The 57,671-nt window shown below is 50.2% G+C and carries 36 protein-coding genes; 21 read left to right on the top strand and 15 right to left on the bottom strand.

Going from position 1 to position 57,671, the window contains the following annotated elements:
* Positions 1-10 precede the first annotated feature (10 nt).
* Complete coding sequence (locus HMPREF9442_RS11000) at positions 11-442, bottom strand: type II toxin-antitoxin system VapC family toxin (protein WP_008628503.1); 432 nt, start codon at positions 440-442, stop codon at positions 11-13.
* Positions 439-621, bottom strand: coding sequence for a hypothetical protein (locus tag HMPREF9442_RS10995; protein WP_040602996.1), 183 nt, complete (start codon positions 619-621; stop codon positions 439-441). The genes HMPREF9442_RS11000 and HMPREF9442_RS10995 overlap by 4 nt, the downstream gene beginning before the upstream one ends.
* Positions 622-824: 203 nt before the next feature.
* On the opposite strand from HMPREF9442_RS10995, the gene HMPREF9442_RS10990 reads away from it, so the two are divergent.
* The 12 genes from HMPREF9442_RS10990 to HMPREF9442_RS10935 all read left to right on the top strand — a co-directional run bounded on the left by HMPREF9442_RS10990 (position 825) and on the right by HMPREF9442_RS10935 (position 27,460).
* The gene (locus tag HMPREF9442_RS10990) at positions 825-2,822 is read left to right on the top strand and encodes a fasciclin domain-containing protein (protein WP_087944109.1); all 1,998 of its coding nucleotides are present in this window, start codon (positions 825-827) and stop codon (positions 2,820-2,822) included.
* A gap of 131 nt (positions 2,823-2,953) precedes the next feature.
* Positions 2,954-4,945 carry a fasciclin domain-containing protein gene (locus HMPREF9442_RS10985; protein WP_008628497.1) on the top strand — a complete coding sequence of 664 codons (1,992 nt, stop codon included), beginning with the start codon at positions 2,954-2,956 and terminating at the stop codon, positions 4,943-4,945.
* A gap of 24 nt (positions 4,946-4,969) precedes the next feature.
* The gene (locus HMPREF9442_RS10980) at positions 4,970-7,456 is read left to right on the top strand and encodes a hypothetical protein (protein ID WP_008628495.1); all 2,487 of its coding nucleotides are present in this window, start codon (positions 4,970-4,972) and stop codon (positions 7,454-7,456) included.
* Between the two features lie 22 nt (positions 7,457-7,478).
* A complete protein-coding gene (locus HMPREF9442_RS10975) occupies positions 7,479-10,769 on the top strand; it encodes a SusC/RagA family TonB-linked outer membrane protein (RefSeq protein WP_040603007.1) in 3,291 nt (1,096 codons plus the stop codon).
* 16 nt (positions 10,770-10,785) lie between these two features.
* Positions 10,786-12,399 (top strand): RagB/SusD family nutrient uptake outer membrane protein, encoded by a 1,614-nt coding sequence (locus tag HMPREF9442_RS10970; protein ID WP_253271104.1) that lies wholly within the window; start codon positions 10,786-10,788, stop codon positions 12,397-12,399.
* An 18-nt stretch (positions 12,400-12,417) separates the two neighbouring features.
* Complete coding sequence (locus tag HMPREF9442_RS10965) at positions 12,418-14,049, top strand: fasciclin domain-containing protein (protein ID WP_040603006.1); 1,632 nt, start codon at positions 12,418-12,420, stop codon at positions 14,047-14,049.
* A 4-nt stretch (positions 14,050-14,053) separates the two neighbouring features.
* Positions 14,054-17,149, top strand: a complete 3,096-nt coding sequence (locus tag HMPREF9442_RS10960; RefSeq protein WP_008628487.1) for a SusC/RagA family TonB-linked outer membrane protein — start codon at positions 14,054-14,056, stop codon at positions 17,147-17,149.
* A gap of 5 nt (positions 17,150-17,154) precedes the next feature.
* Entirely contained in the window at positions 17,155-18,879 is a 1,725-nt protein-coding gene (locus tag HMPREF9442_RS10955; RefSeq protein WP_008628485.1) for a RagB/SusD family nutrient uptake outer membrane protein, read from the top strand.
* A 13-nt stretch (positions 18,880-18,892) separates the two neighbouring features.
* Complete coding sequence (locus HMPREF9442_RS10950; RefSeq protein ID WP_008628483.1) at positions 18,893-21,490, top strand: alginate lyase family protein; 2,598 nt, start codon at positions 18,893-18,895, stop codon at positions 21,488-21,490.
* A 38-nt stretch (positions 21,491-21,528) separates the two neighbouring features.
* Positions 21,529-22,857, top strand: coding sequence for an alginate lyase family protein (locus tag HMPREF9442_RS10945; protein WP_050795522.1), 1,329 nt, complete (start codon positions 21,529-21,531; stop codon positions 22,855-22,857).
* Positions 22,854-23,432, top strand: coding sequence for a DUF4979 domain-containing protein (locus HMPREF9442_RS10940; protein WP_008628481.1), 579 nt, complete (start codon positions 22,854-22,856; stop codon positions 23,430-23,432). The genes HMPREF9442_RS10945 and HMPREF9442_RS10940 overlap by 4 nt, the downstream gene beginning before the upstream one ends.
* Positions 23,433-23,593: 161 nt before the next feature.
* Entirely contained in the window at positions 23,594-27,460 is a 3,867-nt protein-coding gene (locus HMPREF9442_RS10935) for a hypothetical protein (protein ID WP_008628480.1), read from the top strand.
* Between the two features lie 81 nt (positions 27,461-27,541).
* Here the strand turns inward: HMPREF9442_RS10935 and HMPREF9442_RS10930 are convergent, their stop codons facing one another.
* Entirely contained in the window at positions 27,542-29,464 is a 1,923-nt protein-coding gene (locus HMPREF9442_RS10930) for a glycoside hydrolase family 97 protein (protein ID WP_008628479.1), read from the bottom strand.
* A 158-nt stretch (positions 29,465-29,622) separates the two neighbouring features.
* Between HMPREF9442_RS10930 and HMPREF9442_RS10925 the strand changes: the two genes are divergently transcribed.
* Entirely contained in the window at positions 29,623-31,902 is a 2,280-nt protein-coding gene (locus tag HMPREF9442_RS10925; protein WP_008628475.1) for a heparinase II/III domain-containing protein, read from the top strand.
* A gap of 13 nt (positions 31,903-31,915) precedes the next feature.
* Positions 31,916-33,832 (top strand): glycoside hydrolase family 127 protein, encoded by a 1,917-nt coding sequence (locus tag HMPREF9442_RS10920; RefSeq protein WP_040602994.1) that lies wholly within the window; start codon positions 31,916-31,918, stop codon positions 33,830-33,832.
* 86 nt (positions 33,833-33,918) lie between these two features.
* Here the strand turns inward: HMPREF9442_RS10920 and HMPREF9442_RS10915 are convergent, their stop codons facing one another.
* On the bottom strand, positions 33,919-36,153 hold the full coding sequence (locus HMPREF9442_RS10915; protein WP_008628471.1) for a glycoside hydrolase family protein: 2,235 nt from the start codon (positions 36,151-36,153) through the stop codon (positions 33,919-33,921).
* Between the two features lie 129 nt (positions 36,154-36,282).
* Between HMPREF9442_RS10915 and HMPREF9442_RS10910 the strand changes: the two genes are divergently transcribed.
* The 7 genes from HMPREF9442_RS10910 (at position 36,283) to HMPREF9442_RS16800 (ending at position 43,019) form a co-directional block, all read left to right on the top strand.
* Positions 36,283-36,591 (top strand): hypothetical protein, encoded by a 309-nt coding sequence (locus HMPREF9442_RS10910; RefSeq protein ID WP_008628470.1) that lies wholly within the window; start codon positions 36,283-36,285, stop codon positions 36,589-36,591.
* A gap of 478 nt (positions 36,592-37,069) precedes the next feature.
* Positions 37,070-38,545 (top strand): MFS transporter, encoded by a 1,476-nt coding sequence (locus HMPREF9442_RS10905; RefSeq protein WP_253271103.1) that lies wholly within the window; start codon positions 37,070-37,072, stop codon positions 38,543-38,545.
* A 12-nt stretch (positions 38,546-38,557) separates the two neighbouring features.
* A complete protein-coding gene (gene uxaC, locus HMPREF9442_RS10900; RefSeq protein ID WP_008628463.1) occupies positions 38,558-39,961 on the top strand; it encodes a glucuronate isomerase in 1,404 nt (467 codons plus the stop codon).
* Positions 39,962-39,973: 12 nt separating this feature from the next.
* Positions 39,974-41,155 (top strand): mannonate dehydratase, encoded by a 1,182-nt coding sequence (gene uxuA, locus HMPREF9442_RS10895; RefSeq protein WP_008628461.1) that lies wholly within the window; start codon positions 39,974-39,976, stop codon positions 41,153-41,155.
* A 29-nt stretch (positions 41,156-41,184) separates the two neighbouring features.
* Positions 41,185-41,997 carry an SDR family oxidoreductase gene (locus HMPREF9442_RS10890; RefSeq protein ID WP_008628459.1) on the top strand — a complete coding sequence of 271 codons (813 nt, stop codon included), beginning with the start codon at positions 41,185-41,187 and terminating at the stop codon, positions 41,995-41,997.
* Between the two features lie 150 nt (positions 41,998-42,147).
* Positions 42,148-42,462 (top strand): hypothetical protein, encoded by a 315-nt coding sequence (locus tag HMPREF9442_RS16805; protein ID WP_008628457.1) that lies wholly within the window; start codon positions 42,148-42,150, stop codon positions 42,460-42,462.
* Positions 42,459-43,019, top strand: coding sequence for a hypothetical protein (locus HMPREF9442_RS16800; protein WP_008628456.1), 561 nt, complete (start codon positions 42,459-42,461; stop codon positions 43,017-43,019). The genes HMPREF9442_RS16805 and HMPREF9442_RS16800 overlap by 4 nt, the downstream gene beginning before the upstream one ends.
* A gap of 335 nt (positions 43,020-43,354) precedes the next feature.
* On the opposite strand, the gene HMPREF9442_RS10880 is transcribed toward HMPREF9442_RS16800, so the two are convergent.
* The 11 genes from HMPREF9442_RS10880 to HMPREF9442_RS10830 form a co-directional block, all read right to left on the bottom strand.
* Positions 43,355-43,882, bottom strand: coding sequence for a hypothetical protein (locus HMPREF9442_RS10880; RefSeq protein ID WP_008628454.1), 528 nt, complete (start codon positions 43,880-43,882; stop codon positions 43,355-43,357).
* Positions 43,883-43,983: 101 nt separating this feature from the next.
* Positions 43,984-44,391: a DUF8440 family protein gene (locus tag HMPREF9442_RS17005; protein ID WP_008628452.1), complete on the bottom strand. Its 408-nt coding sequence runs from the start codon at positions 44,389-44,391 to the stop codon at positions 43,984-43,986.
* A 97-nt stretch (positions 44,392-44,488) separates the two neighbouring features.
* A complete protein-coding gene (locus HMPREF9442_RS10870) occupies positions 44,489-45,718 on the bottom strand; it encodes an LL-diaminopimelate aminotransferase (RefSeq protein ID WP_008628450.1) in 1,230 nt (409 codons plus the stop codon).
* A gap of 15 nt (positions 45,719-45,733) precedes the next feature.
* Positions 45,734-46,540, bottom strand: a complete 807-nt coding sequence (gene dapF, locus HMPREF9442_RS10865) for a diaminopimelate epimerase (protein ID WP_008628448.1) — start codon at positions 46,538-46,540, stop codon at positions 45,734-45,736.
* Complete coding sequence (gene asnB, locus HMPREF9442_RS10860) at positions 46,537-48,270, bottom strand: asparagine synthase B (protein WP_008628446.1); 1,734 nt, start codon at positions 48,268-48,270, stop codon at positions 46,537-46,539. Before asnB ends, dapF begins: the two co-directional genes overlap by 4 nt.
* Entirely contained in the window at positions 48,258-49,622 is a 1,365-nt protein-coding gene (locus HMPREF9442_RS10855; RefSeq protein WP_008628439.1) for a glutamate synthase subunit beta, read from the bottom strand. Before HMPREF9442_RS10855 ends, asnB begins: the two co-directional genes overlap by 13 nt.
* Positions 49,623-49,656: 34 nt before the next feature.
* On the bottom strand, positions 49,657-54,192 hold the full coding sequence (gene gltB / locus HMPREF9442_RS10850) for a glutamate synthase large subunit (protein ID WP_008628436.1): 4,536 nt from the start codon (positions 54,190-54,192) through the stop codon (positions 49,657-49,659).
* A 494-nt stretch (positions 54,193-54,686) separates the two neighbouring features.
* Positions 54,687-55,763, bottom strand: a complete 1,077-nt coding sequence (gene aroC / locus HMPREF9442_RS10845) for a chorismate synthase (RefSeq protein ID WP_008628434.1) — start codon at positions 55,761-55,763, stop codon at positions 54,687-54,689.
* A 39-nt stretch (positions 55,764-55,802) separates the two neighbouring features.
* Entirely contained in the window at positions 55,803-56,408 is a 606-nt protein-coding gene (locus HMPREF9442_RS10840; RefSeq protein WP_008628432.1) for an FKBP-type peptidyl-prolyl cis-trans isomerase, read from the bottom strand.
* 92 nt (positions 56,409-56,500) lie between these two features.
* On the bottom strand, positions 56,501-56,980 hold the full coding sequence (locus HMPREF9442_RS10835) for a GNAT family N-acetyltransferase (protein WP_008628430.1): 480 nt from the start codon (positions 56,978-56,980) through the stop codon (positions 56,501-56,503).
* A gap of 417 nt (positions 56,981-57,397) precedes the next feature.
* Positions 57,398-57,671: PD-(D/E)XK nuclease domain-containing protein (locus HMPREF9442_RS10830; RefSeq protein ID WP_008628427.1), on the bottom strand; the 274-nt coding region annotated here is incomplete at its 5' end.

The raw sequence follows: 57,671 nt of genomic DNA, 5'->3' as shown, positions 1-57,671 counted from the left end.
AGTGTTATCGTTATCTTTCGTTGTATATGAAATCAAGCCCGTAACGTTCATAGCGTGAGAACTTCCTGTCGGAGCTGACAAGAGGTATACGGTCAGAAATCGCTTGCGCAATTATCATCCGGTCGTTTGGGTCTCGGTGGTCATCATATAAAGGCAAATCAACCAATGTGTCTATGTGTGTGCCTGAAGTTGCGACCATGTTAATACCTAATTCGCTTAACCTTTGCAGTGCTACATTTGCTGCACGGCGTATGTCTTTGCATTCAGGAATGCGCACCTTTCCTATTTGTATAAGATGCACGAGTTCAGCAAAGCATACGGAACTTGAGAAGAGCAATGTTTCATAATCTTTGATGATAGCCTTGACATCATCGCTTATAGAAGCCCCGTTATCTTGTCCGACCATAAAGGCAAGGATATTTGTATCGAGGTATGCTCTCATTTCAATATGTATTTCAAATCTTTCTCATCCCATGTAAATAGAGGTTCGGGGTTTTGTGAGAGCCATTCGCCCAACTTGTTGAATTTCCTTTTACCTCCGCTGTTTTTTATTTTTGTAAGCAGTTCGATGGCCTCTTGGCTGTTTGTCCGCATGGATGGTTTCCTGTTTTTCTTTTCCATAATAGTATTCGTTTTCTTCCTAAGTGCTAGAAAGCAAAGGTAGCAAAACATTTTTTGAATGGCAAGTGTCTTGTGGTTTGGTAATATGATTTTTTTGTTTGGCGTAGGTATTTTCTTATTCCCAATCGTAGTAGGGTATAGAAGGGGATAGAACAGCCCTTTCCGTAGGGAATGAATAAATGAAGAAAATAAAAAATAAAGTTATGAGGTTTAAGTATTTGTCATGTATCGCGGTTATGGTGCTGACTGGTTTTACCGCCTGTCAGGATTCGGATGACGTGGGAGAGAATTACACGACGTTCACCGGAGAAACCATCAGTGATTTTCTGGAGAATAATGCGGAGTATTCCGATTTTACGGAAGCCTTGAAAACGGCCAATGCTTTCTCTTTGTTGGAGTCGTACGGAGCATACACTTGTTTCGTGCCGGACAATGAGGCGATGGAAGCTTACGTGAGAGAACAAGGTTATGGGACGTTCGAACATTTCTTGGACTCCGTGGAGGCGGTCAAGGAGATGGTGTTCTACCATTTGATTGACGGCGAAAGCGGAGGCGTGGGCAACTATGAAACGGCCGGGTTTGAGAACGGTGCCATTGAGACGAAAAACATGTTGGGGCGTTATTTGTACACCTCCATTGCGCCTGACGGGGCGGCTTGGATGATCAACAGTACGGCACGCATCATTTCGGGGGATCATATAAAAGTGAACGGCGTGGTGCATTTGGTAGACAAAGTCCTGGCCGGTAACACGGATTTGTTGGCCGATTATATCGAGTCGGAAGGGCATTTCAAACTGTATGGCGAGGCTTTGCATGCTACCGGATGGCGGGATTCATTGATGCTTTTGGACGATGAGACTTATGTACAGGCTACGACCAAACCGTCTAACGACCCCTATTCTTCTACTTGTTATTTCCCCGCAGCTAAGAAATTCCGTTATACAGCCTTATTGGAGACAGACTCCGTGTTGGCTTTGAACGGGATCCATACTTTGGACGACATGCGGGAATATGCAGAACGGTATTATCCCGAAGGGGCAGATTTGCCGGATGATGACAAGCGCAGCAGTCTCAGCCGTTTTGTAGGTTATCATCTCTTACCGGTGATGCTGACTTCCAATCAAATTGTGAATACACGGGATTTGGTGATAACGCAGACTTGGATGGACGAAGACTGGCGGCGCGAGAATTACCGTGACGGACGTTTCTGGTTGGAGCAGTATTTGGTACCTATGGCAGACGAGTCGATTATTACGGTGCAAGCATTCCAATGGGGTGACCAACCGGCTCAAAAACCGGTGTTCAATGATGAACGCAACTGTTATGACCCGAAATATACGAATATGGCCGAAGAAGAGGAAGATGTGGTGACATTGGATATGGCGCATAGTAATCTGGATTGCCAGAACGGGGTCATCCATGCGCTTACCGGCATGTTGGTGTATGACAAGGATAAGATAGGACGCATTATGCGTGGCAAGCGTTTCCGTATGGATTTCACTACGTTCTTTCCTGAGCTTCGTAACAACGATATTATTTCTAACAAATGTTATTATATACCTGAGGGGTATTGCAAGAAATTGCGATACGAGGAAAGCAGCAATGTCTTTGCAAAATATGTAGGGGACAACATGCACAGCGACTACTTGCATGATTTTATGGAGATGTGGGGCATGTTCGATGTGTCTATTACCGTCGGGCCGATACCGGAAGGAAGTTACGAAGTTCGTATCGGTTATCGTGTAAACACGAACCATCGCGGTATCACGCAGTTTTATTTCGATGGTGTGCCCTGCGGTATACCTATTGACATGCGCTTGAAAGGAACTGATGCTTCTATCGGTTGGGAACAGGCATACGTGTACACACAGGTCAACAATCCCTATATCGGCAGTTGGGGGGAAGGAAATCCGGATGACTATTATGGCTATGAAAATGACAAAAGCCTCCATAACCGTAACTTTATGAAAGCTCCGGATAGTTTCGGGTCCAAGGAACTGCTGATTTCAGGTGTGACCGGAGGAGTGAAGGCTTCAGCCCGTAACGACCCGTATGCTTTGCGTAAAGTCTTGGGGATTTTCAGTTGGCCGGAAATGGCGACGCACGAATTCCGTGTGGTACAAATGTTGGACGGAAGTTGTCATTTCGACTACATCGAGTTCATTCCGACCAACCTGTTAGAGGATGAAGATACGCATTGACGGGAAAAAGTATTTTTTTTAAGCTTCTTGTAGGTATTTTAAAAATCCCAATCGTAGTAGGGTATAGAAGGGGATAGAACAACCCTTTCCGTTGGGAATGAATAAATGAAGAAGATAAAAGAATATAAGTTATGAGGCTTAAGTTTTTGTCATGTATCGCGGTTATGGTCCTAGCTGGTTTTACCGCCTGTCAAGACTCGGACGACGTGGGAGAGAACTACACGACGTTTACGGGAGAGACCATCGGTGACTTTGTGGAAAACAACGCGGAATATTCCGATTTTGCGGAGGCGTTGAGGGTGGCGGGGGCTTTCTCCTTGTTGGAATCGTACGGGGCGTATACTTGTTTCGTGCCGGACAATGAGGCGATGGAAGCTTATGCTTCGGAACAAGGGTATGGCACGTTCGACAACTTCTTGGACTCCGTGGAGGCGGTCAAAGAGATGGTGTTTTACCATTTGATAGACGGTGAGGCCAATGGCGTGCCTTATTATGAGACAGCGGGGTTCGAGTCCGGTGCCATCGAGACGAAAAACATGTTGGGGCGTTATTTGTACACCTCCATTGCGTCTGACGGTGCCTCTTGGATGGTCAACAATACGGCGCGTATCGTGTCGGGCGACCATATTAAAGTGAATGGCGTGGTGCATGTGGTGGACAAGGCGTTGGCCGGCAATACGGACTTGGTGGCCGATTACATCGAGTCTGAGGGGCATTTCAAACTGTATGGTGAGGCCCTGCATGCTACCGGGTTACGGGATGCCCTGACGCTTTTGGACGATGAGACTTATGTTCCCGCTACATCCAAACCGGCAGACGACCCTTATTCGGGTAGCGCGAATTTCCCCAAGACTAAGAATTACCGTTATACGGCTTTATTGGAAACGGATTCCGTGTTGGCCTTGAACGGTATCCGGTCTTTGGAAGACATGCGGGCTTATGCCCGGACGTACTTCCCCGAAGGGAAGGATTTGCCGGACACGGATGAGCGCAGCAGCCTTTACCGTTTTGTGGCCTACCACCTGTTGCCGGTGATGCTGACTTCCAACCAAATCGTAAACACGCGGGATTATGTGATGACCCACACCTGGATTGATGCGGACTGGTTGCGCGAGAACTATCGTGACGGTTCGTTTTGGTTGGAACAATATCTGGTGCCTATGGCTGACCAGACTATTATCACGGTACAGGCGTTCAAATGGGGAGACCAAGATGCGCAGAAGCCCGTATTCAACGATGAACGCAACTGTTATGACGCGAAATATACGAATATGGCAGAGGAAGAAGACGATGTGGTGACATTGGATATGGCGCATAGTAATCTGGATTGCCAGAACGGGGTCATCCATGCGCTTACCGGCATGTTGGTGTATGATGAGGATAAGATAGGGCGTATCATGCGTGGCAAGCGTATCCGCATGGACTTCACCATCTTTACGCCGGAACTCCGTAACAACGATGTCATCTCCAACAAGGATTATTATGTGCCGCAAGGGTATTGTAAGAATTTCAAGTTCGAGGAAAGCAGTACGATATTTGCCAAGTATATAGGTTCCAACATGCACAGTTTCTTCCTTGGGGATTATCTCGAAATCTGGGGCATGTTCGATGCGTCCATTACCGTGGGGCCGGTGCCGGCAGGAAGTTATGAAGTGCGCATCGGTTATCGTGTGGATGCGGCCACGCGTGGCATCACGCAATTCTATCTGGACGACGAGCCTTGCGGCATCCCTATCGACATGCGGCTGAAGGGAACGGACGCTTCCATCGGTTGGGAACAGGTGTGGCAGTTTACACAGGACAATTCCGGGGCATGGTGGGATGAAGGTTCCCGCGAAGACGACCCATACGGTTACGAGAATGACAAGAGCATGCACAACCGTGGATTCATGAAAGGACCGGACAGCTTCTGTTCGCGTGAATTGATGATGGGGCAAAGCGGCGGGATAAAAGGTTCCACCCGTAACGATCCTTTCGAGATGCGCAAGGTATTGGGGATTTTCAGTTGGCCGGAGACTTCCACGCATGAATTCCGTTTCGTGCAGATGCTCAATGGCAACTGCCATCTGGATTATATCGAGTTCATGCCGACTAACCTGATAGAGAGTGAAGATACACATTAAAAAGGAAACAAATATTACCGTATCATGAAATACTATAAATTACTGACGATGTTGGCTCTGGGGGCTGCATGGGCGTTCCCGGTCGCCTGTACGGACAAGTTCGAGGAGATGGAAGACCATATCCCGTCGTGGCTGAACAGCAACATCTATGATTACCTGCAAAAGCGCGGGGACTGTAACTATTATATCCGTCTGATAGATGATTGCGGGTATACGGATGCCATGAAGGTATCGGGAAGCAATACGCTGTTTTTCTCCAATGATGCCTCTTTCGAGCGTTTTTTCCAGGAAAACGAAATGGGGTATCGCCGTTACGAGGACTTGCCTTATTCTTTCAAAATGATGTTGCTGAAAATTGGGACTATCCCTTATTCACAGCTGTTGGAGCGTTTGTCGTTGAGCGACCGTGGGCAAATCACGTTCCGCCGTACGACGGATTTCGAGGTGGAAGATACCATTCCGGTGGTGGCCGCCGACAAGTTGCCGGACAGTAAATTCTTTGCACCCTATCGCCGGGCAGGGAAACCCATCAAATTGTTGTCCGATGCGACGAAATGGACATTGGTGCAGTTCTTCCCCGATGTGATGGAAGGTAAGCGCATTACGGACGATGATTTCAGTTTTGTGACCGGCATTCCCCGTGAGGCTGAGGATGCGTCATTGTTTGCCAACAAGATTATCCAGAAGGACATCGTATGCCAGAACGGCTACCTGCATGAGTTGGAGGATGTATTGGTTCCGCCCGAGAACATGGCAGCCTATATCCGTTCCAACGGAAATGTGAGTCGTTTCAACAGTTTGATGGACCGTTTCGCTTGTCCGGTGTTCTATAAACGTGACGAGAATGGCGATTCTATTTTCCAAACCCGTTATTTCAATCAAAGTCCGGCGTATGCTTTTACGGAGTTCAACGGTACGAATGCACCGGGTTTGCTTTATTTCGATCCCGGATGGAATTTGTACCAACCCAAGGGGGGAAACTCCAACCAACCCGGTTATGAAACGGATATGGGTTGCATGTTCGTGCCAACGAACGAGGCCATGGACCGCTTTTTGTCGGCCGACGGAGAGGGCAGCGATTTCTTCGAGGCTTTCGGTTCGTGGGACAACGTGCCGGATAACATTGCCGCTGACATCGTGGCCAATCATCAGAAATATTCTTTCCTTTCTTCGTTGCCCAGTCGTTTTAACGACATCAAGGATGAGGCCGGTTATGAGATGGAAGTAAGCAAGGAGAATATCGTGGATAAATTCGTAGGGCGCAACGGAGTGGTATATGTGACGGACAAAGTCTTTACGCCGTTAGACTACCGGACGGTGATGGGGCCGGCTAAAATCGATTCATTGAATTCCATATTCAACCAAGCCATGGTGGATGCACAATTCGTTTACTATTTGCGTTCTTTGAAAAGTACGTACCAGTTTTTTATCACGCCGAATGAATACATGACGGATTACGTGGATCCGGTGGCCAAATCATATGCTTCGACCAATTACCAGTGTAAGTTGGATTTTAACTTGACAGCGCAGAATACAGTGGCTGCCACGGCCACCCGGACTTCGGACGGGGAAGTGATTATGGACAATGGTTTTCCTTTGGGCACGAATGGAGTGGTCAGCAATAGCGGCATCCTGAAAAACCGTTTGGAGGACATCCTGAACTGCCAAACCCTGGTGACGGCCAGCAATGAGGATTTTGCTGCGGCGCGGGCTGCAGGGCAGGAATACTTCATTACCAAGGGCTATGCCCCGATTCGTATCACGGCAGATAATAAAATCAGCGGGGCTGGTAATGAAACTCCTTTGTCCATTACGAAAGTATATAATAAGGAGAACGGCAATGCTTATTTGATTGATGGCATTCTGCAGAATACCACCACTTCTATCTATGACGTGCTTTCCACACGGGATGAATTCAAGGAGTTTTATGACATGTGTGCCTTGTTGGGCATCTTTGTCAACAACCCGACTACTTCTACCGTGGCTCCCGGACGCAAGGTGAAGTTCTTGAACCAATATCATTATACCGTGTATGTGCCGACGAACGAGGCGATACGTGGGGCACAGGAAAAAGGCTGGATTCCCACAGTGGCGCAGATTGAGAACGAGGGTGACCTGTCGGTGCGTGATTCGTTGGAGAACGTGATGGAGCGTTTCGTGCGTTATCATTTTCAAGATAATTCCGTGTTCGTCAAAGGAGAACAAGTGGAGGACGAGGCTTATCTGACTTCTACGATCAACGAGAATACGAACAAGTTTTATCCGATTTATGTGACGAACCGGGGCGGAAGCGTGACCCTCTCTTCGGAAGCGGACCATGCGCTCGGAAAGGTGACGGCCCATGTGCTGACGAATGGAAACGCCTATAACTTGATGACGCGTGACCTTACCTTGAACAATAGCGACAAGGAGAAAGCCACGACAATTGAGGCTTATACGTATGCCGTAATTCAGCAAATAGACCAAGTGCTGATGTTCGACCGTCCGTCCGGTGATTCAAAACAGAATTAAAATGACCTTAAACAGCAATGCAATGAAGAGAGTATTGATATTATTGGCTTTTTTAGGCACAATGCTGCATGCCGGGGCGCAGGTGATGGTGAGCGGGCATGTGGTGGATGCGAATGACGGCCTTGAACTGATGGGCTGTACCGTGGCTGAAAAGGATGCCACGAACCGTGTGGTCGGGGGAATGACTACGGATATGAACGGTAACTTCGCATTCAAGGTGAAGAATGTGAACAATAAGTTGGTGTTCACCTATATGGGGTATAAGACGCAGGAGTTTCCCATCGGCTCTCAACGCAAGTTCAACGTCAAGATGGTGGACAATACGATGAAAGTGAGCGAAGTGGTGGTCAAGGCTCATAAAAAAGGTCCGGACGGGGCGTTCAATATCCCCCAACGGGAGGTGAGCATGGCCATGACGACGTTCAAGATGGATGCCATGGAAGGCGTATCGGTGGCTTCGGCGGACGATGCCTTGCAGGGACGTGTGGCCGGTCTGGACATTGTCATGGGAGGAAGTCCCGGTTCGGGCAGCCAAATGCGTATCCGTGGAACAACTTCCATAACCGGTAATTCGCAGCCTTTGGTGGTAGTCAATGGTGTTCCTTACAGTGGTGAAATAGATGAGAGCTTCGACTTCGGCACGGCCAATGAAGAAGAATATGCGGACTTGTTGAGCGTGAACACGGAGGATATCGAAGAAATCACGGTACTTAAGGATGCGGCTTCTACGGCCATGTGGGGATCCAAAGGAGCCAACGGTGTGCTGCTTATCAAGACCAAGCGGGGTACACGCGGCAAGACACGGGTTTCTTATACCTATAAATTATCCGGTGCCACACAGCCCAAGGGAATGAAGCTCCTGTCGGGCGGTGACTATACCATGATGATGAAGCAGGCATATTTCAACCGTACGCTGAGTGGGCGCGACGAGACTTATGAACAGTATGACTATGACGAGTTGCGTTATGAACCCGATAACCAGAATTACAATAATAATACAGACTGGGTGGACGAGGTGACGCGTCACGGTTGGACGAATGACCACTACCTGACCGTATCGGGAGGAGGCGAAAGGGCTGCTTTCCGTATTTCGGGAGGATATTATGACGAGAAAGGTACGGTCATGGGTGAACGTTACAAACGTTTCTCTACCCGTTCGCAGTTGGATTATTATGTGTCCGACCGTATGTTGTTTACCTCAGAGTTCCAGTTTACCTATTCGGATAACGACCGTAATTATGATAAATTGTTAGATATAGCTTACAAGAAGATGCCGAACATGGCCGTTTACGAGGAAGATGCAGACGGAAACAGTACCGGGCGTTACCTTAACATGGACATCAATACGGACTTCAACAAGGAACAGCGTGACTTGAAGAATCCTGTGGCTTTGGGCAAGTTGGCCAAAAATGACCTGAAAGGTTATCGTCTGATGCCGAAGATGTCCTTGCAGTATGACTTTTTCGATCCGGCAAAGCATTATCTGCGTTATTTGGGATGGGTGGCCATCGATTTGAACAACGAAAGGGAGGAAAAGTTCTTGCCGGCCGAATGCGTGTACAACGCTGCGGACAATTACGGTTCGGCCAATGTGGCAGAAACCAAGACTTCCGGTAAACTGACTGTGGCAACGGAGCATGGTATCACTTATCAGAGCCATTTCCTGAATGACGACCATAACTTGCAGGCACAGGCTCTGATGCAATTGACTACTACGACCAGCCATTCCCAATATGTGAAAAAACAAGGATTGCCGAGTTCGGATATTACGGATGCCACGGCTACAGGTTATATTTCAGGAACGGAGAACGGTAACAGTAATGATAAGACCTTGGGGTGGATGGGACGCGTGCACTACAGCTTCAAGGGACGTTACATCTTTGATGCCAATTTACGTGTGGACGGATCCACGCAATTCGGCCCCTCCAACCGTTACGGCTTCTTCCCCGGCGTGGGTGGAAAATGGATTATTTCGGATGAACCTTGGTTGAACAAGTACACTGGAAAGGTTCTGACATTGTTGGCTTTCCGTCCGAGTTGGGGTATTGCCGGACGACAACCCGGGAAAAACTACCTGCAATACAGCTTGTTGACAACGAATTCCACGGGATATATGGATTTGAGCGCGGTGTATCCTACCCGTATCCGGCTCGACGGCTTGAAATGGGAAAAGGTGACCTCGTTGAACTTGGGATTCGATATGGAACTTTGGAACGGGAAGGTATCTGTCGTGTATGATTGGTACAAGAAGCGTACGGACGACTTGTTGTTTAAGGATATCGATATACCGTCTTCTTCTGGTTTTGCTACTTTGACCTACAAGAACGTAGGACGGATGGACAATGACGGTTGGGAACTTACAGTCAATTTCAACAAGGTGGTGGAAAAAGGCAAGTTCTCGTTGGATATCAATACGAACTTTGCTTCTAACAAGAACATGATCCGAAGCCTTGATCCGAGTGTATTGAACAACTTCAACAATCATTCGGCCTTTGGGAACGGTGCTTATTATACCCGTTTGCAGGAGGGAAATTCTTTCGGTTCTATTTACGGCTTCCGCTACAAAGGTGTGTATTCTTACAGTTATGACCGTTATGACCAGGCTGTTGCCGAGGGAAAAACCTGTCCGGTGGCCCGGGATGAGAACGGTGTGCCGATGACGAACTTCGACGGAACGGTGAAACCGATGTACTATTACCACAGCACGACCAAGTACCAGTTCCAAGGTGGGGATGCCATTTACGAGGACATTAACCACGACGGTAGTATCGACCAGTATGATGTGGTTTATTTAGGAAACTGTAACCCCAAAATGCAGGGTGGTTTCGGGTTCACTTTGCGTTATGACCGTTTCTCCGTGAATCTGTTCTGCAATTACCGTTGGGGCAACAAGATTGTGAATATGGCCCGTATGAACGCCGAGAACATGTATAATGCCTACAATCAGTGTACGACGGTGAATTGGCGTTGGCGTAAGGAAGGTGATGTGACCGACATGCCTCGTGCCGTATATAACCAAGGGTACAATTGGTTGGCTTCCGACCGTTATGTGGAAGACGGATCGTTCCTTCGTGTGAAATATATCACTTTCCGTTACCGTTTTCCCTCTAATTGGGTAAAGCGTATCGGAATGACGAACCTGAGTGCTTATCTCACGGTGAACAACCTTTGGTGTTTTACCAAATATTCCGGTGTAGATCCAGAGATTTCTATTTGTACGGATACGGCCAAAGACTATTATGGCATAGCTGTGGACAACTCCATGACTCCACGTGCCAAGGAATGGACTTTCGGACTTTCAGCCACATTTTAATTAAAAAACGGAAATGATGAAAACAATGAAATACTATCTGAAAAATATCTTGTTGGCAGCCTCATGCCTGTGGGCTTTTACTGCATGCAACGATTTCCTGACACTTTATCCGGAAGATGACATCGTGGACGATGAATATTGGGAGACGGGAGAGGATGTGCAGAGCGTGGTGGCCTCTTGCTACCGTTTTATGTTGGAAGACAATGTGATTAGCCGGATAATCTATTGGGGGGAGGCGCGTTCGGACAATATGGATTATTCGACATCGGCTTCTACGGACGAACAGTATCTGAAAGATGCCAATCTGCTGTCCTCTAACGCATTGGTGACTTGGGGCGATTTTTATAAAGTCATCAATATCTGTAACAAGGTCATTAAGTCGGCTCCTGCCGTACGTGATCGTGATGCCAACTTTACCGAAGAACGTTTGCACAATTATCTGGCAGAAGCATATACCTTGCGTGCGCTCTGTTATTTCTATTTGATACGTAGTTTCGGTGATGTGCCTTACGTGACGGAACCCAGCGAAAGTGAACAGCAGGATTACCAAGTGGCACAGAGTTCGGCTGACGGTGTTATCGTACCGGCCATGATAGAGGATTTGAAACTGGCGGAAAGTTATGCTCCAGAGGAGTGGCCCACGGAACAGTACACTCGTGGACGCATTACAAAAAATGGCGTGCGTGCGCTTCTGGCCGATGTGTATTTGTGGAAAGCTTCCGATGTAGGCAATGCCGATGCACGTGCCGACTATCAAGCTTGTGTGGATGCTTGTGACCGCGTGTTGCGCAATGAAGCTTTATATGAGACGGAGATGATGATGGTGGAGGGAAACCGTATATATAATTCGGTCTTTTATACAGGAAATTCCACCGAGAGCATTTTCGAATTGAATTTCGACAGCGAAGGGAAGATGAATGGTGCTACGGCCAATCTGTATGGTAACAGCAGCAAGGGTAAGAGTGCGCATTTCGAACCGACAGCGCAAATGTTCAATGCTTATCAGGACGTGCAATATGATTACCGTGCCCGTGACTTTGTGGCAGCTACTGTGGATGTCGGGTCGGACGGTGCTGTTGTTCCTCCTACGAGTTTCAAAGTGTTCAAGTATGAAGGGCAGTCGCCGGCATCGGCTTTGGTGCCCCATTCTTCGGGAGAATATGTTTACCGAAGTTCTACCAGTACGGCTAATTGGATATTCTACCGTCTTTCCGACATTTATTTGATGAAAGCGGAAGCTTTGGCCGAAATGGCTGTGACGGATGACGAACGGAAGACGGTTATCTCGTTGTGTAACGTCACTTACAAGCGTGCCACGATGGAAATGGATTCATTGGAGTATGCAGATTATCCTACGATGGATGACGTGCGTGCGATGGTTCTGCAAGAACGTCGTCGCGAGCTTTGCTTCGAGGGTAAGAGATGGTACGACCTGTTGCGCAAGGTGCGCCGGGAAGGGTCAACTTCAAATTCGTATGCTTTGTTAGAGGAGGCGTATGCCCGTGAGATTTCTACTTACAAGGCTCGCCTGTCCAATCCGTTGGCTTGGTATCTTCCCATATCGTTGACGGAGATGAACGCCAATACCCAATTACACCAGAATTCATATTATGCAACAAAAGAACAGTAATTCCAAATGAAGGACATCATGAAGAAGATTATGATAAAAATATCGTTAGCCGCCGGGGCATTGGCCGTTATGGCCGGTTGCCAGGATAACCTGTGGGACGAGCATTACGGTTTGGACGGGACCGTGGAGACCCGTAACCTGATGCAAGTGTTGGAGAGCATGCCGGAGTACTCTGAGTTTTGCAGTGTGGTGAAACGTGCGGGACTGGATTCCGTATTGGCCACGGACCAGACCTTTACGGTATGGGTTCCGGACAATGAGGCTATGGCCGGTTACACGGTGAATGCGGAAACGAAGTCTCAATTCTTGGAGAACCATATTTCCCGTTACCTTTATGGAGGGGTAGACTTGGCCGATACTTCTTCCGTGAGGGTGAAAATGCTGAACGGGAAATCGCAGGACTATGCCCGTGAAAACGGTAACTATACTTTTGCCGGAGTTCCGGTAAAGGCAGAAGAAATCCCGGCCGGAAACGGACTGGTTCACGGTTTGTCGCGGATAGCCCCGTTCTATTATAATCTGTATGAGAATATCTGCCAGGAAGGAAATGGGACGGATTCGCTTGCGGCATTCCTGACTTCTTTTGACGAATACACGTTCAATGAGGAAAAGAGTACGGCTATCGGCAAGAACGCTTTGGGACAAATCGTGTACGATTCGATTTTCGATTTCAATAATGATTGGTTGCGGCGGTATGGTCATTTGCATTCGGAAGACAGTGTGTACACGATGATTGTTCCCTCTGATGAGGGATGGAAAAAAAGCCGGGGGCGTATGGCAGAGTATTTCCGTACTTTCGGCGAGACGTTGAAAGACACCGTGAAATCCTTGATTATTCCAGACAGGGAGTATGCCGTAAGTACGGCCTTGTCGGACTCCTTGTCGGAAGCTTGGATGAAGCAAGCCATTTGTATGGATTTGGTATTCCGCAAGGACGTTGATTTTTCCTCTGTTCCCGGTGATTCTTTGGCTTCCACTTCGGGCAATGTATTCCATCATCCTTCTTACCTGTTAGCCGGGGCCGTTGAAGAACCTGTCAGCAACGGCCGGATTTGGAAAACCGATGACTTGCTCCATAAGCCGGAGGAGTCTTGGTTGAAGACCATCGTGGTCGAGGCCGAGAATACTTCGGGACGAGAGTCCAATTATGCGGTTATCAGTTCGCGCAGCTCGTCCGCTACTCTGTTTCGGGATTCTGTATCAGAACAACGTTTTATTGAGGTGACGGCTACCAGTGAGAATCCTCGCCAACAGCCTATTGTACAGTTTACCGTGCCTAATACATTGGCAGCCCGGTACAACGTGTATTGTGTGTTTGCTCCGGCTTGTGCCTATATGGAGGGCGTGGAAGCTGACAGTACGAAAGTGAATTTTTATTTGAATTATGTGCATGAGGATGGTAGGATGTATGAGGATGAGGTAATCGTGGGTGAGACTCCGACGAATGGCAGTACCATGACGAAGATGTTCGTCACCCAAATCAAGTTGCCTTATGCCAACTATTCGGAATCCCCCTTTTCCGGTCCTGAAACGCAGGATAATGATTGCGTGAAACTGCGTGTGCAGGCGAATGTGGCCCGGAATGAGACGACGAAATATACCCGTACCATGCGGATAGATTGCCTAATTTTTGAACCTGTAATAGAATAATGCGATGACGGACATATTAAAATATGCCATGATGACCATGGCTTTGGGATTTGTTTCCGCACAGGCCGGAGAACTTTTCGGACGGGGAAAAGAGGTGCGAGAAATGTATGTGAGTGGAAAGGTGACAGACGCACAGACCGGATATCCTGTGCAAGGAGTCAGGGTGGCAGCTGGAGCGTGGTCTTCTTTGACGGACGAAAATGGTAGGTATAGAGTGCGTGTACCGTCTTATATGGTACAATTGACGCTTTCTTCGGAAGGATACTTGCAGCGTATCGTGCCTTTGCAGGGCGATTCGGTGAAGGAGGTTTCTGTGTACAGTGATGCGTTCCTGACGTTGAAAGGGGAGGATGCCTTTACCAATACGCAAGCCGTTTCATTAGATGATGTGTTGGGGGAACGATGGGGAAGCGATGTGCGTACGGCCACCCGGAGTGCTGTGGGCGGTGAAGGTTCCAACATGTTCATACGGGGATACAATTCATTAAATGTGAACGCACAGCCTTTGATCGTTGTGGATGGTACGATATGGGATACTTCTACGTTGGTGGAGACCGTTCATGACGGCTTTTATGAGAATCCGTTGGCTTTTATTGACGTGAACGACATAGAGTCCGTACAGGTTATCAAGGACGCGACTTCTTTATACGGCAGTAAAGGAGCTAATGGGGTTATCCTTGTGTCGACGAAGCGTGGGCGCAGCATTACGACCCGTATCGCAGCCGACTTGTCTTTCGGTTTCCAACAGGCTCCTAAAGCCATGAGGGTGATGGGGAGCGATGCCTATCGTACCTATTTGAGTGAGATGCTGAAAGGCAGCGGGCAGTCTGGCAAGTGGGCTACGTTGTTCGATGGATATTTAGGAATGAATCCGGCAGCAGCGGACTATTCCACTTACCACCAGCATAATGATTGGACGGATAATGTGACCCGTAACGGCAATATGCAGCATTACGGCATTAATGTGCAGGGCGGGGACGATATTGCCAAGTATTCCATTTCGTTGAGCTATGACGGACAGAAAGGCGTAGTGGAAGAAACGGACTTTTCCCGTTTGAACGCCCGTATCAATTCCGATGTGTTCCTGACCAAGACCTTGACTTTGGCTACGGATGTGTATTTTACGAATCTGAATTATACGCTTCAGGATGACGGGGTGAACAAGACCACCTCGCCGCGTTATTTGGCACTGGTTAAGGCTCCTTTTTTGGTGGGATACAGCTATACTGACGATGGTACTCAGTTGACGAACACGCTGAATGACGTGGATGATTTGGGTGTGTCCAATCCGTTGGCTTTGTTGGCCAATGCCGAGAATACGAACAAACAATACCGTTTCGGGGTGAGTTTGGCACCGAAATGGGACATAACGGACAACTGGTCAGTTGAGGGGCGTTTTAGTTATAGCTTCAATAACTCTAAAAGCCATTATTTTTCCCCGATGGTAGGCGTGTCCCCGCAAGTCGTTGGCAATCAAGTGTGGGAGAATACGGTGAAGGACCAGACGGTAACACAGAACAACTTGTTCGGTGAGGCCAAAGTGTCTTATCATAAGTTGATTCACAATGACCATTTTGTGGATGCCTTTGTGGGATACCGCATTATGAATTCCTCTTTCAAGAGTGTATATGAGGACGGTCATAATACGGGAAACGACAAGGTATCGAACATGAATAATTCTTTGTCTTACCGTACGGTGGACGGCTTGAACACCGATTGGAGTTCCGTGGCTTTGTATGCACAAGGAAAATATACCTATCAGGAACGTTATACTTTGTGGGCGGCAGTTTCCATGGATGCTTCTTCCCGTTTCGGAAAGGATGCCCCCGGAAGTTTCCGGATGTGCGGAGGCACGTGGGGGACGTTCCCGAGTGTAGGTGGCTCATGGTTAGTCACTAATGAACGTTTTATGCGTCCATTGGCTTTTGTCGACCGTTTGAACCTAAGAGCCAGTTTCGGTATCACAGGGAACGACAACATCGACGGTATGTATGGCTATTCTTATCTTTCCGGAGTGAATTATCTGGGTTCAGCCGTGGGTCTGAAGTTGGCGAACCTTGCCAATTCTGCCTTGAAATGGGAGACGACACGCAAATGGAACGTGGGTGTGGATTTGGCTTTCCTGAACGACCGGTTGGGCATCAGCGTGGATTATTACCAACATCGGACGAAAGACTTGCTCACATGGAAGCAAGCAGATACGGAAACCGGTTTGGAAGATTTCCTGCAAAACGGAGGCGAACTTTCCAACAAAGGAATCGAAATAGCCTTTTCTGCCAAAGTGTTGGATACCAAACCGTTCAAATGGAATACGGAAATAGGCATCGCTCGCTATAGGAATGAAATCACGGCCTTGCCGGATGGGGATTACACTACGGAGATATTGGGGGGAGAAGTCTTGACTTCTGTAGGCCGTCCTGCCGGAGTGTTCTATGGTTATGAGGCTCACGGGGTGTATGCTACGGAAGCCGAGGCGCGTGTTGCAGGATTGAGGATACAGAATGAAGATGCCTCCTATAGCACTTTTCATGCCGGTGATGTACGTTTTGCCGACTTGCACGCAGACGGGGTATTGGATGATAAGGACAAAACGGTCATAGGTGATCCGAATCCTGATTTCACTGGTTCGTGGGGAAACCGTTTCACGATGGGGCGTTTTGCTTTGGACCTACTCTGTACGTTCAAATGTGGCGGTGATATATACAATTATCAACGGCAGACTTTGGAGAGCATGTCCGGTACGTTCAACCAGACTCAGGCGGTCATGAACCGTTGGCGCTACGAAGGACAGGTGACGGATATGCCGAAAGCGGTGTATGGCGACCCGATGGGGAACAGTCGTTTCAGTTCGCGTTGGATAGAAGACGGCAGCTTTTTCAAGTTGAAGGATGTACGTCTGTCTTATCGTTGGCCTATCAACAACATTTATATCCAAGGCGTAACGTTTTGGGCGGGTGCTTCCAACCTTTTGACCTTGACCAAGTATCTGGGGCCGGATCCGGACGTGTCCATGCAGTCCGGTGTGTTGTACCAAGGTATCGACAATGGATTGTTGAGCCACGGTCGTTCTTATCAAATCGGTGTGAAACTTAATTTGTAAAAACCATGAAGAAGATTTTGAGATATACCTTATTATATATAGGTTTTGGATGCGCCGGATGGTTGTGTGCTTCTTGCAGCGACTTTTTTGAAACGGATTCTGATGCCGTGTTGAAAACCGATGGGCAGCGTTACGAGGACGAAACAGCAGCCCGGGCCGGGTTGTTCGGCCTGTTGCAAGGGTTGCAGGCTGTCGGGGACAATTATGTGATTATGGGCGAACTCCGGGGGGACCTGATGGATGTGACGGAAAACTCCTCTCAGGAATTGCATGACATCTGTGAATTCAATGTGGATGAGGAAAACTCTTACCTGAAAGAACGCGAATATTATGCGTTGATTAACAATTGCAATTATTATATCCACCGCTTGGATACCACTATTACCCGTAGGGAGGAGGATAAGAATTATCCTGTCAAGGTGTTGCGTCCTTATATGGCACAGGCCAAGACGCTCCGTGCTTGGTGTTACTTGCAGTTGTGTTTGGATTATGGACGGGTGAAGTATGCTGACGATGCCTTTTTGGATGTGAGTCGTCCGGTGGAGATGCGGACATTGGATTTGGATGGTTTGTTGCCTGTGTTGATTCAGGATTTGGAAAACGTGTTGCCTTGGATGGTATCGGACGACACGCCGACAAGCAATGGCTGGGTGATGGGAAATGCAGATCCTGGTTTTGCCGGTTCTGTGCGATACGAGAATTATACGGCCAACCAACTGATGTTGCCTATACGTTTCGTGTTGGGCGAACTTTATATGTGGAACCGTGATTTCTTGAAAGCGGCGCAAACATATTATGACCTGATATATTGGAACCGTTTGACGACATCTTCTTATGCAAATTCCTACAATGAGTCCACGTTGTTGCCTGCCGGAATGAATTGGCCGACACAGTTCTCAGGGTTCGCGTATTCCGACATTTTGACAGCTATTCCTTTTACTGACGAATATGCAGGGAATTCTTCCGGATTATCCAAAATGTTCAATTCTTCGTATGTTCTGGCTCCTTCCCAAACGTTGATTGATTTGTTCAATGGACAGGCTTATACCATCAACACCAAACCCGTGAGCGGAGACTTGCGTGGAGAATACGGTACATACGTCCGGGAGATGGAAACCGTGAACGGGAGTGAGACGGAACGTCCGTATGTGGACAAGTATAATTATATGGAAGCCAATGACAACGCTTACGTTATCTTGTGCCGCACGGCTTTGGTTTACCTGCGTTATGCCGAGGCCGTCAATCGCTTGGGAAAGCCTAAACTGGCATTCTATGGTGTGCTGAAATATGGCCTGAACAAGGATACTTATGAAATATACAATGACCTGTTGAAAGACGAATTGACCGGTGAGCCTTGGATAGATTTCGGGCTTACGTATTCGGGAAATGTGGGCTTCTTCTCCGGGAACTACGGTTTGCACGGGCGTGGTTGTGGGCAACAGAACCTGCAGCTTGACCCGACGTATGTCATCGAAGAATGTGCTACGGCCGAAGATACCCTGCGATTCGTGGAGGACGAACTTCTTGCGGAATATGCCTTGGAGACGGCATTGGAGGGTAACCGTTTCCATGACCTGATGCGCATTGCCCGTTATCGGAACGATCCTTCTTATTTGGCAGACAAAGTGGCAGATAAGTTTACGGGTAGCGGACGCGAGGCCATACGCGCCAAACTGAAAAATCCGCAGAACTGGTATTTGCCTACGACGGTGAAGTTTGACGGAAAATAAAAAAGGAGGATGTATGAAAAAGATGATATTATTGTGCGTTTGCCTGGCCGGACTGAATGCCATGGGGCAGCAGCGTGTGTTTAAGCATCCCGGCATATCCTATACACAGGCTGACATCGACAGGATGCGGGCCATGGTGGATGTCGGTCAAGAACCTTATTATTCGGCTTTCCTTGAATTCAAGGAAAGCCGTTACACGACTTATCGTGACTATGAACGTCCTTTGCCTGTCCACGAAGGGCAGCCTGTCATTTGGGATAATCCTAATTTGTGGTTGGATGAGTTCGGACAGGTGGCTTTCCATAATGCCATGATGTGGAAGCTGACGGATGAAACGTCCTATGCGGACAAAGCCGTGGCCGTGCTGAACCGCTATGCTCCCGTACGTAGTATTAAACCTTATGGGACGAATTGCTTGGATGCTTCCAAGGCTACCATGCTCATTGAGGCTGCCGAATTATTGCGTGATTATGAGGGATGGAAACCCGAAGACCAACAGGGGTTCAAGGATTTCCTGGTGAGTCCCGGATATAGTACAGTGGAAGATTATTATGCCAAATACTCCTCATCCGACACGTTGGAAAACCGTGTGACGGTGTATTGGAATATTTTTCAAGGTGATCCGGGACGACATGGCAACCAAGGCTTGTATGGTTTGCGTACCCTGATGGCCATGGGTATCTATTTGGACAACGATACCATTTACGAGCGGGCTTACCGAAAATTGTTGAGTCTGTCCCATCGTCAGGATGACCTGCCTTATCCTAAAGGGCCGAAAATACCGCACGGTGTTCAGTCACACGTGAATGATGAATACTATATCTTATATGACGCAAGCAAGATTACGGTGGGCGAGGAGAAAGACTATGGTTATGACGATGAGTTGAAGTATTGGATTTGGGAGAACGGCCAGTGTCAGGAGGCTTCGCGTGACCAAGGGCATATCATGGACGGCATGTGTAATATGGTGGACATTGCCCGTACGGCATGGAACCAAGGCGATGACGTGTTTTCTGCCTACGGCGGGCGAATCTTGCAGGGCATCACTTATGCAGCCAAGTACAACTACGGTTGGTATAACCGTGAACAGATGAAGAACAAGTATTGGCCGGAAGAAGAACTTTTTGAGCCAACGGTGGAGAATGGGCAATTCATCCGCCGCATGGCGCGTTGTGCCCGTTGGGAGGGCCTGAAAATCAATCCATGGTCGGAAGGAAACCAAACGGATTGGACGAGAGGGAAGCAGTTTCACAGTCCCGGTACGATGTGGATGCAATATAAGGTACGTATGGGATTACCGGCAGATAGTTTGCTTTGGGTACAGCGTGCTTTCGATGTGAAGAAGGCGGAGGATGGCAGCATGCCCGGAGGTTTGTTGGATTACCGTACGGTTTGGATGGCCGGAGATGGCGGGACGTTTGTGGATGGTCGGCATGTGTCTGGGCTTCCGGCCTTGCCTGGAACGATACGGGCCGTGGATTATGACTTCTATAGTTTGGCCGCAAACGGTGAAGGGCTGACTTACCATGACAAAGGCACGGAAAAATGTAAGTTGTATCGTACGGACGGTACCGTGGAAATAGAAACGGTAGGCGATAGCTATGTCGTAACCGGGATGGAAGATGGTGAATGGATGAACTATAGTTTTACCGTAGCCAAAGACGGGTATTATCGCATTTGGGCCGATGCTGAGGTGTCGGTAGTTGGAGGCGCACTGTATGCCGCAGTGGATAATGGCACGGCTGTTGGGGGCGAATTGCCTGTGGGACAAGGATTCCAAGAACATGAGTTAGGTGTGTTGAGGCTTCGTGCGGGTGCCAGTGTGTTGCGTATGACCGTAAAAGGAACGGATAATGCAGTCCGTCTGCGTTCTATCCGTGTGGAGGAGACAGCCCGTCCTTCGGAAGAAACCGATTATGTGTGGAACTCCCGTGATTATTCTACTCCTATAGGGAAAGGGGAAATTCTGACAGACCAGAGTGACAAACTTTTGGTTTCCAATCGTTATGCAAGTGAACTTGTACCGACTTTTACCGTGGTGGGCGAACCTATGGCATATCATATAACTTCGGATAAATTGTACTTGGCTATCCATGGTGTGAACTTGAACATGGTGGCGTTCCAAGAAGCAACCTATCGGTTACCCGGAGGAATGGATGACGAGACGAAGGCCAGTACGAGCGGGCAGGCGGCAACCTATTCCGTGAAAGGATGCGGAGCGGGCGGAGACGAACAGTTGTTCGTCTGGCAGTTGGATTCTTCTGCCAACCGCCGTATCGAGCCTTTATTGGGGGATTGCTATGCGGAAGGCGTGGAGGCTTACACATTGAAAGGTTTGTGCTTTGCCGTGAATGGAGAGTCGCTGTATAAAGACACGAGAATAGATGACATTGGCTTTTATACCTTGGAAGAGTTGATGGCACGCTATGGTGAGGATTTGAAAGATACTCCTCTTACTGTGCCTCGCATATCAATGGAATGTGAAGGTTCTCCTGCCGTTTACCGTATAGACGGTACTCGCGTGCCGGTGGATACCTCCGGGCCGGATTGGCGCGTGGCCTTGCCGGGCGGAATCTATGTGGTGGACGGTAAAAAGTTGGTTTTGCCATGAGGTACGGAATTTGTGGAACAGTAAATAAAAGATATGATATGACACACAGACATTTTTTGCGTGGCTTGTTATTGGTCTTACTCAGTGTTTGGGGCATGAAGGCAGAAAGTGCCGGATTAGAGGAAAATGGCGAAAAGTCGTTTGTCCACCCCGGTATCGTTGTCACGAAGGAGAGCGTGTCCCGAATGAAAGACTATATTGCTCGTCGGGCTTATCCTGTGTATGAAGGTTTTCTATTATTGAAATCTTCGCCCCGAGTAGGAGAGGCATATAAAATGAACGGCCCTTACCCTTATATTTCGCGCGACCATCCGGATTACAAGTACACCTCGAATGGGATGAGTTCGGATTTCAGTGCGGCCTACGAGGATGCCCTGATGTGGGTGTTGACGGACAACCGGATGTATGCCCGTAAATCGATGGATATCCTTTCGGCTTATGCTTCTACCTTGCAAGGAATACCAGAATCGAACGACCGCATGCTTTTGGCAGGCTTGGAAGGATTTAAGATAGCCAGTGCCTTGGAAATACTGAAGCATACGGACTCCGGAATCCCTGGGACCGAGATTGAAAACGTCGTGGCTATGTTGAAGGAACATTTTCAGCGGGCAATGGACGATTTTTATGCCATGCCGGCCTGTACCAACGGAAATTGGGGCTTGATCGTGACGAAGGCTTATATGGCAACAGCCATCCTGACGGATGACAGGGAAATGTATGACCGGGCAAAGGATTTCTACCTGAACGGAGAGGATAACGGCACGATTCGGAACTATATCGACGGTGAGACCGGACAGCTTCAGGAGAGCGGGCGTGACCAACAGCATAGCATGTTGGGACTGTCGGCCATGGCGATGGTGTGTGAGGTAGCTTGGCATCAGGGAGATGACCTTTATGGGTTGTTGGACAACCGTTTCTTGAAAGGGTGCGAGTATGTGGCACGTTACAATTTGGGCTACGATGTCCCTTACAAGGTATGGAAAGATGTGACAGGAAAATACAGCAACTGGCCGGTCATATCGGAAAAAGGACGAGGGGTGATACGTCCCATCTTCGAGGCTCCATTCAACCATTATGTCCATCGCCGTGGGTTGGAAATGCCCTATACGGAGGAGTTATTGGAGAAGTTCCGTCCTGAGGGTTTCAATCCCGAAGGTGATTGCGGGTCTTTATTGTTCTATGAGGCTGCTCCGTTGCCTGCTCCCGAAGGTCTGGGACATTTGGATGAAGACTTTGCCCGTGCGGATGCGACGGTGGCCGGATGGACGGCTGTGACTTCCGGCGTGGAGCTTGCTGTGGATGACGGGTGTATGGTGGTGCATTGTGCCAAGCAGTCTGACGTTCCTATCGCGGGGACATCAAGTTGACGGGAAAGACTTTGCTTGATGGGCGTAACTGGCCTGTGTTTGCCATCAAGGTGGACGGCGCGGAACCTGACCGGATTGCGGTGGACACGGAACGCGGGCCTTTCGGCAACGGTTACGGTAAGTGGACCGGTCGTATCGGGGACGACGTGTATTATTGCGACCTCCGCACGAGAAATTTCGGTGCGGATAACCGGTTGGGCAGTGAAGACCTATGGGAACTTTCGCGGTTCGGTTTGAAAGTGGCGGGATTAGTGAATGATGTTTATCGTGTGGCTTGGGTTAAAACATTCCGTAGTGTGGAAGAACTGGAAAACTTTGTTACGGGAGTGCCATCAATACAAACCGTTGCTGATGTGCGTTATGATGTACATGGGAGCGTGCTTCGTCTGTGGGCAGACGGGGCATTGCTCGATTTACGGCTATATTCGGCTGATGGTAGCCTTTGCAGTATGTTGGGTGACAGATGGGGCAAGACGGAAATACACCTGCCGGGGCGTGGGGTATTTGTCTTGCGTTGGAGTGACAACGGTAGGCGATGCCGTTCATTGAAGGTTTGCATGGGGGATATGAGATAAATGTAAGAATGGGTGGTAAAGTGCTATTCTTTGTCGATATAATTCAATGTATTGGTTGAGGCTTTCCCTTACCTTTGTAACAAGGTAATCCGGTTTCTTTTATCAAAATGAGAAGGAGCACCAATAATTATCTTGATTTCTAATTTTTAAAATTAACCACAATGAAAAAACAATTCTTTCTATCTCTCTTCATGTGCGTGGCCTTGTCGCTGCATGCACAGACGGACATGACGGAGCGCATTGTCAATCCCGGCTTCGAGGAGGAAGCTACCGGTTGGGAAATCAGTAGGATGGGACGCCAAGGAAATAGCGACTTCCCTTTGAAGGTGGGCGATTATTATGTCGAGACCTGGAGTGGAGCCGGAAGCCGGGTGGCGGATGGCAGTGTCGAGCAGGTGTTAACCGATTTGCCTGCGGGTACTTATACGGTGAGCGTGGTCGCGCAGAACATCCAACAGAATGATGCCGATGCCAAACAGACAGGGGTGTGGTTGTATGCCAATGACGACAAAACCGAAATTAATTTGCCGGGAAAATATGACGTGAAGACTACGACGGTAGATGGTACATTGGAGATTGGTCTCCTTGTACAAGGGGCAACGGGGAATTACGTATGTGTGGATGATTTTCACTTGACTCTTGAAGAACCAACGGAAGAGACTTATGAAGTTTTTCGTGAAGAGGTGGGCAAACTTATCACAGAAGCCGAGAGTATCGACAAGCATCTTGACACACCCGAACAGAAAGTGCTCGATGCCGCTTTGGCTGACGGGAAAGCTGTGGTAGACGGGACTTCTACTAAGGATGTGACCGAGGTGTATGCTGCATTGAAGGCTGCCATTTATAATTACCGGCTTGCGTTGGCTTCACCCGAAGAACCGTTGGAAATGACTTCCAATATGTTGAATCCAGATTTTGAGGACGATACCAAGGGATGGGTGTCTACTGGGTTCGGCACCCAAGGCAATGACGTTTTTGTGCTGAAGAGCGGTTCCTATTATTGTGAGATTTGGAATGGTGGGGCAAAAGTGCCGGATGCTGACATCTACCAGTTTGTAGAATTGCCCAACGGGAACTACCGGCTTACATTGTCGGCTCAAAACATTCTGGAAAGTAATCCGGCCATTGTACAGAGTGGTGCTTATGTGTATGCCAACAATGCGAAGAAAGAACTGAACCGAACAGCTCAGTACACGCTCGATTTCGTGGTAGTGGACAATCAGGCTCAAATAGGAGTGAACACAATAGGATGTACCGGAGACAAAGTGGCTTTTGATGATTTCCATATTTATTATACGGGATTCGATGCCGATGTCCAGTTTGCGGAGTTCAAGCAGATGATACAGGAAGGAGAAGCGTTGCTCGCTTCCTACCAGCATGCCGACAGTCTTGCCGCGCTGACGAAGGCCGTGAAAGAAGCCAAGGCTGTGACTGAGGTGGAAGACATCGCGGGTTATGCAGCCGTTTTGCGTGCGGCAATCAATGCCTCGCAAACCAGTGTGGGGGATTATGCTTTCTTCTTGGAAGCCATCCAAAAGTCGGAGAAGGTGCTTGCCGAAGGATTGGCTAACGGCGCGGACGGGCTGAAGGCGGCCATCGACAAGGCTGACGGGCTTTACAAGGCGGCCAAGAGTACAAGGGAAGAAATAGAATTGTTGGTCAAGGAGTTGGCTCAAGCAGAATTGCTGTATTATGCGGCCAATCCTTCGGGTGATGTGCCGGGGGTGGTGACATCGAGTTTCATTCCCCGTGGTGCCGTCGGAGCTTTGGGACGTGTCACCGTGAATGGCATGGAAGAGAAGGACATCAAGTTGCAGGGCTATTGTTGGGCCACCCACAAAGAACCGACTTTGGCAGACAATTATGTGACCGAAGGGGAGCAAGTGTTGAACTATCCCGGTCTCATTTATATCATGGAACCTTTGGAACCGGCCACAGTATATTATGTACGTGCTTTTGCCATGACACAGGGTAATGCTGTGGGATACGGTGAAGTGCGCAAAATCATAACGCTTCCCATGGGGAACTGTACTTGGAGTTATGCCAACAATGGGGAACCGGCAGATAACGAACGGATTAGTAATGCGTGTCGCGAGGCGATGGATTACTACAACAAATGGACGAGCATACGGGATTATGGGATTACAGTGTCTTTTGGTGCCGGCACTCCGACGGCAGAATGTAGTTATGGGGGATGGATGTCGGTAGGACCTAACCCTGCATACCAACGCACTGGAACGGTAATGCATGAATCCAATCATGGTGTGGGAGTAGGTCAACACGGACGTTGGTGGTATGAAGAACTCAAGGCATCTACCAAGTGGCAGGGTTTGTATCCCACCAAAATGCCTAAAATCCAGTCCGGTGTATGGTGGCAAGGTGACTTGGCCAACCTTATTGTGGAGTTTTTGACCAACGGACAGGATTTGTGTAACGGTGATGGCATGCACATGGGGCCTTTCGGCATCAACGGAGCCGGTGCGGACAATGGCACGCGTTTGCTTTATATCGCCAATGCCTTGCAGACGTTTGGACTGGGGGTAGACGGCTTGCCTCCTTCCGGTGGTTCGCCCACTCCTTATTATATATTCGAGAGCGAGGATGATGTCAAATACTATATCACGAACGAAGATGAGGCTTACGGACGCGGAACGGCTTACCTGACAGAGAATGCGGACGGCACGTTGGCTTATCGTGCTGTTTCTACGGACGAATTGGTTGGTGACGATGCCTACGCCTGGTATCTTGTATTCCAACCCCAGACATGCTATTACCTGTTGCGCAATGCCAAGTCGGGTAAGTATTTTACTTTCAAAAGCGGTACCATCAAGACCGCCGAAGTGGCCGAACCCGGAGAGAATGAAAGTTTCCACCTGATGAGAGGCCGTGTTCCGGTTATTTTGGGAGCGGGTGAACATTCCATTAATACCAAGGGGTATTGGATATGCGAAGGCAAGCGTAGGATTGAGACTCCTCCGGCATTGCAGGCCGAGGCAGACGGAGAGATAAAGACGGCTTCTTCGCAGGATTTCAGTAATGCGGCAGCCAACCAACGTTGGGTCATCCTCACGGCCGACCAGTTGCGTTTGGTGGACGAAGGTAAAGTGGCTTTGAACCGTGAGAAGCTGCGCCGTTATGTGGCCGGTGCCAAGGAGATGATGGACGTTCCGCATCATGATGCCACGGACGATGCTTCCGGTAGCTTCACGGCCTTGACCCAAAAGATGGAAGCGGCAGTGGACAAGCTTACAACCGTAGAAGAACTGGATGGTGCCATCCGCGAGATGTACACGGGCATCACTTCGTTCATGGCGAACACGGTGCTTGACAACCTGTCGGCCTACGACCTCTCTTTCCTGATTGACAATGCCGGTATGGAAAGCCTCGATGGTTGGGAATGCGCTCAAGCCGACGTGCTTCTTTTCACGAACGGGCTGTGCAATACTTCTTCGACGTTCGACATGTATCAGACGTTGAAACAAATGCCCAAAGGGGTGTATCGTGTCGGGGTACAGGGTTTTGAACGTCCGGGTGCCTATTCCCAAGTCGGTAAGGATTATGTTTCCGGCATTGACAACGTGGCCGCAGCTGTTTATTTATATAACAAGTCTTCCCTGATTAACAATATCATGGCAGGAGGACAAGAGAAAAAGTTGGGAACGGCTTCTCAGGTCTTGACGCAGGATTTGTATATCCCTAATAATGTGGCCGCAGCTGTCGATTATATGGAGGAACATCTTTACGACAATACGCTTGTCGTAGAAATCAAGAAAGATGTAGAAGACATGAAAGTGGGCTTGAAAAACACCAAGGTGGTTCCTTCCGACTGGATTGTGTTCGATAATTTTAGCCTTTTCTATTACGGAAGTAACGTGACCGAAGATGATGTGACCGGCATCAATGATGTGGAGGCAGACACGGTGGTTGAAGGAATGCAAGGAACCTATGACCTTTCGGGGCGTGCCATTTCGAATCCTACCCGTCCGGGAATTTACATTGTAAATGGTAAGAAGGTTGTGGTACATTGACGAGGGTAACAAGTACAAATATTCCGGGGATGCCAAGAACGGCATCCCCGGTTTTTAGTATTGGCAAAAAATGGATGCTTCTTATGGGGCTTTTTCTATTTCCATGGCCGCCCCGCCGGAAGCTTGCAATTCTAGTTTGAGGGACTGGCCGCCTTTGATGGTCTTTTGTCTGGTGGCAACCTTGGTACGTGTGTCCAAATCAGGGTCATCCTCGTAAAGTGTCACCACATACTTCTTTCCCCGTTGCAGGAACTCCGTGGGTAACGAGAGTGTCCGTGCGTCCATACCGTTCATGACTCCCACAAACCATTTTTGTCCGCTGCGCCGTGCGATGGCTACGTACTCACCGATTTGCCCGTCTATCGGGTAGGTCTCGTCCCATGTGGTCGGTACGTGTTTCCAGAAGTCCAGTTCCTTTTCGCCTCGGTAGAGTTGGGGCGTGTCGTACCAATAGAGGAAAGTGATGGGACTGTAATACACCACAGGCATGGCCAATTGGTGGCCGTGTGTGGCTTTTACCCGGTTGTTGAAGTAACAAGGCGTGTAGTCTGCCGGTCCGGCAAGGAAACGCGTGAAGGGTAAGGTGGTGTTGTGCCGTGCGTCGGGCATGGTTTCGTTACCGGCTATGCCTTCCTGGGTCATCAGGTTGGGCAGGGTGCGGCTCAATCCCGTGGGGCGGTACTCGTCATGTATGTCCACCATGATGCCATAATCCGCGCATTTGCGTACGGCGTTATGCAACCAGATGGTCCAGAACTGGTTGCCCACCTGTACGAAACCGAACTTGATGCCTTTGATGCCCCATTTTTTATAAAGGGGAAGTATGTCGTCTAATTGTTGAATCAGGGCGCGTTGGTTCACGTAAACCCATACGCCGATGCCTTTTGTGGCCGCATAGTCGCAAAGCGCTTTGAAATCCAGATCCTTACCTTCGGCCACTTTTGTGGCGTCACTGCTCATGAACATCTCCGGCCCATACCATCCGGCATCCAGTTCTATGTATTGCAGGCCTCGTTCGGCTGCGAAATCCACAGCCGCCAACGCGTCTTTTTGTTTTAACCCACAGCGGAATGCCTTGCCGGGTTTAATCCATGAAAGGTCTCCTTGCAGCGCACAGGGATCGTTCAGGTTCAGGTAGATATGGTTGTGGGCAATCAAATCTACGGGGCGTTCTGCCGCCATGATGACGCGCCAAGGCGTATCGTAGGGCGAGATGACATCCGCGCAGTCATACATGTTGGCCGTGACGGTGTTCGGCCGGGAGGGGGAAAGTCCGAATTTGGTACGCACATAATCGCGCATGCGGGCTTCGCCCAAGGACACGGTCAATCCGTCCGGCAGCTTCATGGTCAAGGGGCGTTCGCTTTCTCCGTCCCATCCCTTTAGCGGCAGCAATGTGATGGGGGCTTGTGCCCACGGTTCATAGTAGGCCATGGTGCCTTCGGGCATGGCAAATTCGGTCAGTTCCTTGGTGATATGCAGGAACAGCCCGTTGGTGGTGGAGGGGAAGTGGTAGCGGAAGGCCACACCTTCGTTGTAAGCCCTCACTTCCACGTTCATGAAATAAGTACGGGAACGGTCATAACCGTCCGGTGCTTTTTCCGAAGGGGCTTCTCCTTTCCTGAACTTGACACACAGGCTGCGGTAATGGTCTGGGATTTCTGCCCGTTCGCCATATAAAGGTTTCCATGTCTCTTTGTGTTCGGCAGAATCCACCCCGATAAAAGCCAAGTTGTCGCCCCACTGCTTGCAAGGGGCGTTAGGAATGTCGAGGGCACTTTCCAATAATTTGTTTTCTATGTCTACTCCCAGGTCTGATTTCCCTATAATCTTTTTTCCCTTGTATGATAAGGTGTAGGACAGCCGGGTTGCACCGTCCGAATCCTCTTGCGTAAAGGTGAACTCGTAATTGCGGTCGGGCGACCATAGTTTGTAAGTGTGTGGCGAGGCCCATCCCGAGGTGGCCAACCACAACATGCACAAAGAAATGAATTGTTTTTTCATTGATGGTAAAATTTGATTTTTAAAACCTTGTTCATATCCTAATACGATTGGGAAAGGCAATTCACTTACGCCAAACTGATTTTTTTTCTTTTCGAGTCAGTATTTTGCGGTTTTCAATCGTATTAGGATATAGAAGCGTTTAATGATTTAGATATAAGATGAAAAAGTTTTTTGTTTGTGTGGGAGGACTTTTCCTCTCCTTTTCGCTGTATGCGCAGCAAGTCAAGCATCCGGCCTTGCTGTTTACAAAGGCGAGGGTGGAAGCGGCCAAGTCGAGGATGGAGTCGGATACCTGCATGGCCCGTTGTTGGGAGGACATCCGCAAGGTGGCCGACGGGGCTTTGAAAGGAAATAATTTCCGGAGGGCGGACTATCTATCTTTGGCTTACCTGATGACAGGCGACCAACGTTATGCCGACCGTTTGAAGTCCATTTTGCAATCGTTGACGAGTGCCAAGACATGGGGAAGCGAGGAAATGCTGTCGCGGAAGCCCGTATGGCGGTCCGATTTGGGGTTGTCCCACAAATGCCTGATGTCCGCCCTGGCGTATGATGCCATCTACGAGACCTTGTCCGGACAAGAAAGGAAGGATTTGGCTGAAAAGTTGCTTCGTCTCGGGTTGGAACCGGCTTTGGGCGACTGGGTATTGGAACCCACGCGTATCCATACCCTCAATTCCATGGGACATAACTGGTGGACCTCTTGCGTGTACAATGCGGGCATGTTGGCTTTGGCGTTGCAGAACGAGCTGCCTCAGGCCCGCGAGTGGGCGGCAACCTTGAATGAGGTCATGCCCGAATGGTTCGGTTTTGCCGGGGACGTGTTGCAAAACAAGATGAAAACGTTCGACGAGTCCGGAGGCATGTACGAAAGCCTCAACTATGCCAACTTCGGCATACAGGAAGCTTTGCAGTACAGGATAGCCTGGCAGAACGCGTATCCCGGCCAGAAGGCTTCTCCCATACCGCAACTGGAAAAGCTGCCCGATTATTTCCTGCAAGTTTGTTATCCGCGTACGGGCATCCTTTACGACATCAATTTCGGTGACAGTCATAAGAATGTGACGGCAGAGTCGAGCATGATGCTCTTGTATGCCTTGGGGATACAGCGTCCGGACATGTTATGGTACTTCAACCAAGTACAGGACGGGCAACATCGTGACGGTTATTTCCGTAACCGCCCCATGGGGTTCCTGTACATGCCGGACGCGCGGAAGGCACCCGGAACGCCGGATTTGCCGACCTCATGGCTGCTGAAAGATTTCGGATGGGCCATGGTGCGCGATTCATGGAAAAAGGATGCCACGATGTTGGCCGTCAAGAGCGGGCATACCTGGAACCACTCGCATGCCGATGCCAATTCGCTCATACTCTTCCATAAAGGCGTGGACATCCTCAAGGATGCCGGGAATTGCAGCTATCCCAATCCGGAATACCGGGGATATTTCTTCCAAAGCGATGCGCACAACGTGGTGCTTTTCAATGGCGAAGGGCAGTCGCGGGAACAGCAGTATGAAGGCTCTTATCTGCGCGGTAGCCTGCACCATCTGATGGATAACGGGCAGGTGAAATATGTGTTGGCCAACGGTACGGGGCCGATGGCGGACAAGTTCAGCCGGAATTTCCGCCATTTCCTTTGGATGGATAAGGTCATTTACGTGATAGACGACATCAAGGCACATCATGCCGGGCACTTCGAATGGTTGTGGCATTATAGCGGAAAAGCCGTGAAGCGGGGGCCGGACTTGACCGTCACGTCGGATAGTGCGTCTGTCATCATCCGTCCGCTTTATCCCCGTCTGCTGGCCTTGTCCGATTTCGTGCATGACTATCCGGAAGATTTGTATTGGGAAGTGAAGACCGGACCGACGGAAGACTTGAAAGGCAAAGAGGAGTATTATTCATTCCATTTGCCCGGTGAGCATAAACGCATCAAAGGGTTGACCGCCATCATCCTGAAAGACCATCCCGGAGACAAAGACCTGCCTTATATGGAGAAACGCGAAGGCAAGGACTGGATAGGGCTGCGGGTGCGTCGCGGTGGTAAAGTGACCGACATGTATATCAACCAACAGGCCGACGGCAGGTTGATGCACAATAATTCATGGATTGAGGCCGACGGGTGGACCACGGATGCCTATATGTTCACCGTGACGTATGACGAAGGGGCAGACCCGTCTACGGCCGGGGACATTTTCGTTTGCTATGGCAGTGCCCTGCGCCGGGGCGGCGTTTCTTATTATTCTTCCTTGTCGAAGCTGTTCGTGATGCAGCATGCCGAAGGCAAGGAGCTGGATGTGCACGTACAAGGACAGCCCTACGTGCGGGCTGTTTTCCATGCAGGCTCGCGTCCTTCATCCTTGCGGGTAAACGGACATGCAGAAAAGGTGGTCTATGAGGATGGAAATGTGATATTGAAGAAACAGGTTAAATCATAAAAAACATAGATAGATGAAACAAAGAAAATGGTTATGTAGTTTGTTGTGTGCCTGTGCCACTATGGCTTGCGCCCAATCCGTTTATCCCGGCATATACGGGGACAAATTCAAGGAAGGGGTGAAAGTGCCGCTTGCTGCGGAGAGTTTTGAATTGCAGGACGTAAGGTTGTTGCCGGGGCGTTTCCGCGACAACATGATGCGGGATTCCGTTTGGATGGTGTCTATTGGCGTGGACCGCTTGTTGCATGGTTTCCGGACCACGGCCGGTATCTTTGCGGGGCGAGAGGGCGGTTACATGACCGTGAAGAAGTTGGGCGGATGGGAGTCCCTAGACTGCGAGTTGCGGGGACATACCACGGGGCATTTCCTTTCGGCCCTGTCATTGATGTATGCCGCGACGGGAAGCGAAGTGTTCAAACTGAAAGGCGACAGTCTTGTGGCCGGTTTGGCAGAGGTGCAGGTTGCCCTTGGGAACGGTTATTTAAGTGCATTTCCTGAAGAACTGATTAACCGTAATATCCGTGCCACAAGTGTTTGGGCACCGTGGTATACTTTGCACAAGATATTCTCCGGGCTGATAGACCAATATCTTTATGCCGGCAACACGCAGGCTTTGGAGGTGGTGAGAAAGATGGGCGACTGGGCCTATGCGAAACTCAAACCCCTTTCGGAAGAGACGCGCCGCAAGATGATACGGAACGAGTTCGGAGGCGTCAACGAGTCGTTTTACAACCTTTATGCCTTGACGGGCGACGAACGTTACAAATGGTTGGCCGGTTTCTTCTACCACAACGAGGTCATCGACCCATTGAAGGCGCAAAAGGACGATTTGGGTACGAAGCACACGAACACGTTCATCCCGAAAGTGTTGGCCGAGGCCCGGAATTATGAACTGACCGGCGATGCGGACAGCAAGGCCCTGAGCGAGTTTTTCTGGCATACGATGATTGACCGCCACACGTTTGCGCCGGGTTGCAGCAGCGACAAGGAACATTATTTTCCCACGGACAAGTTCACCGCGCATATCAGCGGTTATACGGGCGAGACCTGTTGCACATACAACATGCTGAAACTGAGCCGCCACTTGTTCTGTTGGGATGCCTCGCCCGAGGTGGCCGATTATTACGAACGTGCCTTGTACAACCACATCCTCGGCCAACAGGACCCTGCATCGGGGATGGTGGCCTATTTCCTTCCTTTGCAGACGGGTACGCACCGGGTGTACAGCACGCCCGAGAATTCGTTTTGGTGCTGTGTGGGCAGCGGGTTCGAGAACCACGCCAAGTATGCCGAAGCCATTTATTATCATGACCGGGACGGCATCTTCGTGAATCTGTTTATCCCTTCCGAAGTGAAATGGCGGGAAAAGGGACTGGTCTTGCGGCAGGATACCCGTTTCCCCGAAGAGGGCAAGGTGACGTTCACGGTCGGGTTGGACGAGCCGAAGCAGCTGACGGTAAGGCTCCGCTATCCGTCATGGAGCAGTGAGGTCAGCGTGAAAGTCAACGGCAAGAAAGTGAAAGTGCGGCAAAAGCCCGGCTCGTATATCCTCCTGTCGCGCCGTTGGAAGGATGGCGACCGTATAGAAGCGGATTATGCCATGGGGCTGCGTCTGGAGCGTACACCGGACGGGACGGAGCGTGGGGCTTTGCTTTACGGGCCGGTGGTACTGGCCGGTGAATTGGGGACGGAAGGCATGCAAGCGCCTGCACCGTATTCCGATCCGGCGAAGTACAATGATTATTATTCGTACGACTATCATATTCCCGAAGGGCTGCCCTGTGCGTTGCGTTGGGACGAGAAGCATCCCGGCAACGTGTTGCAACGCAAGGGAAAGGCTTTGGCGTTCGTCACGCCCGACGGCGTGGAGGTCAAGCCCTTGTATGATGTCCATCGCCAACGTTACGTGGTATATTGGAATTTGCGCTGACACCTATCTCTCGTGTCAGGACTGTGCCGATGAAAACAGAAAGCCATTCTTGCCGTGCCGGGGGCAGGAATGGCTTTCGTCTTGTTTTATTTCTTGATCGTGTAGGAGACCGACTGTCCGGCTTTTACTTTCACCTTGTCTTTCCATTTGAGGAAAGCGTTGTCGCCCAAAGGTTTCTTCGCTGATTCGCCGTTTTCGGCCACGAGGGTGACTTCCGCATCGTATGCCGTGGGGTTGGTGAGGCGGAGAACAAGCCGTTTGGTGTCGTTTTTTACCACCTGTGCTTCCACGCAGTCGAACACGTAGAACTGGCCGAGGTCGGTGCGGACATATATGCCCGGTATTTCCAAAGCCATCAACGCCCCGTTCGTCTCGTTCCATCCCGTCTCCCATCCGTCGGCCCGCGAACCGCGCCGGTCGGAGTCGCAGTAAGTGAGGCGTTCCGTGATTTTGCCGTTGGGTTGGATGCCCTCGGCATGCGCATGGATGATGTCGCGCAGGAGTTCGGCATACAACGTGTCGCCCGTGGCGCGGTAGAGTTTGAACAGCGCGTCGCCCGACTGTGTGCAGAATCCCGGTGCGCCATGTTTGTTTTGTGTGCTGGCCCATACGGCACCTGTCAAGTTGGCTCCCAACTGGGCCAATGGCGTGTCGTCGGGCAGACGGTAGTCGAACGAGACGGTCCACGAAGCGCATAAATGAGCCAAGTCTTGGGCTTGTTGCAGGTAATCGGCTTTTCCGGTCTTTTCGTATAGTGTCGTTAAAGAGGTCATCAGGGCGGCGGCGGTTTCGGAATCGGAATTCTGCAGGATGTCCCCACATCCGCCCGAAGTGAAGCCTACAATGGAAAACTGACGGTAGAAGTCGGATGCAGCTTGTTCGGCCACTTCCAAATAATCCGGGCAGTTGAAGTATTCCGCAGCCAACGCCAGTCCCCCTGCGGCCATTGCTCCGCTCGTGGTGTTGAACACGGCCACTTTTCCTGTTTCCACGTGCAGGTAGTTCCCCCATGTACCTTCTTCCTTCCATGTGCGTACGAATGCGTCGGCCAGTTTGCGCACGGCATCTTCCCACTCGGGCCGGATACGGTCGCTTTTGCCCATCCGCTTCATCAGGTCGAATTGTTTCACCATCCAATAGAGCACGTCGGCATTGCGGCGCGTCACAGCCACGCCCGGCACGACGGCGGCGGCATCGCGGTTGAGCACCGTGCCGTCCGGTTGCAGGATGTCATAGTAATAACCGCTTTCCCCTTTGGCACGGGGCAGGGCGAAGTCGAACGTGCGGGCCACGCGGCGCAGGTGTTCGTCGTCGCCGATGGCAAGCATGGGATAGGTGTTGATGAGTCCGCCAATCCATCCGTACGACATCCAGTCGGCCGTTTCGGGGCGGTAGAACTCCACAATGTCTTTTTGGTAATAGCGTGCGTCGATGTTCCGGTCCATGATGGACAACACTTCGCTCATCGGCACGAGGTGGCGTGGAGCGGCGCATCGGATATGGCGTTTGCGGTCGTGCATGAAGTGGCCGAGCAGTTGCGGCACGTCGTGGCAGGGATAGCTGAGGCGGGTCACGCGGATGGTGATTTCGTCTCCCTTGCGTATCGCGAGGCCGCGGTCCGGACTGGGGCTGAAGCCGATGAACTCCGGCTTTTTCTCCCTCACGCCGGGCGCACTGATGACGAACGAGGCCATGCTGCGGTCCGGAGCCTCTTCCACTATCAGCGCGTGGTCTATGATTTGTCCGTCCCGTTCGATTCCCTGGTCGGTCAGGAGGAGAACACCTTCTTGCTTTTGCCGGTCGAGGAATGCGATGACCGGAGTGGCGGCGTTGCATACGCTCACCTCCAAACGGGAGGAGCTGCCAAAATCAGGCGAAAGCTGCGGGATGGGGTTGGAGGTCAGGGCCAGGTCCGGACGGTCATAATCCGACGGGTCGAGCCCTGTGGCGTAATTGCGGTTCACGATGCGTTGGCGGTTGCCGTTGTAGACGGAAGCCGGAATCATCACGTAATTGTCGCTCGTCCAACGGTAGCGGTCGAAAGCCACGGCCACACCGGATTCGGGCATGTCTTTTAAAGCCTTGAAGCGGAACGTGAACAGTTCGCCGTCCTGTACCTTTTGTTTTTCCGTGCGGACTTCCCATTCGGGGTTTCTGCCGTCTATGGGCGTGCGGCTAACTAACCGTTCTTTGTCGTAACGGCATCCCAATAATCGGATTTCGCGGTTTTCCTCCGGCGTTGCCGGAAGCCATTTCTGTGCTTGCAGGCACAACGGGCATAGCAAGAGGTATCCCGTTAAAAGTTTCTGTTTGATCATCATCGGATGGATTTGAAATGAGAATCGTGTTTTCGGTCGCAAATTTATCATATTTCCTCTCTCCCTCCAAAAAACTGAAAGATAGTTTTGCCTGTATGGAATGGCTTCACTTGGGGGTATAGTGCTGACAAAATGTCAATCAAAGCACTTTTGATAGAGCTGTTAAATGCCATAAATAGAAACGAAATGTTAATAGGACACCGGATGAAATGTTCCTATGCCGCATTTCTTTCATTTTTTTACGCTTTTTTGCTTGCCGCTTTCAGCCAAATGATTTTTCATTTGGCTGAAAGCGATATTTTTTTCTGCGCAGAAAAAAATAAAAACCTCCGCAAATGGGTCGGAAACAAAGAAGATTCCGTGGTGGAAGCATCATGGAAAAGCTCTTTTTCGAGCTATTTCACGACGATGGGCGTACAAGGAACTAATGACAAGATGTAAGGTGAATGTGGGTAAAAGATGACCGCTTAGCCGTAAATGTCCGCAGGATTTGGGCTTTGCCGTGAGGCCGAGTCGGTATGAATCCCGAGTGAGTGTCTTTCTGTTCCGGTGCCATCGTGCGAGAATGCATCGTGGGGAGCTGTTTATCTTTTAGGAGGGAAATGGCGCATTCTCGCATGTGTGTCTTTTGCATTTTGACATTTTGTTTTTATGTGGCTTTTCGTTCAAAATGGGGTGCCGTTTCGTTCAATTTCATGAATACGTTTTCGGGCAGGAGTGGTATGGCTTATCTTTGTAAGTAGTGGGAGCCTTCCGGATTTTAACGAGTGGCATGGCTTGGGCTTTTTGTGGTGTAGCAAATTTTTTTGAATATGTTACATCGCATGTAATTCGAGTTGTTTTTTAGGCTCGTTTGTGGGTGAAAACTATATATTTGCAACGTTTACGGAATATAAACTTTAAGGAAAACCGGAAAAACATGAATGAATCAAATCAAACATTTGCAGGAATGACCCGTTATCGTTGGGTCGTGTGTTCCATGTTGTTTCTGGCTACGGCCATCAACTACATGGACCGTCAGGTTTTATCGCTGACGTGGAAGGATTTTATTGCGCCTGAATTCGGGTGGAACGACACGGACTATGGGCTTATCACGGGGTGTTTCTCCATTGTGTACGCCATAGCCATGTTGGTCGTCGGCAAGTTTATCGACAAGGTAGGTGCGCGGCGCGGTTATTTGTGGGCCATAGGGCTGTGGTCGGCCGGGGCGTGCCTCCATGCCTTTTGCGGGATTGCCACTAACGGGCTGTTGGGTGGCGAGTGGCTGACGGATTTCGCGGGGGCGCGGCAGAACCTGGCTACGTTGCAGACGGTGGGGGACGGTGTGTGGACCGTGGCCACTGTCAGCGTCTGGCTTTTTTTGGCAGCCCGCTGCGTGTTGGCCATTGGCGAATCCGGAAATTTTCCGGCAGCCATCAAGATTACGGCAGAATATTTTCCGAAAAAGGACCGTGGGTTCGCTACCAGTGTGTTCAACAGCGGGGCACAGATAGGGGCCTTGCTTGCTCCTTTCGTCATACCTTTGCTGGCTCGTTGTTGGGGTTGGGAGATGTCCTTCCTCTTGGTGGGTGCTGTGGGCTTCGTCTGGATGGGCGTTTGGGTGTATGTGTATGATGCGCCGCAGAAAAGCAAGCGTGTCAATGCTGCGGAACTGGCCTACATTGAGCAGGATTCCGTCGCCGATGCTTCTTTAGCCGAAGGTACGGATGAGGCTCGTCCGACGAGGGGTATCAGCATTTGGAAGTGCCTGACTTATCGCCAGACATGGGCTGTCGTGGCCGGACGTTTCCTGCCCGATGGCGTGTGGTGGTTCTTCCTCTTTTGGGCACCGGCTTACGTGCATGATGTCTACGGATACAGTTCGGACTCCACGACGGGCATGTTACTCATTTTCACCCTCTATCTGATTTCGATGCTTTCCATCGTGGGGGGCTATTTGCCCACATGGTTCGTGGGGCACAAGGGTATGAACCCTTATGCCGGACGCATGCGCGCCATGCTTATTTATGCCTTCTTTCCCCTTATCGGCTTGGTGGCCCAGCCTTTGGGGAGTTGGTCGTATTGGTTTCCCATCGTGATAATCGGCATCATCGGGGCGGCGCATCAGAGTTGGAGCGCGAATGTCTATTCCGTGGTGGGCGACATGTTTCCCAAATCCGCCGTGGCCACAGTGACGGGTATTGGTGGTATGTCGGGCGGTATCGGTTGTTTGCTGTTCAACATGTGTTCCGGTATGTTGTTTACCTATTCCAAGGAAACGCAGATGGAGTTTTTAGGCTTCCGGGGTATCGAAGCCGGTTATATGATAGTATTTATGGTGGCGTCGTTAGGGTATCTGTTGAGTTGGGTCATCATCAAACTCTTGGTGCCGCGCTACCAGTTGATTAAAGAATAGGAGACAAGAAACATGAAACCATTTATGGACAAGGATTTCCTGCTCGGGACGGATACCGCGCGGGAGCTTTATCACGGGCATGCCGAACGCTTGCCTGTCATTGATTACCATTGCCATCTCGACCCACGGATGGTGGCGGAGGACTACCGCTTCCGTTCCATTACGGAATTGTGGTTGGGGGGCGACCATTACAAGTGGCGTGCCATGCGCACTAACGGGGTGGACGAACGTTACATTACGGGCGATGCTTCCGATTGGGAAAAGTTTGAAAAATGGGCGGAGACAGTACCCTATACCTTGCGCAACCCGTTGTACCACTGGACGCATCTGGAACTGCGCACGGCTTTCGGCATCGACAAATTGTTGAACCCCTCAACGGCTCGCGAGATTTACGAAGAATGCAACGAGAAACTGGCACAACCTGGGTTTTCCGCACGTGGGCTGATGCGGCATTACCATGTGGAAACAGTATGCACCACCGATGACCCGGTGGACAGTTTGGAATACCATATCGCCGCGAAAGCGAGCGGTTTTGAGATCCGGATGCTCCCGACGTGGCGACCGGACAAAGCGATGGCCGTGGAGAGTCCCTCGTCATTCCGCGACTATGTGGGGCGGTTGGAGCAAGTTTCCGGGCAGTCCATTTCCTGTTATGCCGATTTTGTCGGAGCATTGGAAGCACGTCATGACTTCTTTGCCGCACAAGGCTGCCGTCTTTCAGACCACGGGCTGTCGGAATTCTATGCAGAAGATTATGTGGAAAACGACATTAAGCGGTTGTTTGACAAGGTATATGGCGGTACGCCTTTGGACGGTGCGGAATGTGCCCGTTTCAAGTCGGCCATGTTGGTGGAGTTTGCCCGGATGGATGCCGAAAAGGGATGGACACAACAATTCCATTACGGGACGATACGCAATGCCAACAGTCGGATGATGCGTCTCGTGGGGCCGGATACGGGTTTCGATTCCATCGGCGAGTTCAACACCGCCCTCTCCATGGCACGGTTCCTTGACCGCTTGGACAGCCGTGGCATCCTCCCCCAAACCATCCTCTACAACCTGAACCCGGCGGCCAACGAGATGGTGGCCACGATGATTGGTAATTTCCAGGACGGGAGCGTGCCGGGCAAGATACAGTTCGGTTCGGGATGGTGGTTCAACGACCAGAAGGACGGGATGGAGCGGCAGATGAACGCCCTTTCCGTGCTCGGCCTGTTGAGCCGTTTTGTAGGGATGCTGACCGACTCGCGGTCGTTCCTTTCCTACCCGCGCCATGAATACTTCCGCCGTACGCTCTGTAACCTTTTGGGGCGTGACGTGGAGAAGGGCGAGATGCCCGTAGGCGAAATGCCGCGCATCCGGCAGATGGTGGAAGACATCTGCTATTACAATGCCAAAAACTATTTTAGGTTCTAAAGAAAAGAAGATATGGAAAAAACTTGGAGATGGTTCGGGAAGAAAGACAAAATCACGTTGTCCATGTTGCGCCAGATTGGCGTGGAAGGCATCGTGACGGCTTTGCATGACATCCCGAACGGGGAAATCTGGCCTTACGAGGCAGTGGCGGAAATGCGGGACTATGTCGTAGCGGCCGGTCTGCGTTGGTCGGTGGTGGAAAGCCTTCCGGTGAGTGAAAGCATTAAGTATGGCGGTCTTGACCGTGACCGCCTGATAGAGAACTATATCGTGAGCTTGGCCAATCTGGGCAAGGCCGGTATCAAGACGGTGTGCTACAACTTCATGCCCGTGCTCGACTGGGCGCGTACCGACTTGGAACATCCGAATGCGGACGGCACGTCGTCGCTTTATTTCGACCGTGCGGATTTCGCCTATTTCGATTGTTGCATCCTGAAGCGAGAAGGGGCGGAAACCGATTACGGGGCAGACATCATGGAACAGGTGGAACGGAAGAAAGCTGTGATGACACCGGAGGATGACCATAAACTGGTGGAAAACATCATCATCAAGACGCAGGGGTTCGTGAACGGCAATATCAAGGAAGACGATGAGAAGCCGGTGGAAATCTTCCGCGAGCTGCTCGGCCTGTATAAAGGTATAGACCGTGATGCCTTGCGCGAGAACATGCGTTATTTCCTCTCCGCTGTCATGCCGGTATGCGAGCAATACGGGGTGGACATGTGCGTGCATCCCGACGATCCTCCCTTGCAGATACTGGGGTTGCCACGCATCGTGACGTGCGACGAGGACATCACTTGGTTCCTGAACGCTGTGGACAACCCGCACAACGGGTTGACGTTCTGTGCCGGTTCGTTGAGTGCCGGAGCGCACAATAATGTGCCGGAACTGGCACGCAAGTATGCTTCTCGCACGAAATTCGTGCATCTGCGCAGCACGGACGTGCTGCCCGGCGGCAATTTCAAGGAAGCTTCCCATCTGGCCGGACGTGCGGGCATCATTGATTTGGTACGCACGTTCCAAAAGGAGAATCCTTCCTTGCCGATGAGGGTAGACCATGCTCCTCTGATGTTGGGCGACGAGAAGATGGGGTACAATGCCGGTTACTCTTTCCACGGGCGCATGTTGGCCCTTGGGCAGATGGAAGGGGTTATGGCAGTAGTGAACCGTGAGATAGCGGAAGGAAAAATTTGAAAATGGATAAAGGTTAAAAATAAACGGACATGAAGAATTTATTTGATATTCAAGGACAAGTGGTGGTCGTTACCGGCGGTACGGGTGTGCTAGGCCGGGAAATCGGGGAGTACCTTGCCCTGCAAGGTGCCAAGGTGGTACTGATGGGGCGTAATGAAGAGACCGGCAAACAGATAGCGGATGATATTTGCGGAAAAGGCGGCGAGGTGATGTTTCTGAAAACGGATGTGATGAATCCGGTCGTAGTGGAGCAGAACCTGCAAGACGTGTTGTCGGCCTACGGCAAGGTGGATGCCTTGCTCAATGCGGCGGGCGGCAACATGCCGGGTGCCACCATTGCGCCGACCGGGACATTCTTCGACCTCAAGGTGGAAGAGTTCGAACGGGTGTTGAATGTAAACCTTACGGGAACGGTCATCCCCACGCAGATATTCCTCCGCCCGATGGTGGAGGCAGGAAAGGGCGCGATTGTCAATTTCAGTTCCATGGCGGCTTTCCGTCCCATGACCCGCGTGTGCGGTTATGCGGCAGCCAAAGCGGGCATTTCCAACTTCACGGCCTTCTTGGCCAATGAAGTAGCCACGAAATTCACTTCCGGCATCCGTGTGAACGCCATCGCGCCGGGCTTCTTCCTGACGAACCAGAACCGTGCGCTGCTTACCAACCCCGACGGTAGCCTGACACCGCGCGGCGAGGATGTCATCCGCCAGACACCGTTCAAACGTTTCGGCCGTCCCGAAGAGCTTTGCGGCACGATACACTATCTCATCAGCGATGCCTCGGCCTTCGTTACCGGGACGGTGGCCGTGGTGGATGGGGGCTTCAATGCCTTTGCCATGTGACGGTTCTTCTTCCGATTCGCCCTGCTTGGAGACAGGGCGGATTGGAAGGGGTTGTGCCATCAATACTTGTGGTTAGGAGGAACTGCTGTGAGGAAGGGGAATGCCACAACCTTGCGTATAAGTTGATTGTTAATTAAATAATACAGTATTATGAGAAAAATTATGTTTCTCGCGTCTGTGGTGTGTTGGATTGCTTGCAGTGATACAGAAGACGAGGATAAGGAAACAATGTGTCCTGATAGTGAGGACATAAATAAGATTGAGATAGTGAAGGAAATGTTGTCAGCTACAGATTCTTCTTTCTTCGCTTCTTTATTACCTTTATTGGAACGGAATCGAGTGATACGCCTTGACAGCCGTGACGATTTGTCTGTGTGGTTACCGGACACGTTGCCAGTGCCTGAGGATTTGGATTTCGAACGGTATACTTATTTGTTGGGGAGCGCGGAACTTCATATTATGTGAAACGTGACACGTTGGTGGAAGTTGGTGGGTGCTTCGAATACTTATTTGACTACTTTTATTCCCCTGCCGATACTTCTTCCGTCCGTTTGATTTGTGGGAAATATGCCAAACTTCCGGCATCGTGCGGTGTGTCGCTTTCGGTGAGGAGCGAACGTGGTTTGGGATTGATATACACTACGAATGTTTTAAAGAGTGGTTTGTCGACTCCCGAACTTGATATGGAAGACAAGGAATTTGCTTTGATACGTATGATACCGGATTTCTTAAAGTATGTGACGTGGCCTGAAGCTTGGGACTATACATTCTTTTATACGGTGGATTACAGCCGTTATTCTGTGATACTTTGGAAATACACTGTAGAAAGTGGTGTGGGGGTGAAAGGTTTTAAAGTGGAACTTGTTCCCTTGTCGCCAACCGTGTACCGTTATGAGGTCACACACGAGTTCTATCCGTCTTTGATTGGTGAGAAAACTACTGCTTATATGGCTTCCGTCATAGACAAGGTTCCTGATAGTGTCACGATAGACTATGTTTTTAATGAAATAAAACCGTGGTGAATTGTAATGGGTATGCGTACTTCAGTTGGTGGCAGTCACCATGGGCCGTAGAATAGCGAGTGGACATCGTGGAATTTATCTGCAATGAGTTGGCCGTTGGTGTAGAGATGTGTCGCACCGTTACAGTGTACAATGTCAAACAAGTGTCCGCTGCATTCATTCGGGATGTCAACGGTATTTCATTACCCGCTTTTTTATCTTGTAATGTAGAATTGCAGAAACGCTTGTGGCAAATATATGGATAATTTTTGGCCATGCAAAAGAACCCTCCACAAAAGATGTCTCTATGAAAGACAAATCCGTGTGGAGGGTGCTAAAAGAAGTGTGTGGAATATTTACTTGCTATTTTTCATTAAGGCATGGATGCGTCTGGCTTCAGCTTCGGGATAATAATAAACTTCCGTGGCCGGATGGAAAATATAGTTTTCGTATTTCAATAACTGTAACCGGGCAAACTTCTTATCTTCCGACATGAGGATATCCAGTCTGACTGTAGTATTGTCCACCGGAGCTACAGGAATGCATTCGGGAACCCCATTAGCTTCAATGACATGTTGCAATGTATCAAAATGTTCCGGAGAATAGTATAGATGGTATTCTTTAATTGTACTGCCGGTAGGAGCATATACGGTTCTGGAGGCATGGCTCAAAATCCGTATCATGCCATAAATGGCCATACTTCCTCCACACGCCATGAAAACGAGCGAAAGGATATTGCTGTCTGTAGTGTGCATCGTAAGGGTAAGCGATACCATGAAAACGCCTATTGTTATAAGTATGCCGGATGAGACTGCGTTACGTGAGTTGAATCTTTTTTGGATATCCTGTTCGTTAGGATGTTGGGCTATAGCTTGATTTTCCATATCTTTTTAATTATAAAATAAAACATAATGAGATAATACACTATTATTCCGGCAAAATGAACCTTTGCCAGTCTGTCTATAAATCGGATAAGGAAATCTCGCTAAATGAGTAGGCGGCATAAAGCGAATACATAGTATTCGCATGAAGGTTGGCAGTAGAATGGGGCTGCCGTTTCGAATTGTTTGCCATTGGTGCTCATTCCGCATAGTGCAGATAATCGTTTTTGGGTGCGGAATGGCAGGTATTGCAAAGTCTGTAAATGGAAATTTTGCAGAGAACGTGTAGGTTGGGCTGTCAATACCCGTGCCCATACGATTTCCGGTGAAATTTCCCCATCGAATAAGACTTGTGGCTTTACCGTGTGTAACTCTTGCTGTTTGTGTACATTTTCGGCATATACTTTTTTACTTTCCGAGTGTTGTTCACGGAAAGCGTTCGTATTGGCAGAAATTAGAAATGTAATGGCTGCAAATAGGAATGACAGTATGATTTTTTGAAAATGCTTCATTAATAGTACAAAGATACGCACTCTTTTGTCTTTTGAACAAAAGAGTGGAATCCTTTTAACTTAATTTATGTAGCTGTTGGAGTATAAACGCCTCTGTTTATATCCACATCCTGATGCGCCGCATGGCTTCGATGCAGTCTTCGCGCTCGCCGAAAGCCGTGAGGCGGAGGTAGCCTTCGCCGTTGGGGCCGAAGCCTACGCCCGGTGTGCCGACTACGTTTACTTCGTATAGCAGTTGCTCGAAAAAACGCCAGGAACCCGTGTTATCGGGTGTTTTCAGCCAAATGTAGGGCGCGTTGACTCCGCCATAGACCTTGAATCCGGCAGATTGCAGGCCTTCGCGCATGATGTGTGCGTTTTCCATATAATAGTCGATGGTGGCTTTCACTTGCGCCTTGCCTTCTGCCGTATAGATGGCTTCCGCTCCGCGTTGGGTGATGTAACTCGTGCCGTTGAACTTGGTGCATTGGCGGCGATTCCAGAGTTTGTTGACGGGGACACGTTCGCCCTCCAAGGTGGCGGCTGTCAGTTCTTTGGGTACTACCGTATAACCGCAGCGCACACCTGTGAACCCTGCCGTTTTGGAAAAGCTACGGAACTCGATGGCACAACGTTTCGCACCTTTGATTTCGTAGATGGAGTGGGGAACATCGTCTTCACGGATGTAGGCTTCGTATGCGGCATCGAAGAAAATCAAGGTGTCATTGGCTAAGGCGTAATCCACCCATTTTTTCAGTTCCGTCTTAGTTAGGGTTGTGCCGGTCGGGTTGTTGGGATAACATAGGTAGATGATGTCTATGCGCCGGTCGGGAATTTGCGGGATGAAATGGTTTTCTGCCGTGCAGGGCAGGTAGGTGACATTGCTCCACTTCCCGTCTTCTCCCAATTCGCCGGATCGTCCGCACATGACATTGCTGTCTATGTAGACCGGATAGATGGGGTCGGTCACGCCCATACTGTTGTCCCAACGCAGGACCTCACCGATGTTGCCGGTGTCGCTTTTGGCACCGTCGTTGATGAAGATTTCAGTAGGGCTCAGGCTGATGCCGCGAGAAGCGAAATCATTTTTGAGGATGGCTTCAATCAGGAAATCATAGCCTTGCTCTGGTCCGTATCCATGGAATGTTTCAGCCGTGGACATTTCGTCCACGGCCTTATGCATGGCCGTGATACATGCCTGTGGCAGCGGACGGGTCACATCCCCTATACCCAGGCGGATGAGCCTTTTGCCCGGGTGGGTCACTTTGAACGTGTTTATTTTCTTGGCGATGTCCGAGAATAAATAGTTTCCCGGAAGTTTGAGGTAATGTTCGTTTACTAATGCCATAATGCTATGTTGTTTTTATCTATCCATATTTATTGTTCCGTCGAATACTTTTGTGGCAGGACCGGTCATCAGAATCCGGTCGTTTTGCGGTTCGTATTCGATGGTGAGTGTGCCTCCATCCATGATGATGTCGGTCTTGCCTTTGCCACGTCCGGTGAAAGCTGCGGCTACGGCCGTAGCGCACGCTCCTGTTCCACAGGCCTGTGTAATACCTGAGCCTCGTTCCCATACACGCATCCGGACATTCCCGTCGGGTAAGACCTGGGCGAATTCCACGTTGACGCGGTTCGGGAATAGCGGGTGATGTTCCATGGCCGGACCTTCGGAAAGCAAGTCAATAGCAGAAACGTCATGGGTGAAAATCACCAGATGCGGGTTGCCCATGTTTACGGCTGTACCTTCACGGAAAAGATAGCCGTTTCCTAAATCCACGGTACGAATGTCGCACGGAGCCCCCATGTCTACGGTTACCGAATCCACATTCTCGCCTTGTAAATGTAAATATAAGGTTTTTATTCCGGAGAGGGTTTCCAAGGCGATTTCTTTTTTATCGGTAAGTCCGTATTCATACACGTACTTGCCGACGCAGCGGCTGGCATTGCCGCACATCATGGCTTCTGAACCGTCTGCGTTGAAGATGCGCATGCTGAAATCGCCTGTTTCGGAAGGCCCTATCAGGACAAGCCCGTCGCTTCCGATGCCGGTATGTGGTTTGCTCCATTCCTTTGCCAATGCCTCGGGATGCGAGACGGGGTACTTCAGGGTATTGACGTAGATGTAGTCATTGCCAGCCCCCTGCATTTTGGTAAATTCTATTTTCATATTTTCGTTTTCCTGTATGCATCTTCATGTATTCCGTTTACGGCTCGCCCGCTCGGTTCGTTTTGTCCTTTGAACGAGGTGTCCCAAGCCAAGGCTTCGGCTGTGGAGCAGGCCACACTCGGTACGCTCGGTACGCTTCGGGCTGCGCTGTCGCTCGGGAAATATTCTTCGAAGATGCTACGGTAATAGTATTCTTCTTTGTTCATGGGCGGGTTGATGGGAAACCGTTCCGAGGCATGTGCCATCTGTTCGTCGCTGACGGCCTGTGATGTGATATCCTTCAATGTGTCAATCCAACTGTATCCCACGCCGTCGCTGAATTGTTCTTTCTGCCGCCAGACCACGCTTTCGGGTAAGAGATTGGCGAAAGCATCGCGTACGATTTTCTTTTCAATCGTCTTGCCCGGGCACATTTTGACTGCCGGGTTGAGGCGCATGGCCACGTCGAGAAATTCCTTGTCGAGGAAAGGAACGCGCCCTTCCACGCCCCATGCTGAGAGGGATTTGTTGGCTCGCAGGCAGTCGTAAAGGTACAGTTTGGAGAGCTTGCGCACCGTTTCTTCGTGAAAGGCCTGGGCATCCGGTGCTTTGTGGAAATAGAGGTAACCGCCGAACACTTCATCTGCGCCTTCACCGCTCAATACCATCTTGATGCCCATGCTCTTGATGACGCGGGCAAGCAGGTACATCGGGGTGGAGGCGCGCACGGTGGTCACGTCGTAGGTCTCGATGTAGTAGATGACATCACGCACGGCATCCAATCCCTCTTGGATGGTATAGTTGATTTCGTGGTGTACGGTACCGATGTAGTTGGCAACTTCCTTGGCCTTGGCCAAGTCCGGGGCGCCTTTCAGTCCCACGGCGAAGCTGTGGAGTTGCGGCCACCACGCCGTGGATTGCCCGTCGGTCTCGATGCGGCGTGCCGCAAACTTCCGCACTATGGCCGAAATGACGGAACTGTCCAATCCGCCGGAGAGCAGCACGCCATAGGGAACGTCGCTCATCAGTTGGCGGCGTACGGCAGCTTCCAAGGCATCACGTACGGCTTCTACTTGTATGGGATAGCTGTTTCCACAGTCCGTGACTTTAGTAGCGTTACAGGCGTCATGGGTATAATTGTCCTTCACGTTCGAGTAGTCCATCCAATCACGGGTGTACCAACGCGTCATCTTCCCTTCCTTGCCACAGTAATAATGTCCCGGCAAGAACGGCTCGTATTCGTCGCAGAAACCTTCAAGTGCTTTCAGTTCGCTGGCCAGATATAGGATGCCGTCCTTGTCATGTCCTATATATAAAGGTATGACTCCGATGGGGTCGCGGGCTATCAGGAAGTCGTCCTGTTCTTCGTCATAAAGGGCGAAGGCAAAAATTCCATTCAGGTCTTCTAAGAAATGGATGCCTTTGTCCCGGTAGAGCGCGAGGATGACCTCGCAGTCGCTGCCCGTTTGGAAGTCGTATCGTCCGGTATACTGTTCACGGATTTGGCGGTGGTTGTAGATTTCCCCGTTGACGGCCAGTATTTGTTTACGGTCGGGCGAGAAAAGAGGCTGCCCGCCGCTTTGCGGATCAACGATGGAAAGGCGTTCGTGGCATAAGATGGCTGTCTTGCCACAATAAATGCCACTCCAATCCGGCCCGCGGTGCCGGATTTTCTTAGACATGGACAAAGCCTTTTTTCGTAATTCAGGCGTTTGTTGTTTGAGGTTGAAAAGGGCTGTTATTCCACACATGGCGTTAAAGCTTTTGTTAAGTAAGCGTTGATGTCTTGGGCCGCTTTGCGTCCTCCTGCGATGCAGCGGACTACGAGGCTAGCACCGGTGGCCGCGTCTCCGGCCACGAAAACATTGCTTGCGAATGCCGGCTGTTGGGGCTTGAGGAATCCCATGGCCAACAGCACGAGGTCAGCCTTGAGAGTTTCCTTTTTCCCAGTAGGGCGCATGACGGGACGGCCTCCGTCCGGATTGGGAACCCACTCCACTTCTTCCACTTCCACACCGCAAACCCGGCCGTCTTTCGTGCCGATGAAACGGTTGGAGGTCAGGCACCACCGGCGTGTGCATCCTTCTTCGTGGCTGGAACTGGTCTTTAAGATTACGGGCCATTGCGGCCATGGTGTGGCAGGGTTATGGCCTACCGGAGGTTTCGGCATGATTTCGATTTGGGTGACATTGGCCGCACCCTGTCGGTTGCTTGTACCGATGCAGTCGCTTCCCGTATCTCCGCCACCGATGACGACCACATGTTTGCCTTTGGCGTTTATGCGTTCTTCCTTGCCGAAGGTCTGTCCGGCCAAAATCCGGTTTTGTTGGGCCAGCATTTCCAATGCGAAGTGTATGCCTTTGAGGTTGCGTCCCGGGATGTCAAGGTCGCGTGCCTGTGGCGTTCCCGTGCAAATACAGTAAGCGTCGAAACCCTCGGGCAGGTGTTCCATGTCTACGGGTGAGTTTGTCTTGAAGATGACGCCTTCAGCTTTCATGATTTCTATTCTCCTGTCTATGATGGCCTTGTTGAGTTTAAAGTTCGGAATCCCGAAGCGTAGTAATCCGCCCACGCTTTCATCCTTTTCAAATACCGTTACTTCATACCCTATGCGGTTCAGTTGGTTGGCGGCAGCCATGCCTGCCGGGCCGGAACCTACGACGGCCACTTTCTTCCCGTTTCGTGGGTAGGTCTTCGGTTTGACATAACCTTCGCGGAAAGCTGCTTCGATGATGGCCGCCTCATCCTCACGGATGGTGACCGGGGCATCGATGGCCAGTTTCAGCACGCAGCTTTTCTCGCAGAGCGCAGGGCAGATGCGCCCGGTGAATTCCGGAAAATCGTTGGTTTGGGACAGGATTTCGTATGCTTCTTCCCATTTGCCTTTGTAAAGCGCATCTTGGAACTCGGGCGGACGGTTACCTAAGGGGCATGCCCAGTGGCAGAAAGGCACTCCGCAATCCATGCAGCGTGAGGCTTGCAGTTTGCGGTCACTGGTGTTCAGGGTCTGTTCCACTTCTCCGAAGTCGTTGATGCGGTCGTGCACCGGGCGGTAGCCGGCTTCCTGCCGCGATATGGTGAGGAATGCTTTAGGGTTTCCCATTTTTTTCTTTATTTTTTGTCGTTTGTCGATTCTGTTAGTAATCCCGTTGTACGTCTGCTATTTTTTGTTGCAGTTTGCGCATTTGCTCTTCTGCCAGTACGCGCTTGTATTCGATGGGTGTGACTTGTATGAACTCGTCTACGTAGTGATTCCAGTCGTCCAGCATGGTGCGGGCCAGGCTCGAACCGGTGTAGAGGTAGTGTTGGCGGACAAGTTCATGCAGCTCTTTGCGTGAGGTGGAGTTTTCCAAAAGCGAAAGTTCCACCATTTCCATGTTGCAGAAGTAGTCGAACGTATGGCTTTTGTCCCAAACGTATGCCACGCCCCCGCTCATGCCGGCAGCGAAATTGCGTCCGGTTTCGCCTAACACGACCACGCGCCCCCCTGTCATGTATTCGCAGCAGTGGTCTCCCACACCTTCCACGACGGCGATGGCTCCGGAGTTGCGTACGGCAAAACGTTCGCCGGCCCGGCCGTTGATGTAGACCTCGCCGCTCGTGGCACCATATAGCAGCGTGTTGCCCGCAATAGTGTTCTTTTCCGCATCGAAGTTGGAACGCACGGGAGGACAGACGGAAATCAGTCCGCCGCTCAACCCTTTGCCCAAGTAATCGTTTGCCTCGCCTTCCAGTTTGAAGCAGATGCCGTGGGCTAGGAACGCCCCGAAGCTTTGTCCGGCGGAACCTTTGAATTTCACGTTGATGGTTTGTTCAGGAAGCCCTTCGTTGCCATACCGTGTGGCTACGGCACCTGACAGCATGGCTCCTACGGAGCGGTCGGTGTTGGCGATGGCGTATTCCAAGGATACTTCCTTGCCATGTTCGAGGGCTTCTGTGGCTGAGGCTATGATTTCCACGTCTTTCACGTGGCTGATTTCATGCTTTTGTTCGCATACGTGATGGATGGCCGTATTGCTTTCCACCTTGTGTAATAGGCGGCTGAAGTCCAACAGCCCAATTTTTGTCTCTTTTTCCACAGGCTTAATTTCGATGAGGTCAGTGCGCCCCACGATGTCTTCCAGTCGTGTGAATCCCATTTCTGCCAAGTATTCGCGTACTTCTTCGGCCAAAAAGCGGAAATAATTCACCACATATTTATAGTGTCCTCGGAAATGGCTGCGCAATACCGGGTCTTGGGTGGCGACCCCGACTGGGCAGGCGTTGGTGTGGCATTTGCGCATCATGACGCATCCTAATACGATAAGCACGGTCGTGCCGAAGCCGAATTCTTCGGCCCCGAGGAGGGCCATGCCGATGATGTCGCGCCCTGTTTTGAGTTGTCCGTCGGTTTGCAGGCGTACTTGTCCGCGCAGTCCGTTGAGTACCAAAGTCTGTTGGGTCTCACTAAGACCGATTTCCGGAGAGATGCCCGCATAACGCATGGATGACGCAGGCGAAGCACCCGTTCCACCTTCCGCGCCCGAGATGACAATCAGGTCGGCCTTGGCCTTGGCCACTCCGGCGGCTATCGTGCCGACCCCACTTTCGGCTACCAGTTTTACGCTGATTCGAGCTTGTGGGTTGACATTCTTCAGGTCGAAAATCAGTTGTGCCAAATCTTCGATGGAGTAGATGTCGTGGTGGGGCGGGGGAGAAATCAGGGATATGCCCGGAATGGAGTGGCGCGTTTTGGCAATCACCTCATCCACTTTGAAACCCGGAAGTTGGCCACCTTCCCCCGGTTTGGCACCTTGTGCTACTTTGATTTGTATCTCTTCGGCATTGGCGAGGTATTCGGTCGTGACACCGAAACGTCCGGATGCCACCTGCTTGGTCTTGCTGCAAAGAGGGATGCCTTCGTATGTCTCATGGAAACGGGCGTTGTCTTCCCCGCCTTCTCCCGTATTGCTTCGGGTGCCAAGCTCGTTCATGGCCAATGCCAGGGCTTCGTGGGCTTCCTTGCTGATGGCACCGAACGACATGGCACCGGTGACGAAATGCTTGACGATGTCCTCCACGGGTTCTACCTTGTTGATGTCGACGGGGTTACGTTTGAACCCGAAGAAATCGCGCAGGAATATCGGCTGTTTTTTCCCGTCCACCATCTTCGTGAATTCCTTGAATTTCTTGTAACTGCCAAGGCGCGTGGCGATTTGCAGGGCTGATATGGTTTCAGGATTCCAGGCATGTTGCTCGCCATCTTTGCGGAAAGAGAACAGTCCGGTATGGGGCAAGAGGTGCCCGGGTTCTGTGAGCCGGAAACCGGCATCGTGGAAAATGGTATAGTCTTTTGCGATTTCCTCCAACCGTATGCCACCGATGGTAGAGGCCGGCGTGCCGAAATAGGTTTTCAGTAATTCCTCACTGAGTCCGACAGCTTCGAATATTTTGGCACCTCGGTAAGAACGTATCGTGCTGATGCCCATCTTGCTCATCACCTTGTACAATCCTTTGCAGATAGCCTTGATGTAGTTTTTCTCTGCTGTTTCGTAATTCATCTGTATTTCGTGTCGCTTGACCAAATCGTCTAATACGGCAAAAGCCATATAGGGATTGATGGCACTTGCCCCGTAACCCAACAGCAGGGCCGCGTGCATGACCTCACGGATTTCACCGCTTTCGATAATCAGTGCGGTCTGCACGCGTTTCTGTACGGAAATCAAATGGTGGTGTACGGCACTTACGGCCAACAGCGAGGGGATGGCTGCGTGTCCGGCATCCACTCCGCGGTCGGACAGGATAATGTAGTTCACTCCTTCGTCGACGGACGCTTCCGCTTGCTTGCATAAGGTGGACAAGGCTTCTTGCAAGGCAGCCTTCCCTCCGTGCACGTCGAACAGGATGGGGAGCTTCACGGTGTTGAACCCCTTGTAACGTATGTTGCACAGGATATCCAACTGGGTGTTGGTCAATGCAGGATGAGGCAAGCGTACCATTTTGCAGTGTGCTTCGCTCGGCAACAGGATGTTCATACCCACGGCACCGATGTACTCGCTCAGCGACATGACCAGTTCCTCGCGGATCGGGTCGATGGGAGGGTTGGTCACTTGGGCAAACTGTTGGCGGAAATAGTTGAACAGCAGTTGAGGCTTGTCGGAGAGCACGGCAACGGGGGTGTCGTTCCCCATGGAAGCGGTCGGCTCCGCTCCGTTCGTTGCCATCGGGATGAGTGTGCGTTCGATATCTTCGCGCGTATAGCCGAAGTTACGCAGCTTGCGACTGTAGTCCTCCACATTGTTTTCAACTTTCCGCCCACTTCGCAGCGTGTCCAGTTCTATACGGTTCGTGGAGAGCCATTGCTGATAGGGCTTGGCAGCAGCCAACTGGACTTTCAGTTCCCCGTCATAGTATATTTTTCCCTCTTGGGTGTCCACCAAGAGTATTTTGCCCGGTTGCAACCGTCCTTTTTCCTTGATGTCCCCCGGCTCGAAGTGGATGGTGCCTGCCTCGCTGGCCACGACCATCATGTCGTTCCGCGTTATCAGGTAACGGGCAGGGCGCAGGCCGTTGCGGTCGAGCATGCCTCCGGCATAGCGTCCGTCACTGAAGAGCAGGGCGGCCGGGCCGTCCCACGGTTCCATCAGGATGGAGTGGTACTCATAGAAAGCCTTCAGGTCTTCGCTGATAGGGTTCTTGTCGTTGAAGGATTCCGGCACCAACATGGCCATGGCGTGGGGCAGGCTCAGGCCGGACATGACGAAGAATTCCAACACGTTGTCCAACGAGGCACTGTCGCTCATGCCGGGTTGGATGATGGGCCTGATTTGTTTCACGTTGCCAAGCGTGGGTGTGGAGAGCACGCTTTCCCGTGCCTCCATCCAAGCTCGGTTGCCCCGTATGGTGTTGATTTCACCGTTATGCGCCAACAGGCGGAAAGGCTGCGCCAGGCTCCAGGTCGGGAAGGTATTGGTGCTGAATCGGGAATGCACGACGGCCAACCCACTGGTGAAGTACGGTTGGGTCAGGTCGGGGAAGTATTCCCTCACTTGTACGGACGACAGCATTCCTTTGTACACGATATTCTTGCTCGACAGGGATACGATATAGAAATCTTTGTGATGTATGCGGTTCTCAATCCTCTTCCTTATTATATATAGGGTGCGTTCCAAGTTCTCCGTATCAGTGGAACCGGTGATGAATACTTGCTTGATGCTTGGTTCCGTGCCCAATGCGTCTTTTCCAAGGATAGACGAATTGACCGGCACGTTGCGCAAGTGCATCAGGTTCAAGCCTTCCCGTTCTATCTCCTCAATCATGATGCTTAGCATGTGGGATTGCTCCTGCCCGTCCTTGGGCAGGAAGACAAGCCCTGTGCCGTATTTTCCTTTTTCCGGGACGGGGATGCCTTGCAGGAGGATGAATTCATGGGGGATTTGGAGCATGATGCCTGCCCCGTCGCCCGTCTTGTTGTCGGCGCCTTCCGCCCCCCTGTGCTTCATGTTTTCCAACACTTTAAGGGCAGAATCCACTAATTCATGGGATTTGTTGCCGTGTATGTCCACAATCATACCTACTCCGCATGCGTCATGTTCGTTCGAGGCGTCGTACAATCCACTTGCCTTGTGGATGTGCTTCTTTGCATCTTTAATGCCGTTATATTTGATAAAAGGATTTTGTTTTTCTTGTTTCATAATCTATATGCGATATTATTTTGTTGTATCGTGACGTTTTGTTTTGCAAAAGTACTAATTGATTGCCAAAATGCAATGGGGCGTAATCCGGTTTTTCTTGAGAAAAAGAAAAGATATTTTTCAAAACTGATGATTCGGATAAAATTTATGCAAAATAGTTACGAATAGGTATGAAAATGGTTGTTTTGTTTTTTAGATTACAACCTTGCAGTTGTCCTTATAAAAATACAATGGATTTGGTGAGGTTGGCTCCTTTTCAAACTGCTGAAAGAGAAAGGTAGAAAAAGGAACATGTGGGAAAAAATATCCCGCCTCAAAACCGAGGCGGGATACCAACACAAAAACTAAACTAAACTTTTAACTAAGCTATCTTAAAGTTTCACAACTTTATATCCTTTACGTTTCAAAGATAGTTATTCCTTCGGCCGCATCCAAATAGAATCTGCGAAATAACTGCTTTTTTCTACGAATCCGGGTATTTTTCTCCGTTGCAATTATAAATGCGTGGTTTTGTTGAGCAGGTAATAATCCAGAATCGTCATGGCCGCCATAGCTTCTACCACAGGTACCGCACGAGGAAGTACGCAGGCATCGTGCCGTCCGCGAGCTTTTATGATCGTCGGGGTTCCGTCCAGTGTTACGGTTTCCTGTTCCATCAGGATGGTAGCGACTGGCTTGAAAGCCACCCTGAAATAGATGTCTTGTCCGTTGCTGATTCCGCCTTGTATGCCTCCGCTATTGTTGGTGCGTGTTCCGATGGTTCCATTTTTTGCTATGAAGACATCATTTTGTTCACTTCCCCGTTGGCTTACTCCGGCAAACCCTCGTCCGTATTCGAATCCTTTTACGGCGTTGATGCCCAACATGGCACCTCCCAATGCAGCATGGAGTTTGCTGAAAGCCGGTTCACCCAACCCTATGGGGCAATGGCGGATTACTCCCGTGATGATACCTCCGATTGTATCTCCTTTTGCTTTGACTTCCGAAATGAGGCTTTCCATGGCAGCGGCTTTTTCCGTATCCGGGCAACGTACATCGTTCGTTTCGATTTGTGCCGGGTCGTAATGCGTATAATCGTGTTCCAAAGCTATGTTACCCACTTGTGAGGTATAGGCATAGATTTCCACTCCGATTTGTTTGAGAGCCAGTTTTGCCAAGGCACCGCCCACGCAACGTGCTATGGTTTCACGTGCCGAAGAACGTCCTCCACCCGTATGGTCACGCAAGCCGTATTTTTGAGTGTAGGTGAAATCGGCATGTGATGGTCGGTACAGGTTGCGTATGTTGTCGTAATCATTGGAATGTTGGTTGGTGTTGCGTACCAGGAAGCCGATAGGGCACCCGGTAGATTTGCCTTCGAACACTCCGGACAGCAGTTCCACCTTGTCCGCTTCTTTGCGGGGAGTCGTGATTCTGCTTTGTCCCGGCCGACGACGGTCCAATTCGCGTTGTATGAAGTTCTGGTCGATGTCGATACTGGCCGGAAATCCGTCGATGATTCCGCCTATTCCAGGCCCGTGGCTCTCCCCGAAAGTCGTCAGCCGGAATATGTTACCGAATGTATTGCTCATGTCTCACCCTTCCGATATAAAATATACAGATGCCGTTTTTTAATGGCAATGTCCGCATCCGCAACTCTCTTCGTGATGATGCCCGTCACAGCCGCAATCGTCTCCGCAACCTCCACCACAACTGTCGCATCCGCATTCGCAACCTCCTTCGCCGCTCAGCATGTTGAGCATGCCTTGTATTTCGTCTTTTGTCGCATCGCGATTTTCAGTGACTTCACCGATGAAGTTCAATGCTTTTCCGGCTAAGGGATGATTCAGGTCTACGGTTACGGTATCTTCTTTCACGTCTGTGATTGTTCCGTTAAAACGTGCTCCGTCTGCATTCATCAAGGGTACCACGCTTCCCGGATAAATATGCTCTTTGTCAAAATGTCCGTTTATTTTGAATACATCTTTGTTCAGTTCCAGTACGCGTTCCTGTTCATACTCACCGTAAGCTTCTTCTACGGACAGTGTGAAATTGAATTTCTCTCCTTTCTGTAACGGTTTGATTTGTGCTTCAAAAGCATCTAAAGTTGTGCCCATATCCGAAATAAACTGGAAAGGGTGCTCAATAGGAGCTTTTTCCACTAATTCTTTTTTCCCGTCGAAATCCGTATAGAGTTCGTATGCGACGGTGATGTACTTGTTGGGTGTCGTATCCATATATATCCTATTATTAATGATAAAGAGTTGCAAAGTTACAGGAAATAAATGACAAACAAAAGCGGATGGCTTGTTTTGATGGTTTTAAAGCCCTATTTCGTTTCTCTTTCTATCTGATATGTAGGGGGAGGTAGGGGTACTCGTTTCATTTTCAGGATAGGGAATGGGTTACCTTGCTCGTCTGTTTCCGTGCGTTCAAAAGTTTGGAACCCCAAATGGCGGTAGAAACCTTCTGCCTTGTGGTTTTGTTCGTTTACGTCCACATATCGCACGCCGAGTTTCTCGCAAGCCATGGTAAGCAGTAGCTTCCCGATACCTTTTCCGAAATATTCAGGTGAGATGAAAAGCATTTCGATTTTGTCTTTTTCTATGCCGATAAATCCTGTGGCTTCATTTTGCTCGTATGAAACAAAGAGGTTTTCTATGGATTCGAGACCGGCCTTTGCGTATGGTTTTAATGCTTGTATGTCCTTTTCTGTCAGGAAATGGTGGCTTTGCCGTACTGATGCTTCCCACAGCCGGGTCAGTGCCTCAATAGTCTCTGTGGTACGTATGGGAGTTGTAATGTGCATGTTTTGGATATTTTGTATGGACAAAGTTACGAATAAAATCCGCCATTCGCAATTGTTTTATTATCAGCTTATCTCTCTCTTCCTACATAAGAGTTTTCCCAAAAACATCCTTCATCTTTCAGGATGCATGCTAATTGATTCATTGTTTGTGCGTTATGGGCTGAAGGATGTTTCAGCTATCCTTCAGCCACGTTTCATTTCCTTTGGAAGAGAACGGAAAACCAATCTGCGGAGAATGAAAAATCGTTTGGCTTAGATTGAAAAATCATTTGGCGCAGAACGTTTGACGGCTTTCTGCCATGAAAGGGAACTGAAAGATGAGATTTTATCGTTCAGTTTCTAATGTGCTGTATGATAGATATTTAACATACATCCTGAAGGATGAAGGATGTTTTTGGAAATTCCCTTGGGTGTATTTTAGTTAGTGATTACCCAATCTTTCAGGGTATGCCTTTCCATGTCGAAGTTGATGCCAACTTTCACCACGGGCAAGCCGCACAGGGCGAAGCGTTCTGGATAGTTCTTCAGGTCAATCTGTTGCATGGCGGCCTCGGCAGATTGGTTCAGTTTCAGTTCCACGACGTAGAGCGTGGTGGCCGTGCGCATCACCATGTCCACCCGTCCCATCGGGGTGCGTACTTCCACGTCCACATACATGCCCAGGAGGCTGAAGATGACGTAAAGCATCTGT

The sequence above is a fragment of the Paraprevotella xylaniphila YIT 11841 genome, from assembly GCF_000205165.1.
Lineage (GTDB): Bacteria > Bacteroidota > Bacteroidia > Bacteroidales > Bacteroidaceae > Paraprevotella > Paraprevotella xylaniphila.
Note: the sequence above shows the minus strand (reverse complement) of the source record. Positions and strands in the feature narration are given on the sequence as shown.

Excerpts from the sequence above, each read along its gene's own strand:
- HMPREF9442_RS10990 (WP_087944109.1), top strand. The coding sequence starts at position 825 with ATGAGGTTTAAGTATTTGTCATGTATCGCGGTTATGGTGCTGACTGGT.
- HMPREF9442_RS10985 (WP_008628497.1), top strand. The coding sequence starts at position 2,954 with ATGAGGCTTAAGTTTTTGTCATGTATCGCGGTTATGGTCCTAGCTGGT.
- gltB (WP_008628436.1), bottom strand. The coding sequence starts at position 54,192 with ATGAAACAAGAAAAACAAAATCCTTTTATCAAATATAACGGCATTAAA.
- dapF (WP_008628448.1), bottom strand. The coding sequence starts at position 46,540 with ATGAAAATAGAATTTACCAAAATGCAGGGGGCTGGCAATGACTACATC.
- HMPREF9442_RS17005 (WP_008628452.1), bottom strand. The coding sequence starts at position 44,391 with ATGAAGCATTTTCAAAAAATCATACTGTCATTCCTATTTGCAGCCATT.
- asnB (WP_008628446.1), bottom strand. The coding sequence starts at position 48,270 with ATGTGTGGAATAACAGCCCTTTTCAACCTCAAACAACAAACGCCTGAA.
- HMPREF9442_RS10930 (WP_008628479.1), bottom strand. The coding sequence starts at position 29,464 with ATGAAAAAACAATTCATTTCTTTGTGCATGTTGTGGTTGGCCACCTCG.
- HMPREF9442_RS10840 (WP_008628432.1), bottom strand. The coding sequence starts at position 56,408 with ATGGATACGACACCCAACAAGTACATCACCGTCGCATACGAACTCTAT.
- HMPREF9442_RS10870 (WP_008628450.1), bottom strand. The coding sequence starts at position 45,718 with ATGGCATTAGTAAACGAACATTACCTCAAACTTCCGGGAAACTATTTA.
- aroC (WP_008628434.1), bottom strand. The coding sequence starts at position 55,763 with ATGAGCAATACATTCGGTAACATATTCCGGCTGACGACTTTCGGGGAG.
- HMPREF9442_RS10995 (WP_040602996.1), bottom strand. The coding sequence starts at position 621 with ATGGAAAAGAAAAACAGGAAACCATCCATGCGGACAAACAGCCAAGAG.
- HMPREF9442_RS10905 (WP_253271103.1), top strand. The coding sequence starts at position 37,070 with ATGAATGAATCAAATCAAACATTTGCAGGAATGACCCGTTATCGTTGG.
- HMPREF9442_RS16805 (WP_008628457.1), top strand. The coding sequence starts at position 42,148 with ATGAGAAAAATTATGTTTCTCGCGTCTGTGGTGTGTTGGATTGCTTGC.
- HMPREF9442_RS10950 (WP_008628483.1), top strand. The coding sequence starts at position 18,893 with ATGAAAAAGATGATATTATTGTGCGTTTGCCTGGCCGGACTGAATGCC.
- HMPREF9442_RS10965 (WP_040603006.1), top strand. The coding sequence starts at position 12,418 with ATGAAGAAGATTATGATAAAAATATCGTTAGCCGCCGGGGCATTGGCC.
- HMPREF9442_RS10855 (WP_008628439.1), bottom strand. The coding sequence starts at position 49,622 with ATGGGAAACCCTAAAGCATTCCTCACCATATCGCGGCAGGAAGCCGGC.
- HMPREF9442_RS10925 (WP_008628475.1), top strand. The coding sequence starts at position 29,623 with ATGAAAAAGTTTTTTGTTTGTGTGGGAGGACTTTTCCTCTCCTTTTCG.
- HMPREF9442_RS10955 (WP_008628485.1), top strand. The coding sequence starts at position 17,155 with ATGAAGAAGATTTTGAGATATACCTTATTATATATAGGTTTTGGATGC.
- HMPREF9442_RS11000 (WP_008628503.1), bottom strand. The coding sequence starts at position 442 with ATGAGAGCATACCTCGATACAAATATCCTTGCCTTTATGGTCGGACAA.
- HMPREF9442_RS10935 (WP_008628480.1), top strand. The coding sequence starts at position 23,594 with ATGAAAAAACAATTCTTTCTATCTCTCTTCATGTGCGTGGCCTTGTCG.
- uxaC (WP_008628463.1), top strand. The coding sequence starts at position 38,558 with ATGAAACCATTTATGGACAAGGATTTCCTGCTCGGGACGGATACCGCG.
- HMPREF9442_RS10915 (WP_008628471.1), bottom strand. The coding sequence starts at position 36,153 with ATGATGATCAAACAGAAACTTTTAACGGGATACCTCTTGCTATGCCCG.
- HMPREF9442_RS10835 (WP_008628430.1), bottom strand. The coding sequence starts at position 56,980 with ATGCACATTACAACTCCCATACGTACCACAGAGACTATTGAGGCACTG.
- HMPREF9442_RS10975 (WP_040603007.1), top strand. The coding sequence starts at position 7,479 with ATGAAGAGAGTATTGATATTATTGGCTTTTTTAGGCACAATGCTGCAT.
- HMPREF9442_RS10960 (WP_008628487.1), top strand. The coding sequence starts at position 14,054 with ATGACGGACATATTAAAATATGCCATGATGACCATGGCTTTGGGATTT.
- HMPREF9442_RS10945 (WP_050795522.1), top strand. The coding sequence starts at position 21,529 with ATGACACACAGACATTTTTTGCGTGGCTTGTTATTGGTCTTACTCAGT.
- HMPREF9442_RS10920 (WP_040602994.1), top strand. The coding sequence starts at position 31,916 with ATGAAACAAAGAAAATGGTTATGTAGTTTGTTGTGTGCCTGTGCCACT.
- HMPREF9442_RS10910 (WP_008628470.1), top strand. The coding sequence starts at position 36,283 with ATGTCAATCAAAGCACTTTTGATAGAGCTGTTAAATGCCATAAATAGA.
- HMPREF9442_RS10970 (WP_253271104.1), top strand. The coding sequence starts at position 10,786 with ATGAAAACAATGAAATACTATCTGAAAAATATCTTGTTGGCAGCCTCA.
- HMPREF9442_RS10890 (WP_008628459.1), top strand. The coding sequence starts at position 41,185 with ATGAAGAATTTATTTGATATTCAAGGACAAGTGGTGGTCGTTACCGGC.
- HMPREF9442_RS10980 (WP_008628495.1), top strand. The coding sequence starts at position 4,970 with ATGAAATACTATAAATTACTGACGATGTTGGCTCTGGGGGCTGCATGG.
- HMPREF9442_RS10880 (WP_008628454.1), bottom strand. The coding sequence starts at position 43,882 with ATGGAAAATCAAGCTATAGCCCAACATCCTAACGAACAGGATATCCAA.
- uxuA (WP_008628461.1), top strand. The coding sequence starts at position 39,974 with ATGGAAAAAACTTGGAGATGGTTCGGGAAGAAAGACAAAATCACGTTG.